Source organism: Prevotella sp. P4-67 (genome assembly GCF_002251325.1).
In the GTDB taxonomy this organism is placed as follows: Bacteria; Bacteroidota; Bacteroidia; order Bacteroidales; family Bacteroidaceae; genus Prevotella.
Map to the genome: position 1 here is coordinate 1 of NZ_NPJL01000019.1, position 49,572 is coordinate 49,572.

Annotated in this window: 46 protein-coding genes and 1 tRNA gene; 36 read left to right on the top strand and 11 right to left on the bottom strand. The window is 45.0% G+C overall.

Annotated elements, in window-relative coordinates:
* The 18 genes from CIK92_RS03035 to CIK92_RS03115 form a co-directional block, all read left to right on the top strand.
* The coding region (locus CIK92_RS03035) for an O-antigen ligase (RefSeq protein WP_094388122.1) at positions 1–990 on the top strand (990 nt) is incomplete at its 5' end.
* The gene (locus CIK92_RS03040) at positions 987–2,066 is read left to right on the top strand and encodes a glycosyltransferase family 4 protein (protein ID WP_094388123.1); all 1,080 of its coding nucleotides are present in this window, start codon (positions 987–989) and stop codon (positions 2,064–2,066) included. The genes CIK92_RS03035 and CIK92_RS03040, both read left to right, overlap by 4 nt.
* Positions 2,067–2,099: 33 nt before the next feature.
* The gene (locus CIK92_RS03045; protein WP_144289317.1) at positions 2,100–2,687 is read left to right on the top strand and encodes a hypothetical protein; all 588 of its coding nucleotides are present in this window, start codon (positions 2,100–2,102) and stop codon (positions 2,685–2,687) included.
* The gene (locus CIK92_RS03050) at positions 2,687–3,496 is read left to right on the top strand and encodes an MBOAT family protein (protein ID WP_158214723.1); all 810 of its coding nucleotides are present in this window, start codon (positions 2,687–2,689) and stop codon (positions 3,494–3,496) included. Before CIK92_RS03045 ends, CIK92_RS03050 begins: the two co-directional genes overlap by 1 nt.
* A 7-nt stretch (positions 3,497–3,503) precedes the next feature.
* Positions 3,504–4,430, top strand: coding sequence for a hypothetical protein (locus tag CIK92_RS03055; protein ID WP_144289318.1), 927 nt, complete (start codon positions 3,504–3,506; stop codon positions 4,428–4,430).
* Between the two features lie 13 nt (positions 4,431–4,443).
* Positions 4,444–4,971, top strand: coding sequence for a serine acetyltransferase (locus tag CIK92_RS03060; RefSeq protein WP_094388127.1), 528 nt, complete (start codon positions 4,444–4,446; stop codon positions 4,969–4,971).
* Between the two features lie 5 nt (positions 4,972–4,976).
* Positions 4,977–5,498 (top strand): DapH/DapD/GlmU-related protein, encoded by a 522-nt coding sequence (locus tag CIK92_RS03065; protein ID WP_094388128.1) that lies wholly within the window; start codon positions 4,977–4,979, stop codon positions 5,496–5,498.
* Positions 5,495–6,535, top strand: a complete 1,041-nt coding sequence (locus tag CIK92_RS03070; RefSeq protein WP_094388129.1) for a glycosyltransferase family 4 protein — start codon at positions 5,495–5,497, stop codon at positions 6,533–6,535. The genes CIK92_RS03065 and CIK92_RS03070 overlap by 4 nt, the downstream gene beginning before the upstream one ends.
* 1 nt (position 6,536) lies before the next feature.
* Positions 6,537–7,556 (top strand): CapA family protein, encoded by a 1,020-nt coding sequence (locus CIK92_RS03075; RefSeq protein ID WP_094388130.1) that lies wholly within the window; start codon positions 6,537–6,539, stop codon positions 7,554–7,556.
* A 14-nt stretch (positions 7,557–7,570) separates the two neighbouring features.
* Complete coding sequence (locus tag CIK92_RS03080; protein WP_094388131.1) at positions 7,571–8,521, top strand: ATP-grasp fold amidoligase family protein; 951 nt, start codon at positions 7,571–7,573, stop codon at positions 8,519–8,521.
* 23 nt (positions 8,522–8,544) lie between these two features.
* Complete coding sequence (locus tag CIK92_RS03085) at positions 8,545–9,318, top strand: glycosyltransferase family 2 protein (RefSeq protein ID WP_094388132.1); 774 nt, start codon at positions 8,545–8,547, stop codon at positions 9,316–9,318.
* Between the two features lie 11 nt (positions 9,319–9,329).
* The gene (locus CIK92_RS03090; protein ID WP_158214724.1) at positions 9,330–10,418 is read left to right on the top strand and encodes a nucleotidyltransferase family protein; all 1,089 of its coding nucleotides are present in this window, start codon (positions 9,330–9,332) and stop codon (positions 10,416–10,418) included.
* Positions 10,419–11,106: 688 nt separating this feature from the next.
* Positions 11,107–12,396 (top strand): DegT/DnrJ/EryC1/StrS aminotransferase family protein, encoded by a 1,290-nt coding sequence (locus CIK92_RS03095; protein ID WP_094388134.1) that lies wholly within the window; start codon positions 11,107–11,109, stop codon positions 12,394–12,396.
* A 66-nt stretch (positions 12,397–12,462) separates the two neighbouring features.
* Positions 12,463–13,056, top strand: coding sequence for a sugar transferase (locus CIK92_RS03100; RefSeq protein ID WP_094388135.1), 594 nt, complete (start codon positions 12,463–12,465; stop codon positions 13,054–13,056).
* A 75-nt stretch (positions 13,057–13,131) separates the two neighbouring features.
* On the top strand, positions 13,132–13,281 hold the full coding sequence (locus tag CIK92_RS13660; protein WP_158214725.1) for a hypothetical protein: 150 nt from the start codon (positions 13,132–13,134) through the stop codon (positions 13,279–13,281).
* A 116-nt stretch (positions 13,282–13,397) separates the two neighbouring features.
* Positions 13,398–13,652, top strand: coding sequence for a helicase associated domain-containing protein (locus CIK92_RS03105; RefSeq protein WP_094388136.1), 255 nt, complete (start codon positions 13,398–13,400; stop codon positions 13,650–13,652).
* Between the two features lie 1,408 nt (positions 13,653–15,060).
* Positions 15,061–15,243, top strand: coding sequence for a hypothetical protein (locus CIK92_RS03110; protein ID WP_094388137.1), 183 nt, complete (start codon positions 15,061–15,063; stop codon positions 15,241–15,243).
* A gap of 328 nt (positions 15,244–15,571) precedes the next feature.
* Positions 15,572–16,486, top strand: coding sequence for an IS982 family transposase (locus CIK92_RS03115; RefSeq protein ID WP_094388155.1), 915 nt, complete (start codon positions 15,572–15,574; stop codon positions 16,484–16,486).
* Between the two features lie 353 nt (positions 16,487–16,839).
* Here the strand turns inward: CIK92_RS03115 and CIK92_RS03120 are convergent, their stop codons facing one another.
* Together CIK92_RS03120 and CIK92_RS03125 are read right to left on the bottom strand one after the other, a co-directional pair.
* Positions 16,840–18,177 carry an ATP-binding protein gene (locus CIK92_RS03120; RefSeq protein WP_094388138.1) on the bottom strand — a complete coding sequence of 446 codons (1,338 nt, stop codon included), beginning with the start codon at positions 18,175–18,177 and terminating at the stop codon, positions 16,840–16,842.
* A 1,065-nt stretch (positions 18,178–19,242) separates the two neighbouring features.
* The gene (locus CIK92_RS03125; RefSeq protein ID WP_022309666.1) at positions 19,243–19,632 is read right to left on the bottom strand and encodes a DUF3127 domain-containing protein; all 390 of its coding nucleotides are present in this window, start codon (positions 19,630–19,632) and stop codon (positions 19,243–19,245) included.
* 158 nt (positions 19,633–19,790) lie between these two features.
* Between CIK92_RS03125 and dnaN the strand changes: the two genes are divergently transcribed.
* The 6 genes from dnaN (at position 19,791) to CIK92_RS03155 (ending at position 26,214) form a co-directional block, all read left to right on the top strand.
* Complete coding sequence (gene dnaN / locus CIK92_RS03130; RefSeq protein ID WP_094386994.1) at positions 19,791–20,921, top strand: DNA polymerase III subunit beta; 1,131 nt, start codon at positions 19,791–19,793, stop codon at positions 20,919–20,921.
* 31 nt (positions 20,922–20,952) lie between these two features.
* Positions 20,953–21,813: a 3'-5' exonuclease gene (locus tag CIK92_RS03135; protein ID WP_094388139.1), complete on the top strand. Its 861-nt coding sequence runs from the start codon at positions 20,953–20,955 to the stop codon at positions 21,811–21,813.
* 68 nt (positions 21,814–21,881) lie between these two features.
* Positions 21,882–22,775, top strand: coding sequence for a DUF4835 family protein (locus tag CIK92_RS03140; protein ID WP_371593999.1), 894 nt, complete (start codon positions 21,882–21,884; stop codon positions 22,773–22,775).
* Positions 22,775–24,433, top strand: coding sequence for a DNA repair protein RecN (gene recN / locus CIK92_RS03145; protein ID WP_094388141.1), 1,659 nt, complete (start codon positions 22,775–22,777; stop codon positions 24,431–24,433). Before CIK92_RS03140 ends, recN begins: the two co-directional genes overlap by 1 nt.
* Entirely contained in the window at positions 24,430–26,088 is a 1,659-nt protein-coding gene (locus CIK92_RS03150; protein WP_094388142.1) for a tetratricopeptide repeat protein, read from the top strand. The genes recN and CIK92_RS03150 overlap by 4 nt, the downstream gene beginning before the upstream one ends.
* Positions 26,089–26,139: 51 nt before the next feature.
* Positions 26,140–26,214: transfer RNA gene (locus CIK92_RS03155), tRNA-Arg, on the top strand.
* 193 nt (positions 26,215–26,407) lie between these two features.
* Here CIK92_RS03155 and CIK92_RS03160 read toward each other — a convergent pair.
* From CIK92_RS03160 to CIK92_RS03175, 4 genes are all read right to left on the bottom strand, one after another.
* Positions 26,408–27,073, bottom strand: coding sequence for a hypothetical protein (locus CIK92_RS03160; RefSeq protein WP_094388143.1), 666 nt, complete (start codon positions 27,071–27,073; stop codon positions 26,408–26,410).
* Positions 27,074–27,161: 88 nt separating this feature from the next.
* The gene (locus CIK92_RS03165) at positions 27,162–28,022 is read right to left on the bottom strand and encodes an N-acetylmuramoyl-L-alanine amidase-like domain-containing protein (protein ID WP_094388144.1); all 861 of its coding nucleotides are present in this window, start codon (positions 28,020–28,022) and stop codon (positions 27,162–27,164) included.
* Positions 28,019–29,089, bottom strand: coding sequence for a DUF4421 domain-containing protein (locus tag CIK92_RS03170; protein ID WP_094388145.1), 1,071 nt, complete (start codon positions 29,087–29,089; stop codon positions 28,019–28,021). Before CIK92_RS03170 ends, CIK92_RS03165 begins: the two co-directional genes overlap by 4 nt.
* 5 nt (positions 29,090–29,094) lie before the next feature.
* The gene (locus CIK92_RS03175; protein ID WP_022309514.1) at positions 29,095–30,078 is read right to left on the bottom strand and encodes a Gfo/Idh/MocA family protein; all 984 of its coding nucleotides are present in this window, start codon (positions 30,076–30,078) and stop codon (positions 29,095–29,097) included.
* A 99-nt stretch (positions 30,079–30,177) separates the two neighbouring features.
* On the opposite strand from CIK92_RS03175, the gene yihA reads away from it, so the two are divergent.
* The 5 genes from yihA to CIK92_RS03200 are packed head-to-tail and all read left to right on the top strand — an operon-like array spanning position 30,178 to position 35,536.
* Entirely contained in the window at positions 30,178–30,786 is a 609-nt protein-coding gene (yihA, locus tag CIK92_RS03180; protein WP_022309515.1) for a ribosome biogenesis GTP-binding protein YihA/YsxC, read from the top strand.
* A 12-nt stretch (positions 30,787–30,798) separates the two neighbouring features.
* Positions 30,799–32,577, top strand: coding sequence for a ribosomal protection-like ABC-F family protein (abc-f, locus tag CIK92_RS03185; protein WP_094388146.1), 1,779 nt, complete (start codon positions 30,799–30,801; stop codon positions 32,575–32,577).
* A 16-nt stretch (positions 32,578–32,593) separates the two neighbouring features.
* On the top strand, positions 32,594–33,655 hold the full coding sequence (locus tag CIK92_RS03190) for a M28 family metallopeptidase (protein ID WP_094388156.1): 1,062 nt from the start codon (positions 32,594–32,596) through the stop codon (positions 33,653–33,655).
* A 56-nt stretch (positions 33,656–33,711) separates the two neighbouring features.
* Positions 33,712–34,398, top strand: coding sequence for a glycoside hydrolase family 25 protein (locus CIK92_RS03195; protein ID WP_094388147.1), 687 nt, complete (start codon positions 33,712–33,714; stop codon positions 34,396–34,398).
* Between the two features lie 25 nt (positions 34,399–34,423).
* Positions 34,424–35,536 (top strand): zinc ribbon domain-containing protein, encoded by a 1,113-nt coding sequence (locus CIK92_RS03200; protein ID WP_094388148.1) that lies wholly within the window; start codon positions 34,424–34,426, stop codon positions 35,534–35,536.
* Positions 35,537–35,823: 287 nt separating this feature from the next.
* Here the strand turns inward: CIK92_RS03200 and CIK92_RS03205 are convergent, their stop codons facing one another.
* Together CIK92_RS03205 and recQ are read right to left on the bottom strand one after the other, a co-directional pair.
* A complete protein-coding gene (locus CIK92_RS03205; protein ID WP_022309520.1) occupies positions 35,824–37,032 on the bottom strand; it encodes an ectonucleotide pyrophosphatase/phosphodiesterase in 1,209 nt (402 codons plus the stop codon).
* Positions 37,033–37,040: 8 nt separating this feature from the next.
* A complete protein-coding gene (gene recQ / locus CIK92_RS03210; RefSeq protein ID WP_094388149.1) occupies positions 37,041–38,885 on the bottom strand; it encodes a DNA helicase RecQ in 1,845 nt (614 codons plus the stop codon).
* A gap of 128 nt (positions 38,886–39,013) precedes the next feature.
* Between recQ and CIK92_RS03215 the strand changes: the two genes are divergently transcribed.
* The 6 genes from CIK92_RS03215 to hisS all read left to right on the top strand — a co-directional run bounded on the left by CIK92_RS03215 (position 39,014) and on the right by hisS (position 45,380).
* Positions 39,014–39,457 (top strand): AraC family transcriptional regulator, encoded by a 444-nt coding sequence (locus CIK92_RS03215; RefSeq protein ID WP_022309522.1) that lies wholly within the window; start codon positions 39,014–39,016, stop codon positions 39,455–39,457.
* A gap of 55 nt (positions 39,458–39,512) precedes the next feature.
* On the top strand, positions 39,513–41,447 hold the full coding sequence (locus tag CIK92_RS03220; RefSeq protein ID WP_094388150.1) for a dihydrofolate reductase: 1,935 nt from the start codon (positions 39,513–39,515) through the stop codon (positions 41,445–41,447).
* Complete coding sequence (locus tag CIK92_RS03225; protein WP_094388151.1) at positions 41,444–42,061, top strand: DNA alkylation repair protein; 618 nt, start codon at positions 41,444–41,446, stop codon at positions 42,059–42,061. The genes CIK92_RS03220 and CIK92_RS03225 overlap by 4 nt, the downstream gene beginning before the upstream one ends.
* Before the next feature lie 178 nt (positions 42,062–42,239).
* Positions 42,240–42,719, top strand: coding sequence for a Fur family transcriptional regulator (locus tag CIK92_RS03230; RefSeq protein WP_022309525.1), 480 nt, complete (start codon positions 42,240–42,242; stop codon positions 42,717–42,719).
* A gap of 18 nt (positions 42,720–42,737) precedes the next feature.
* The gene (locus tag CIK92_RS03235) at positions 42,738–44,015 is read left to right on the top strand and encodes an adenylosuccinate synthase (RefSeq protein WP_094387008.1); all 1,278 of its coding nucleotides are present in this window, start codon (positions 42,738–42,740) and stop codon (positions 44,013–44,015) included.
* Positions 44,016–45,380 carry a histidine--tRNA ligase gene (gene hisS / locus CIK92_RS03240; protein ID WP_094388152.1) on the top strand — a complete coding sequence of 455 codons (1,365 nt, stop codon included), beginning with the start codon at positions 44,016–44,018 and terminating at the stop codon, positions 45,378–45,380.
* Between the two features lie 73 nt (positions 45,381–45,453).
* Here hisS and CIK92_RS03245 read toward each other — a convergent pair whose 3' ends face one another.
* A complete protein-coding gene (locus tag CIK92_RS03245) occupies positions 45,454–46,011 on the bottom strand; it encodes an NADH peroxidase (RefSeq protein ID WP_022309528.1) in 558 nt (185 codons plus the stop codon).
* A gap of 80 nt (positions 46,012–46,091) precedes the next feature.
* Positions 46,092–47,339 carry a DUF5103 domain-containing protein gene (locus CIK92_RS03250; protein WP_094388153.1) on the bottom strand — a complete coding sequence of 416 codons (1,248 nt, stop codon included), beginning with the start codon at positions 47,337–47,339 and terminating at the stop codon, positions 46,092–46,094.
* A 338-nt stretch (positions 47,340–47,677) separates the two neighbouring features.
* Between CIK92_RS03250 and CIK92_RS03255 the strand changes: the two genes are divergently transcribed.
* Positions 47,678–47,878, top strand: a complete 201-nt coding sequence (locus CIK92_RS03255) for a hypothetical protein (protein WP_094388154.1) — start codon at positions 47,678–47,680, stop codon at positions 47,876–47,878.
* A 10-nt stretch (positions 47,879–47,888) separates the two neighbouring features.
* On the opposite strand, the gene pckA is transcribed toward CIK92_RS03255, so the two are convergent.
* Entirely contained in the window at positions 47,889–49,490 is a 1,602-nt protein-coding gene (gene pckA / locus CIK92_RS03260) for a phosphoenolpyruvate carboxykinase (ATP) (protein ID WP_094387522.1), read from the bottom strand.
* Positions 49,491–49,572 lie beyond the last annotated feature (82 nt).

The window sequence follows — 49,572 nt, forward strand, 5'->3', positions numbered from 1 at the left end:
TTTACATTTGTAAATATTTTAAATAAATGTGGCTATAATACTCCCGTATTTCCATTCTCAATGTTTATGTGCTTTATTTTGATGCTTTTTCTACTTGTGCATAGTCTGATTGACAGGAAAGCATTATCTTATTGTATGTATGGAATGGCATTTGGAGGGATTCTCATGTCTGTTTTCTTTGCTTTAGGTATTGGCATTGAGATAGGCGAGGATTTGCGATTGGTGATGTTTGGAGAAAATCCAAATGCCCTAGGAATCTATATGGGGCTATCTTCTATTGTCATTTTGAATGGTTTTATATTAAATGACGAATTGAAATTAAAGAAATTCCGTTTGTTGTTTATTTTAGCATTCATTCCAATAGTTGGATTACTATTTGCAACGGGTTCACGTACTGCATTTTTGATTTTTGCGTTGTCCGTTATTGCTATTATAGGATTTTATCCTACAAAATCTGCATTGGGAAAAATTGCTTTCATCATTTTGGGTATTGTATGTTGTTCATACGCATTTAACAAATTAGTAGATAGTGATTCTATATTAATCGAACGACTTACTACAACAGTAGAAGAAGGTAATAGTTCAGGTCGTGACAAGATTACAGAATCTTTAACACCTTACGTGTTTGAATCTCCTATTTGGGGGTATGGGCAGACTGGATACGTTAATGTGGCCAAGACAGCGTTAAATCATATCTCAATCATTGGAGGAGTAACTTATGGTTTCAGTCCTCACAATGTGGTCATGGAATTATTAATTTACACTGGAATAATAGGCTTAATCTTATGGCTAATATTTTGGTGGAAGATTGGCAAGGAATCTTGGATTTTATTTAAAGAAAAGAGATTGTTGATGGTAGGTCTGATGTGTATTCCTATGCTTGCTTGTATCCTCTCTGGACAGTTACTTACAGCCAAGTGGGCGTATATTCTTTATGCATATATCATGTCTGAGTACTATTATTTAAGAAATCCACTACAAAAGATATGAAACGAATCCTCTTAATAACTGAAAACCTCGGCTCTGGTGGAGCTGAGCGGCAGATATGTGGTTTGGCGGTGATGCTGACGAAAGCGGGATATCCTTGCCGGTTGATTACTTACGTGGAGAACCAGTTTTATGAGCCTTATCTGCGCCAGCATGGGGTGGACTATGAATTGGTTCGAGAGCTATGGGACAAAAAGACACGTGTGCTCAAAACGGCGAGATACGTCAGACGGTATAAGCCGGATGTTGTAATCTCCTATTTGCCTTCCGTGAATCAGACGATGTGCTTGGCAAAATTGTTGTTCAAAACCAAATTGATTGTGTCCGAACGGAATAATAATACTGGCATTACGCGAAGCGACAAGATACAATTCAACTTGTATCGGATGGCGGATGCTATTGTACCCAATTCTCACAGTCAAGGAGAGTTTATTCGCAAAAACTTTCCGTTTCTTGCTTCCAAGGTTCATCCAATTATCAATTTCGTGGATGTCAAGCGTTTCACGCCTTCCGAGGTTCCTGCTCAAAACGATGTGCCGAGGATAATAACTGTGGCTCGTTACACACAACAGAAGAATGTACTGACTTATATGAAGGCCATTCGTATGATCAAGGAGATGGGCTTGAAGGTTCACTTTGACTGGTATGGCGACAAAAAGCATAATGCAGCCTACTATGCCGAGGTGGAGAAAGAATACCATTTGCTTGATATTGCGGGTTACCTTACACTTCATAACCCCAATCAGAAGATTGAAGAGGAATACCGTAAGTCGGATATTTTCTGTCTTCCAAGTTTGTTCGAGGGATATCCGAATGTGGTGGCAGAGGCTATGTCTTGTGGCTTGCCCGTAATTTGCAGCAATGTCTATGAGAATCCCTATATCGTCGAAGAGGGCATCAATGGATTCCTATTCAATCCGGAAAAAGCAGAAGATATAGTGAAAGCCATTAGGCAAATTATCAACCTTTCACCAGAAGAATGCAGGCAGATGGGATTACGAAATCGCCAACTCTGTCTGGAGCGCAACACGGAAGAGGCGTTTTTGAAAGCGTATGTGGAGTTGATCGATAAACTGTAATTCGAATTTATGACTTTCCAATCTCTTGAATATTTGATTTTCCTTCCAGTAGTATTCATCCTCTACTGGACAGTGTGCCGTGGAAGCAAGACGCTCCAGAACGGACTTATAGTGGCGGCAAGCCTCGTGTTTTACGGTTGGTGGGACTGGCGGTTTCTCGGGCTGCTGCTCATCACTGCCTTCTCCACCTACTTTGCAGGAATATGGATGGGCAGTACTGCCGACGAAAAAAAGCGCAAGCGGATCAATGTAGGTGCGATAGTACTTAATATCGGAATCCTGTTTTTCTTCAAGTATTTCAACTTCTTTGTGCAGTCGTTTGCTGATGCGTTCTCGCTGTTTGGTACAGAGATAAACGTGCATACATTGAAGATTCTGCTGCCTGTGGGCATCAGCTTCTATACGTTTACGGCTTTGAGTTACAGTATAGATGTGTATCAACGGAAGGTAGAACCAACTCGGGATGTGTTGGCTTATCTCGCTTACGTGATGTTCTTCCCAAGCATCTTGAGCGGTCCTATCAGTAGGGCGCAGAAGCAGTTGCCTCAGTACTTCAAGAAGCGGAGCTTTGATTACGATAAGGCTGTAAGTGCATGCAAAATTTTGCTACTGGGGGGGTAATGAAATTATGTCTTGCAGACCGTTTAGGAATATATGTGGATGCTGTTTATGCCAACATAGCACAACATAATGGCACTACGCTTCTTTTCACATCGATAATGTACACCATACAGATATATGCCGACTTTGCAGGCTATTCGCTGATGGCTATCGGTAGTGGACGGCTCCTTGGCATTGAACTACAGACAAACTTCATCCGTCCGTATTTCGCAAAGACCGTAACGGATTTCTGGCGCAGGTGGCATATCTCGCTTACTACTTGGTTTCGTGACTATATCTATTTCCCTCTCGGTGGCAACCGTTGCAGCAAAGCCCGATGGATACTCAACACGATGATTGTCTTTACGGTGAGCGGTCTCTGGCATGGTGCTGCCTATACCTTTATTATATGGGGAGCGATGCATGGAGCTTGTATGGTAATTGAACGGATAATATATGGTGACAAGATTAAGAATGTTGCGGACGGTTTTTCTATGGCGAATCTCCTGCGTTGGATGATGACCTTCGCCATCGTTAATTTCGCTTGGATTTTCTTTCGTGTGAGTGACCTGAGAGATGTGAAGATGATCTTTAACAAGCTATTTACGGAACCGGGGAGTCCGTTTGTCGACACCAATATATTCCTGATGGCCTTCATTGCGATGGCGATCGTATTCATCTATGATTTCATCGAGGAGAAGCGATTGAACATTCATCTGCTCAGTTCTCGTTTTATGGCGGTGCGCTATGCTACTGTCGTATTGCTGGTGGTTTATATATTGGCGTTTGGTGTGCTCAATGGCGGTTCTTTCATTTATTTCCAATTCTAAGACCATTATGAAGAAAGGTTTGTCAAAATTTTGTGTTGCAGTTTTAGTAGTACTGACAATGGTTACTGTAGTAGATGTGACAATTGGTAAAGTGATGGATTGGATGCTGCCACAAATAAGCAATCAAGGTGATACTGGAAAGACATATTACTCGCTTAACGATGTACACACACCAGTTGTTATAGTTGGTTCGTCACGTGCTGCACATCATTATGTCACTCAGATAATAGAAGATTCGTTAGGTATGCCTGCATACAATGTTGCCCGTGACGGTTGCTTCTTTAGTTATAATTGTTGTGTGGTGAATTCTATTCTTGATCGCTATACTCCTAAATTGATTATATGGGAGAATGGAACAGAATACTTATTTGATGGCTTTGATGATCCTTTGGAGAATCTTTATCAATATTACGAGAAAAATCCGTGGGTAACATCTGCCATTCAAGAAGAGTTGCCATGGACAGAATATGCAAGGCTAAATAGCCGGTTATACCAATACAATTCTATTATTCATCGCATATTAATGCGCTATCGTGGACGAAGCTCATTTGTGGACGAGACAGAAAAAGGCTATTTACCTCTGCAACCTAAGAAGTTGAAGAAACAATTGGAATTGAAACAGGTGGAGCTGAATTGTACGGAATTGAGCAAGACAAAGGTAGAACGTTTCAAGGCAACGCTTTCACGTGCAAAAGAAAAAGGTGTAAAAGTTGTAGTTGTAGACTCTCCAATGTATAGAGTTTGCGATATGAACAATAAGTCAGCCGTGGAAATGCAGAAGATATGTAATATGTATGGTGCATTGTTCTTAAACAACTCTCAGTTGCCTGATTTTGTTGAACATAAAGAGTTCTTCAATGATCCTACGCACATGAATACAATAGGAGCAGTTTCATACACCAAAATGTTTTTGAATCAGATAAAAACTATTTAATAAATAATATGTTATGAGTAAATTCAATGAATTATATAATGCTGATATTGCTCGTTATAGAGGTAAGCCCGAGACATATATCAGAATTTTCCTTTTTCTCTATCGCAAGGCCTCGTTAGCCTCCTTTGCTCCATTGAAACTTATATATAAGGCTTTATTCCGAATATGGGCAAACCGTAGAGGGTTGGAAATATCTGCAAGTCAGCAGATTGGGGGGGGCTTATATTTGGGCCATGCCTATAACATCACCATCAATTGCAGAGCAAAGATAGGACGCAACTGCAATATCCACAAGGGAGTTGTCATCGGTCAAGTGAACAGAGGAAGCCGCAAAGGTTATCCTACTATCGGTGATAGAGTGTGGATAGGCATCAATTCGGCTATCGTAGGAAATGTTACTATAGGCGATGATGTCATGATAGCTCCCAATAGTTTTGTAAATATAGATATACCTTCACATTCCGAAGTATTTGGCAATCCTTGCATTATCAAGCATAGGGATTGGGCAACAGAGGGGTATGTTAATAATATAGTAGAATAAATAGTATGAAAATAAAGAAACTCTTATGCTTGGTTGCATATTACGGATTTGCAAAGTATTTGCCTGCATCAACAAGTCCGATGACACACTGGGCCAGAAAAATCAGACGTGTAATCTGTCGTCCCATTTTTGATAAATGTGGTGATAATGTAAATATTGAAAGTGGTGCCCATTTTGCAAATGGGGGGAGTATTTGTATAGGTTCTGGTAGTGGACTTGGTGTCAATTGCTCGGTGCATGGTCCGCTTAAAATAGGTAATAATGTAATGATGGGGCCAGATGTAACTATTCTTACTCATACTCATAACATAGAGCGGACAGATATTCCGATGGGCAGACAAGGTATGCGTGAAGCTGAGGTTATCATTGGAAATGATGTTTGGATAGGAATGAGGGTTATTATCATGCCTGGTGTAAAAGTAGGCGATGGAGCCGTAATCGGAGCTGGAGCAGTTGACACAAAAGACGTACAAGCTTTTGCTATTGTAGGTGGTGTGCCTGCTAAAATAATAAAATATAGAAAATGAATAAAGTTTTAGTTATCGGGGCATTTGGTTATGAAAACAACCAACTTGATGGACAAACGATAAAAACGAGGAATGTATATAACCTTCTTCAAAAGAAACATGAAGGCGAGCATTCATATATAGATACTTTAACGCTAAGGAAAAAGCCATGGTTAGGATTTGTAATGTTGTATAGGCTTATAACTTGCAACACGTTGATAATTCTGCCTTGTTTGAATAATCTCACTATCTTGTTTCCTCTCTTTTACTATATGTCTAAGATATTCAGATTTGACATTATTAGTATATGTATAGGAGGATGGCAAGTAGAGTATTTTTTAGGAAGCAAAAAGTTCAGATCTCATCCAAAACAGATGAATATGAGCAAAAAAATAAAGGCCTTTCTACCAGAGATGATAAAGGTGAACGATGATTTGATAAGCATGTGTGGTTTTATAAATTCAGAAGTTTTTCCTAATTTTCGTAAATATGAAAGGACAATTCAAGAAATTACTAATGAGAAGGGTTTGAGATTAGTATTTATGGCCCGTGTAAATAAGATGAAAGGGTATGACGTAATATTTAACTCTCTCAACTTCATTAGAAATAATTGCCCCAATAGCAGCATTACATTCTATGGAGGAATCGCTCTTGAAGATAAAGATGATTTCTTAAGCAAAGTGGAAGCGAACAATGATATTGTTTCTTATAGAGGGCTTTTAGCTCCAGAAAAGATACATGAAACGTTAAAACGATATGATGTGATGCTTCTGCCAACAAAATATTACACTGAGGGATTTCCCGGTAGTATTTTGGATGCGTATATATCTGGAATTCCAGTTATTGTGACAGAATGGAAACATTCGCATGAGTTTGTTTCTGATGGAAATACAGGTGTTATTGTACCATTCGAAAATAACCAAGAAGTTTTTAACAATTCTATTTTAAGTCTGTATAAAGACAGAAACAAACTGAATTATATGAAGAAAGCTGCATATAAAGAAGCTGATAAATACTCTGAAGAAGTAGCTTGGAATGTTCTAAAAAAATATCTATAATATGTTAGTATTCACTGGAGATATAAATCTAACCGATTGGTATTTCAATGCAGGTTTTGGTATTGGTACCAGAATTGCCAATGGTTTTGACCCTTTCCGTAAGCTTGAAAGAAATGCTAATGATCTTTGGGTTGGCAACTTCGAAGGAGTGGCATCAAATGTGACAGAAAATGTAGGCTTTGCAGGAGAGGTGTTTAGGGTACAGCCAAGAGTTTTGCAAAATCTTAATCACTTTGATGTGTATGGTCTTGCCAACAATCATGCAATGCAGCATGGCAAAGAAGCGTACCAACAGACATTTGATGCTATATGCGGATATGGCTCAAAATGTTTTGGAGCAAATAAACAGAAGTCTGTTGTAATGAATCATCAAGGAAAATCGGTATCGTTTACAGGTCTTTGTTTTCGCATTGATGATTTTACGGATGAGCCTTCATATTGGTATAATCCTGAATATAAGGAAATAGAAAAAGAACTGAAGTCATTACCAGTGGACGCATTCAAAGTGCTCTACATTCATTGGGGAAATGAGTACATAAACCGTCCATCGTCTGCACAAAAGAAGTTTGCCCATTGGTTGATTGACATCGGTTTTGACCTTATAATAGGTATGCATCCTCATGTGCTTCAAGGATATGAGGAATATAATGGTAAATACATATTCTACTCACTTGGAAACTTTGTTTTTGAGATGGCTTGGGAACCTACAAAAATAGGTGCTATAGTAAAGTTTGACCTTGACACGAAACAGCCAAGCGTAGAATATATATATATCGAGAATGACAGTACTCCTGTTGTAGTAGAAGAATCAAAGATACCTGCAGAATGGCGATTTGGCTACTTGAATGAAGTTCTTAAGAAAGAAGATAACTCAGAACAGTATCATGCGGAAATAAGTAGGAACTATGCTGCTTATAGAAAAGCCAATCACAGATATATTATCAATAATATGATTAAACATCCTGCATTGGGAAACTGTCTGTTGAAGGACTTTATAAAAAGAAGATTTTTGAAAAAATAAAAAAACAATATAGTATGGCATTTCATCCAACATTAAGCAAATCAGGCAGAATTATGTTCTGGCCGTTGATTAAGTTTACAGAGTTTATGGGTAATCACTTTCCTGAGACTTTGTTGAAAATTCGTTATCGCTACGTGTTCAAGGAACCGCTAAACCTTAAGAACCCTCAGACATTGAATGAGAAAATATTGTGGGCGAAACTTTATTCTGACACTACAAGATGGACAGAATTGGCTGACAAGCGAACGGTGCGTGACTATGTGGAGAAAATAGGTCTGGGTGACACATTGGTGAAGCTCTATGCCACTTGGTATAAGAAAGAGGAAGTGAACTTTGATGTGCTACCTGATACTTTTATCATTAAGGCAAACAATGGTGACGGCAAGGGAACAAACAAGATTATACGTAAATCGGAGCTCACTCCAAAGAAGAAGGCTGAGTATATAGAAATGATAGGGGAATGGTTGAGTCGCAAGAATATCGGTGCGCTTCATGCAGAACCTCATTACAAGAATATGAAGCCTTGTGTTATAGCAGAAGAGGTGTTGCCATTAGAAAAGGGTGCTACATCGTTGACTGACTATAAGATGTGGTGTTTTAATGGTAAGTGCTACTACACATGGATATGCAATGACCGTAGTGCTGGTGGCAACAGTGCTCATGTGATGACATACGACATGGACTGGCAAGCACATCCAGAATTTTCTGTATTTAATTCAGACTATCTGAGAGGAGACATTATTCCTAAGCCTAAAAACTTCGATAAAATGGTGGAGATAGCAGAAAAACTGTCAAAGGGTTTTCCTGAACTTCGTGTTGACCTATACAATATAGATGGAAAAATATACTTTGGCGAATTGACCTTCACCTCGCAGGGTGGATTCATGGACTTCTATACTCCAGAATTCAACAAGATGCTTGGTGAGAAGTTCAGTATAAATGATTTCCCTTTGAAGAAGAAGTAAATAAAGGGATAAGGAATTGTATTATGCAAGATTATGGATTAGTGTCTATCATCACTCCCACTTGGGCGTGTGCAGACTTCATTGCTGAAACAATCAAAAGCATACAGAGCCAGACTTACCAGAATTGGGAGCTGCTGATACAAGATGATTGCTCTAAGGATAATACGCAGGAAGTTGTAAAGCCGTTTATTGAGAGGGACAATCGTATAAAGTATGAATGTAATACCCAGAATTCTGGGGCTGCAATAACCCGCAATAATGCTTTGCGTAGGGCAAGGGGACGCTGGATCGCCTTCCTTGATTCGGATGACTTGTGGTTGCCTGAGAAATTGGAGCATCAACTGAAGTTTATGTCGGAGAATGGCTATGCCTTCTCTTATCATGAATATACGGAGATGAGCGAGGACGGCAAAGACTTGGGTGTGTATGTGTCGGGCATTAAGAAAGTAAGCAAGTTGGCTATGTTTATGTGCTGCTGGCCAGGATGCTTGGCTGTGATGTACGACAGAGAAAGGATAGGACTGGTGCAGATAAAGGATGTACGTAAGAATAATGATACAGCTCTGTGGCTGAAAGTTGTCAGAAGAGCTCCTTGCTATTTGTTGAGGGAGAACTTGGCAAAGTATCGTCGCCGTCAGGTGAGCATTACCCCTAAGCCATTATGGAAACGTATATGGGCACATTATCCTTTGTTTCATGTGGCAGAAGAGATGAATCCTGTGATGGCAACATTTTGGACATTGATGAATGTCGTGGGTAATGGCTGGAAGAAGATGTGGTATGTAAAGAGACAATGAATAGGACCATAATGGATAAGTCTGCTGAAACATTATTGCGCTTGTTGGATATTGCCATAAATGGACGAGCGTGTGATATGATAAATAATGTGGATTGGCAGAGTGTAATGAATCTTTCACAAGTGCAAGGTGTGCGCGGGCTGGCGTATGAGGCATTGGAAATATTGAGGCAAGATGATGCGACTTGCTATTCTTTTCCTGATCGCATGACATTGATGCAATGGTATGCCCAGACGGTATTTGTGGAGAAAAGGAATGCGCAATATACAGATTGGGTAAAGAAACTTGTGGAACTCTGGAAGGAACATGATATTAAAACTATCGTTTTCAAAGGATTGGCTCATGGTAGATATTATCCTAAGCCAGCACATAGGGAGTTTGGAGACTTTGACTGCTATTTGACGGATGCACATGGAAACTGTGCTTATAGGCAGGGAAATGAGATAGCTCGTGATAAAGGTATGATGGTGGAGGATGGATGGTACAAACATTCGCATATTGGTTATAGGAATCTGACAATCGAGAACCACCGGTACTTTACTTCAGCCCGTCGTGGTGGTACGGATTTGGCTCTGCATAAATACATGGTTGAGGCTGTAAAGAATAGCAGTCAACTTGAAAGATTGGAAGGAACTGACATTTATGTGTTGCCCGTTGAGGCCGAGGGGTTGTTTATGCTTTATCATTCATTGACGCATTTTCTGGTAGAAGGTATTAATCTGCGGCATTTTGTGGATTGGGCTTGTTGGATTAAAGCTAATCAAGATAAGGTGGAGTGGATGGGCTTTTATTCGCTATGCAAAAGATTCAGATTGGATGGATTTGTAGATGTGCTTAATTCTATTGCCGTAAATTATCTTGGTGTGGAATTGCATGACAAAACTATTTTTACTGATAGCGAGTTTGCCGAAAGGGCTATAGATAGTGCTTTGTATGATGATTCTTTTATTTACAATCGTGGCAAAGGACAATGGTATCAGCGTCGGCATGTTATCGGCAATGCATTCAGACATTCATGGAAATACAAAGATGTGGCACACTATAATATGATAGGTTATGTGTGGCAGTTTGTGTATGGTTTCTTAAGAAGAAAAGAATAGCGGTAAGCACTCAAATTAGGGCTTATATTAGGAAGAAGTATCTTCGATTCTGAATTTGCACATTGACTTATGTATGGCAGTGAAGATTTGGAAAGGTTCTATTTCCAGTGATAGACGGAGGCAATGCCTTAGTTCTCAAGTAACAAAGTTCTTTATAATATATTCCACAAATGGCACACAGATACCCATTTAGGATGAGGTTAAGAGACGCAGGTCGGCCGAAAGTAAGGTGGATGGCTTGAATGCGAAATTGGACTATGTGGAATAGTTTACATAGTTTCAGATGCTGTAGATTATATTATCTGCGAAACAGCATATAGAGGGAATATGTTGACATGACGAACGGTATCTTTACCTTCTTTATGAGTATAACAAAACTCTCTGAAATTCTCTAATGAGCAACGGATGGCCTCGGTGATATGCTTCTCAGTATAAAAGCCCACAGACTTTTCATTCCACCTTGGTTTCCTGCTTTGACTTCAATGGGAAGAATATTAAGATGCGATGGCAGAAGATAGTCGATTTCTGCTAATTTGTTAATTGCTGTATTTCAGTCGCAAAGATAACAAAATGAAATTATCCAAACAAATAAATCGCCGGAAAATGAAATTATCCAAACAAATAAATCGGCGATAATCGAAATTATCCAAACAAATAATTTGAACAATTAGATATTTATAATCATATTATGACAATGAAATTGCGTAATGTGCCTTTCTCTCCGCCGGATATGACGGAGGCTGAGGCGGCAGAAGTGCGTGATGCCATTTTGTCTGGTTGGATAACAACCGGACCGCGCACAAAGAAGTTGGAAAAGGAAGTAGCCGAATATGTGGGTGTGAACAAGGCAGTATGCCTGAACTCGCAGACGGCTTGTGCTGAAATGGCGCTGAGGCTGTTGGGCGTAGGCGAAGGTGATGAGGTGATTGTGCCTGCTTATACCTATACGGCAAGTGCTTCGGTGGTAGAACATGTTGGGGCTACGCTCGTCTTTGTCGATGTGCAGAAGGATTGCCTCGAGATGGATTATGACGCTGTGGAGAAGGCCGTGACTCCTAATACTAAGGCTATTATCCCTGTTGATTTGGCCGGTATTCCCTGTGACTACGACCGTCTGTTCGAGATAGTGGAGCGCAAGAAGGACATCTTCGCTCCTAAGACTGACTTGCAGAAGATGCTTGGCCGTGTTGCCATCTGTTGCGATGCAGCCCATGCCTTTGGTGCTTCGCGCAAGGGAAAGATGGTGGGCTCGATAGCAGACTTCTCATCGTTCTCGTTCCATGCCGTGAAGAATCTGACTACTGCTGAGGGTGGTGCACTGTCGTGGAATCTGCCGTTCGGCAATGAGCTGGTGGTGAAAGATTTGGACAAGAATGAGGACAATACCTTCAGCGGTGTGCCAGAGATAGTGGGCGAGACCTGGAATGAGAATCTTTATCGTAAGGCGCAGCTGTTGAGTCTGCATGGACAGAACAAAGATGCATTAGCTAAGACTAAACTCGGCGCTTGGGAGTATGACATCATTGGTACATGGTATAAGTGTAATATGACTGATGTGGTGGCTGCTATCGGACTGGTTCAGATGGACCGCTATGAGGGCATGCTGGCGCGTCGCCGCCAGATGATAGGTCGTTATGATGAGGCTTTTGCGGGACTTGATGTGGCTGTGCTGAAGCATTATACCGAGGACTATACATCGTCTGGCCATCTGTATCTGGTGCGTCTGCTCGGCAAGACGCGTGAGGAAGCAAACCAGGTGATAGAAAAGATGGCAGAGCGGGGTATTGCAACCAATGTACACTATAAGCCTCTGCCTATGATGACGGCCTATAAGAAGTTGGGGTTTGACATCAAGGATTTCCCCAATGCTTTCCATGCGTTTGAGAACGAGATTACGCTGCCACTGAATACCAAAATGACTGATGAGGATGTGGAGTATGTGATTGATAATTTCGTAGAGATAGTATCTGAATTGTAATTAATACAAAAGCCCGAAGATAGAGGTATAATATCTTGAACTTCGGGCTTATTTTATCCTATATATATGAAAAGACTATTTGACATCGTTGCTTCTGGGTGTGGCTTGATTGTATTGAGTCCGTTGTTTTTGATATTGGCGGTATGGATTAAACTGGATTCCAAAGGTCCCGTCTTTTATAGGCAAGTGCGCGTGGGAAGAGGTAATAAGGATTTCCGAATATATAAGTTCCGTTCCATGTGTATAGGAGCGGACAAGGGCTCGTTGGTGACCATTGGCGGTCGGGACCCTCGCGTGACACGTTCCGGTTATTTTATACGTAAATATAAGTTTGATGAGCTACCACAGTTAATAAATGTATTTGTTGGCGACATGAGTTTGGTGGGTCCGCGTCCGGAAGTGCGCCACTATGTGAATTACTGGACACCAGAACAGATGCACGTGTTGGATGTCCGTCCTGGCATTACTGATCCTGCAAGCATAAAGTTCCGTAACGAGAATGAATTGATGGAAATGGCAGAAGATCCAGAAGATTACTACATTCATGTAATCATGCAGGAGAAGATAAAACTGTATTTGGAGTACGTGAAGCACAATTCGTTCTGGTATGATATTAAACTCATATTTCAAACATTTAAGGTTATTCTTACCGAACGGTGAGAATATTAATGGAAGCTGTAGCTTGAACCTAAGTTCTCTACGTTTGGTGTTATAATTGTTGTGATTAAGGATGTTATGGAAGAATTGGTAAAACGGGTAAGCGATTTTGTAGAAATGGAGCATCGTTCTGGAGCCATGCAATTGATAAGTGCTGAGTATGTGGCTCGTTGTATGCAGATAGCCAAAGAAGATGCGGCAGCTGCTCTCGAAGCATTAGAGAAATAATTGCGTTGTAGTGATGAGCGGTTGCAGATAATTCGTGCTACATATATAAATAGGTGGCCGGTATATTTGGCGGTGTCGATGGAACTTGTTACTTTTGCTGTGTTTAAGCAGAGATTATGGAGAATATGACAAAGCGTGAGGCCAATTGGCAGGAAAGCTACAAGGAGCTATTGGCTTATGTTGAGGAACATGGGCAGTTTCCCAATAAGAAGAAGGCGGATAAGCGTGGCCTTCTGAACTGGTGGAAGTATAACAAGAAACAGATGAAGGCCGGCAAACTGGATGATGAGCACATGCAGCTTCTGATAGAATTGAGCGATAAGCGGCGGGTGCATCTGCTGTTTGCGGATGAGTCGGGTGACGACGAATAGTTGTTGCCGTATATGTGTCCAATAGAATGGTGCATAGAGCCGGATTTCCATAGTATGGGAGTCCGGCTCTATGCGTTTATGTGGGTCGCAATACGTTGGGAATCATCCGAATTTCCGCGCTTATTCTTGGCTTCGCTGTAGGTGTTGAGATTTATAGATGAAACAGCAGGTCAACTGCGGGTGACATCTTCGGCTAAACGCAACGACATTATCTTTCCGCGTCGTACAGCGTCGGTGACCTTCGGTTCTGAGTGGCTGCTGCTTGTGGGCGTCCGAAAGGCATAGTGGAACGTTCCCGCGGAAACTGGTTGAGGGAAAAGTCCCTTGCCATTTGTTCTCTATTTGCTACATCTATTAAAGGAAGTGATAGACACAAAAAGCCGTTGTGGTTGTTGGCGGCTTCGCCTTGTTGGAGTTGTTGGTGACGCCTGACGGGAAACGAGTTTTCCTCTTTGTCGTCACCAATACCTCCAACGCTATGCTTCGCATGACGACAACAGCCGTCACGGTTCAAAAAGCGGCCGTCGGCCGTCCAAAAAGTCCGCCTTTGGCGGTAAAAAAAGCCTGATACCAAAATTTATTATGGCAAATTACCGCCTGATACCAAAATCTTTTGTAGCGAAATTCGGTCTGATATAGAAATCTTTGGGTTGTTTGCCCACTGCGGGTAACGCCTTCGGCTAAGCGCAACACTTACAGCGTTGCCATGATGGTGGGGGGGGGCGTGTACCCAGGGTAGCGTGCTTTCGCCCGCAACCTTGGGCTGGGGAAACGCAACACCTACAGCGTTGCTGCTGCTTGTGGAAGCCCCTCTTTAAATCTCCCCAAGGGACGAGAATGTTAACCTGGTGAGTTACGCATAGTTATTGGTGAAATGATGGGGCGGGTGGCGTGATAGAGCTTCGTTCTGGCGACAACGCTGTAAATGGTGGTGCTTGTGGGAGAGTTTCCATGTTTTTACCTCTGTTTGCTTTAACTATTAAGGGATGGAGATAAAGACAAAAAGCCGGGGTGGCTGTTGTCGGCTTCGCCTTATTGGGGCTGTTGGTGACGCCAGTCAGAAAACAAGTTTTCCTTCTTGTCATCACCGTCATCACCAATGTCATGCATTGCATGACGACAACAGCCATCACGGTTCAAAAAGCGGCCACCGGCCGTTCAAAAAGTCCGCCTTTAGCGGTGAAAAAACAGCTGCTTGTGGTGCCCCTCTCTAACTCTCCCCAAGGGGCGAGAATGCTAACTTGGTGAGTTACGCATAGTTATTGGTGAAATGATGGGGTGTGAGGCGTGATAGAGCTTCGTTCTGGCGACAACGCTGTAAATGGTGGTGCTTGTGGGGGGATATTTCCAGGTCTTTTATCCTCTGTTTGCTTTAACTATTACGGGATGGAGATAAAGACAAAAAGGCGTGGTGGCTGTTGTCGGCTTCGCCTTCTTGGGGCTGATGGTGACGCCAGTCAGAAAACAAGTTTTCCTTCTTGTCTTCGCCGTCATCACCAATGTCATGCATTGCATGACGACAACAGCCATCACGGTTCAAAAAGCGGCCGTCGGCCGTTCAAAAAGTCCGCCTTTGGCGGTGAAAAAATAGCTGCTTGTGGAAGCCCCTCTCTAACTCTCCCCAAGGGGCGAGAATGCTAACCTGGTGAGTTACGTATAGTTATTGGTGAAAAGGTGGGGTGTGAGGCGTGATAGAGCTTTGTTCTGGCGACAACGCTGTAAAATGAAAAAACCCTGATACCAAAATCTTTTTTGTGGATTTATGCCTTAATACCAAAATCTGTTGTAGCGAAATTCGGTCTGATACTGAAATCTTTACCCCAGTTCGGGATAAGATTTTGTTCATAAAAAAGTTGGTAGTCTCACAAATATTTTGTACCTTTATAGGTGATTTACAACAAGTTACAAAAATATTTAATATGACTACCGATTACAAAGTTACAGAATTATTTTGTATTATAGACGAGTTTTGCAAACATTTTGATGCAGAAAATGCAGGAAATTTGCTGGAAGACAATAGCGGAGTGAAGCGTAGACGGCGTGCAGCATCGTTGTCCGACAGTGAAATCATGACCATTCTGTTGTATTTTCATTTTGGTACATTCCGCAATTTCAAGCACTACTACCTGTTCTTTATTAAGGGTACGATGAAGTCTTATTTTCCGAAAGCCGTGTCGTACAACCGCTTTGTGGAGTTGGAAAGCCGCGTGTTCTTCCAGCTCATGTTCTTCCTTAATCTGGGAGCTTTCGGAAGATGTACCGGCATAACATTCGTTGATTCCACGATGATACCCGTATGCCATAATCTCAGGAGATATGCCAATAAGGTATTCAAGGGAATTGCCACTGACGGAAAAGGAACTATGGGTTGGTGTCATGGCTTTAAGCTCCACCTTGCGTGCAATGACAGAGGCGAGATAATAGCGTTTGTACTTACTGGTGCAAATGTCAGCGACAAGGACCCGAATGTGTTCAAGGTTCTTGCTAAACGTTTGTATGGCAAGCTGTTCGCTGACAAAGGCTATATTTCACAGAAGCTGTTTGACTTCCTCTTTGAGGATGGAATACAGCTGGTGACAGGGTTGCGCGTAAACATGAAAAACAAGCTGATGCCGTTCTATGACAGAATGATGCTGCGCAAGAGATACATTATCGAAACCATTAACGACATGCTGAAGAATACGGCACAGATTGTACATTCACGCCATAGATCTGTAAGCAACTTTATCATGAACCTTATTTCAGCCTTGGGAGCATATTGTTTCTTTGATAACAAGCCAAAGCCATTGCAAGGATACTGCATCGAAGACACGAAGCAACTTACATTGTTCTAAGGACAGAATAATCTCTTTCGATTCTTTATATATAGCCCATGTCTGATGGCATGGGAAGAGAATTCATGTATCTCTCTTAACATGCAACTAATCGCTATCTTATCCCGAATTGGGGTATCTTTGGGTTGCTTGCCCACTGCGGGTAACGCCTTCGGCTAAGCGCAACACCTACAGTGTAGCCATGATGGTGGAGAGGGTGTAGACCCAGGGTAGCGTGCTTTCGCCCGCAACCTTGGGCTGGGGAAACGCAACACCTACAGCGTTGCTGCTGCTTGTGGAAGCCCCTCTCTAACTCTCCCTAAAGTGGCCGCTCTCACCTTCTGTTCGGCGTTGATTATATTGAACTTTTAGCTTTATAGCAATGGGGTCATATAAACTGGCACTAACAGCACGTTCCCATCTTTATGAAAATCTTTCGTATAAAGTAGATATGGCTGGTTTATTCTATCTGAATATTTGAGACAGAAAGCATCTAACGATGCATGAGTTTTATATCCAGACGATTTTACTTCAATGGGGCAAAGTTTGTTGCCTCTCGACAAGAGAAAGTCTACCTCATAAGAATGGGTGTCGTCTTTGGGGAAGGTATAGTAAAACAGTTTGTTGCCAGATGCACGAAGCATTTGTGCAATTAGATTTTCATATACATATCCCAGATTGGCTGACAATTTGTCGTTGAGCAGTTTCTGGTATATGAGATTTTCCGTAAAATCCTTATCCCAAAATGCCATTGTCACAAACAATCCTGTATCACCTATATATAATTTATATTTTCCATAATCGGCTGTCAATGACATTCCAACATTGGGGTCATCTGCATGATAAGCCACGTTGACAGTCTTGCTGTCTTCCAGGCAAAGAATCATCTCGTCGATTTTGTCAGCGCCCGTTTTTCCAATTACAGGTGTAGGTTGGTAGCGCAACAGATTACGGCTTAGCTGTGAGGGTATAGCCATAAATAGTTTCGAAATTTTCCCCGTAGGGTCTATTTTTCTAAAATCATCTGCATACAGTTGTATAATCTGTCGTTTTATCATATCAACTTGCTGCAAATTGTTTGTATCTAAATAGGCGTTGATAGCTTGTGGCATTCCTCCAACCAACAGATACAATCTCAATTCGCGCATTTTCTGACGATTTAAGCCATCGCCTAATGGCATTTTCTTTTCAAAGAACTTGTGCATCAGAGGCATTGTTGTCTCATCATTCATTGCCCATCGAAACTCTTCATAGTCCATTGGGAACATCTCAAGTCGATATTCCTCACTGGGTATGCTAATATCTTTGGTATTCTTTCGAATACTAATAAGGGAACCTGTTTCAATATAATCGTATCTGCCATCCTTTATCAAGTATTTGATTGCTTGTCGAGCTTTAGGGCATTGTTGTACTTCGTCAAAGATTATCACAGACTCTCTTTCGTACAATGTGGTCTTATAAATATTCTGCAAGAACAAAAAAATATAATCTATGTCCATCAAGTTGTCAAAGAGTCCCTTGACTTCTTTTGAGGCTTCATTGAAGTCTATCAAAATGTATGAACGGTATTCCTTTTGAGCGAATTCTTCCACAATGGTAGACTTACCTATACGCCTTGCTCCCTCTAAAAGCAAGGCTGTTTTGCCTTTAGAGGTCTCTTTCCATTCTTTTAGTTTGGAATAGATTTTACGCTTGAATATTACATCTGACATAATTCCCTTTTTGCCCTCAAAGTTACATGAAAAATCCCTGATACCAAAATTTATTATGGCAAAATACGGTCTGATACCAAAATCTTTTTTGTGGATTTATGCCCTAATACCAAAATCTTTTGTAGCGAAATTCGGTCTGATACCGAAATCTTTGGGTTGTTTGCCCACTGCGGGTAACGCCTTCGGCTAAGCGCAACACTTACAGCGTAGCCATGATGGTGGGGTGGGCGTGTACCCAGGGTAGCGTGCTTTCGCCCGCAACCCTGGGCTGGGGAAACGCAACACCTACAGCGTTGCTGCTGCTTGTGGAAGCCCCTCTCTAACTCTCCCCAAGGGGCGAGAATGCTAACTTGGTGAGTTACGCATAGTTATTGGTGAAATGATGGGGTGGGTGGTGTGATAGAGCTCCGTTCTGTCGACAACGCTGTAAATGGTGGTGCTTGTGGGAGAGTTTCCATGTTTTTACCTCTGTTTGCTTTAACTATTAAGGGATGGAGATAAAGACAAAAAGCCGTGGTGGCTGTTGTCGGCTTCGCCTTATTGGGGCTGATGGTGACGCCGGTCTGAAAACAAGTTTTCCTTCTTGTCATCACCGTCATCACCAATGTCATGCATTGCATGACGACAACAGCCATCACGGTTCAAAAAGCGGCCGTCGGCCGTTCAAAAAGTCCGCCTTTAGCGGTGAAAAAATAGCTGCTTGGGGAAGCCCCTCTCTAACTCTCCCCAAGGGGCGAGAATGCCAACCTGGTGTGGTTCACATTCTGGATGTGTGGGGTGGATGGAGCATGAGTCTCGTCGTATTCTGAACCTGTGTAGATGCTCTATATACCTTATTATATATGTGTCTCTCTGCATGGGTGGGGGAATCTATGGTGTGTCCTTGTAAAGTGCAGGTGGTGAAAGCTATCGTAGAAGGTATACTCTTATGGGGTTTATCTTGTCTGGGTATGAGTGGCTCGTGAGGGGCTGGTGGTTAGGGCTCTTGTGGCGTGAAAAGAAAAACTCCCAAAGTCCTAATGGGCCTTGGGAGTTGTCATCATATTCATGATATGGGTTCTGTCATTAGAATGGCAGGTCGTCATCGCTGTTGCTCTGCTCGGGCTGGGGTGGGAATGGGGCGTTGGCGGGCTGCTGAGGCGCTGCGGGAGCGGCCTGGGCTGCAGGGGCTGCGCTAACGGTGTTGGGGTCGACCAAGCGAACGTCGAATGCGCGGATATTGTTGAACCAACGGCCATTATACTCGTGAGCATCAATGTCGAAAGAAACATTGACCTCCTGGCCTAACTGTATGTTGAAACGAGTGAGACGCTCTTCGCCAAATACATCGAATACCATCTTGCGAGGGAAGCTGTCGTGGGTTTCGATTACAAAACTCTGACTCTTCCACTCTCCACGTGCTGAAACGCCGCTGCGTGCGGGCAGCACTGCGATTACCTTACCTTGTAGTTCCATTTCATAATTATATATTTGTTTTCGAGATTATTATCTTCCGCGAAATTACTAAATTTTATGAGAAAGACGAAAATATTTGCCTATTTTTTTGCACCGCAAGCAGCTTTTTTGTATTTTTGTGCCTATATTCAATTAAAAACCATATAAATAATATAGGCATGGAATTTACAATATCAAGCAACGCTCTTAGCAGCCGTTTACAAACCTTGGCAAAGGTTATCAGTAGTAAAAACTCACTCCCTATACTGGAATGTTTCTTGTTTGAGGTGAACAATGGTTCGCTGACGATTACTTCGTCGGACAGCGAAAACATGATGAAGTCTACTGTGGCACTGGACAGTAACTCTGGAGAAGGGGCTTTTGCCATTCAGAGCCAGACCATGCTTGACGCTGTGAGAGAGCTGCCCGAGCAGCCTTTGACTGTAGTCGTTGATACCGAACTGGCTACAATCAAGGTGATATATCAAGGCGGTGAATATAACTTTACCATCATGGGCGCTGCAGAATATCCCAAGATGCTGACGATGCCTGAGAATGTCAATGTAATCACGATTGATTCGGGCGTGCTGGCTGCCAACATAAACCGTTCGATATTTGCCACTGCGCAGGATGAGCTGCGTCCGGTGATGAATGGTATTTACTTTGACCTGACTCCGGATGCGTTGGCTATCGTAGCCAGTGATGGACACAAGCTGGTGCGTAACAAGAACTTCATGGTGAAGAGTGATTCTCCTGCCGCCTTTATTCTTCCGAAAAAGCCAGCCAACCTGTTGAGAAGTGTGCTGGGCAAGGATGGCAGTGATGTCGTCATCAAGTTTGATGGACGAAATGCCGAGGTAACCTTCGACGAGGGCGTGCTGACATGCAGACTGATAGAGGGACGTTACCCCAACTACAACTCGGTGATACCTGTAGCCAACCCCAATCAGCTTACGATAGACAGAAAGGCTCTGTTGAGTGCTCTCAAGCGCGTATTGCCTTTTGGTAGCAAGAGCAGCCAGTTGGTGAAGTTCAAGTTGGACGCAGGCAGTCTGGTAATCTCGTCTGAGGATATAGACTATGCAACCAAGGCTCGTGAGACTATCCTCTGTGACTATGCAGGACAGAAGATGAGCATAGGATTCAAGGGCAGTTCGCTGACAGAGATTTTGAGCAATCTGGACAGTGAGCAGGTTACGGTGGAACTTGCTGATCCCAGCCGTGCCGGTATCATTGTACCTACAGAACAGCCCGAGAATGAGGATGTGCTGATGCTGCTCATGCCGATGTTGCTGAACGATGCAAACTAATAGTCAGAACCCACTATAATATATAGTAATAGTGAAACTTAATATCACAAAACCGCTGGTAGTCTTTGATTTGGAGACTACCGGCTTGGATATTGTAAAAGACCGTGTCATCCAGATATCGTATATCAAGGTGACGCCGGATGGACGGGAAGAACGAAATAATATCTTTGTCAATCCTCAGCGGGTAATCCCTGATGAGGTGGTAGCGCTTACGGGCATTACCAATGAGATGGTGAAGGATGCCAAGACATTCAAGGAGATTGCAGCCAATCTGAAAGATGCGTTTGCGGGATGTGACTTTGCCGGATTCAACTCAAACTTTTTTGATATTCCCATGCTTGCCGAGGAGTTCCTTCGTGCGGGCGTGGACTTTGACTTCTCCAAGGTCCGTCTGATAGATGCGCACAGCATCTTCTGCAGAATGGAGCGTAGGAGTCTGGCTGCTGCCTATCAGTTCTATTGCGGTCGCAAGATGGAGGATGATTTCCCTCCGCATCGTGCCGATAATGACACCGAGGCTACCTATCGGGTGCTGATGGCTCAGTTGGACAAGTATAATCCAGAGACGGCCGATGACCCTGAAAAGGTGTTGCACAACGATATGGATGAGTTGGCAGCCCTGTCAAAATCGAATGACAATGTGGACTTTGCTGGCAGAATCGTGTGGAAGGACATGGTCGATGCCAATGGCAAGCCGCTGCTCGATGGTGAAGGCAATCCGCGCAAGCAGGAGGCTTTCAATTTTGGTAAGTACAAGGGTTGGTTTGTGACAGATGTGCTGCGCAAGGACCCTGGTTATTACAGTTGGATGCTGTCGTCTGATTTTACGAACAACACCAAGCAAGTGCTCACGCGTATCCGTATGCGTGAATTTATGAACAAGAAAGGATAGTGGGCAGTAATCTCGGCATATTGATACGGACATTTACGCGGAGAAACCGCTTCTGGATGAAAGGCGTGATGGTGATGGGCTACATCATGATAATGCTGGCGGCAATGCCGGCAAAGGCTCAGGAACTCAATGCCAAGATAACCATCAACCGTTCGCAGATACAGGGAACGGATGCCAGCGTGTTTGATGAATTGCAGAAGCAGTTGGAGCAATTTGTCAATGAGCGGCAATGGACCAATCTGCATTTTCAGAAGAATGAGCGTATCGTATGCAATTTCAACATCACTGTAACCAAATATGACGCTTCGTCGAATAGCTTCACTTGCAAGGCGCTGATACAAGCCAATCGTCCGGTATATAATTCGGCTTATACAACCACTCTTTATAACAACACTGACAACAACTTCAACTTCGAATATACCCAGTTTGATCAAATTGTCTTCACTCCAGACAATATTGACAATCAGCTTACTGCGCTGTTTGCCTATTATGCTTATCTGATTATCGGCATCAATCTCGACAGTTTTGCTGCCATGGGTGGTGACGAGGTGCTGCAACAGTGTATGAATGTTGCCAACAGTGCGCAAAATCTGAATTATCCCGGATGGAAAGCCTTTGATGACAGTCGAAACAGGTATGCCTTTATCAATGATTATCTGGATGGAGGTATGCGCCCGTTCCGACAGTTTCAGTATGACTATTACCGTACCGGGCTTGACGAGATGGCTGGCAATGCGGAGCGAGGGCGTGCCAATATAACTAAGGCGATGGAGCTGTTGAAGAACAGTCATGATAACAAGCCGCTGAGTCTTGTTCCGCAGATATGGACGGACTACAAGCGGGATGAAATTGCCAATATATATAAAGGTAAGGGAACGCCCAAGGAGAAGGAAACAGTATATGACATTCTGTTTGGTATCAACGCCAGTCAGAATGCGGCATGGGATAAAATTAAGGAATAATGTTAAGACATTTATATATAAAGGATTTTACGCTGATAGACCAGCTTGACATTGATTTCTATCCAGGTTTCTCGGTAATCACTGGAGAAACGGGAGCGGGAAAGAGCATTATCTTAGGCGCATTGGGTCTGCTTTTGGGAAATCGTGCTGATGTTAAGCAGATAAAGAACGGCGAGAAGAAGTGTGTCATTGAGGCACATTTTGATTTGGCCGACAGTCATCTGGAGCGGCTGTTCTCTGACAATGATATAGACTATGATGCACAGGACTGCATCCTGAGAAGGGAAATCAATGCCAATGGCAAGAGCAGGGCTTTTGTCAATGATTCACCAGTATCTATTGCTGTTCTCAAGGAATTGGGCGAGCACCTGATAGACATACACAGTCAGCACCAGAACCTGCTCTTGCAGAAGGATGATTTTATGCTCGGCATTGTGGACGTGGTGGCCAAGAACGGCGAGGTGCGTCGTGCGTTTGCCGAGGCATACGAAGAGCAGAAAACGTGCAAGCGTGAATTGGATGACTTGACACAGCAGATAGAAAGAGATAGGCAGAATGAAGATTTTCTGCGTTTCCAATATCAGGAGTTGGCCAAGGATGAATTCAAAGAAGGCGAGCAGGAGCAGTTGGAGCAAGACAGTGAGATGCTGGCTCATGCAGAAGAGATAAAGCAGGTGCTCTTTGATGCGAATAACGTGCTGGCTGACGAAGACAACAATGTGGCGTCTATCCTGAAGAACATCGCTTCCAATCTGAATTCGATAGAATCGGTATATGCGCCAGCTCGGGAACTGGCTGCGCGTGTGGAAAGTGCTTATATCGAAATCAAAGATATAGCCGACGAAATCAATGGGGGAGGAGAGAAGATTGAGTTCAATCCTGCCTTGTTGGAGGAAATCAACGGCAGGCTGGATAGATTGTATGCTCTGCAACAGAAGTATCACCTCGGTTCGATAGAAGAACTGAATGAACTCAAGCAGAAAATCGCTGACCAACTGGGTCTTATTGACAATGGTTCAGATGAGTTGGATGCGCTTAAGGAGCGATATGAGCGGGCATACAAGGAATGTCTGGTAAAGGCGAAACAGTTGACGCAGACACGCGAGAAAGCGGCGAGAACTGTGGAAAAGGAACTTAAGCAACGTCTGGTACCATTAGGAATCCCCAACGTAAGATTTGAGGTGTCAATGGAGGAAAAGCCCTTGAGTGCTGATGGCGCCGACAAGTTGCAGTTTATGTTCAGCGCGAACAAAAACAGTCTGTTGCAGCCCATATCGCAGATAGCCTCAGGCGGCGAAATTGCGCGCGTGATGCTCTCGTTGAAGGCGATGATTTCGGGAGTAGTCAAGTTGCCCACCATCATCTTTGACGAGATTGATACGGGCGTGAGTGGTCGCGTGGCCGAGCAGATGGCTTCGATTATGAAGGAGATGGGCGACAAGGATCGTCAGGTTATCAGCATTACCCATCTGCCACAGATTGCTGCCATGGGAACGACTCATTATAAGGTTTCCAAAGAGGATTATCGTGATGTGACGTTGAGTAGGATGACAAAACTTACAGATGATGAACGAATCAAGGAAATCGCTCAGATGTTGAGCGGCAGTGACATAACTCCGGCCGCAATAGAAAATGCAAAATCCCTATTAAGAATATGAAGAAAATCATTTATATAGCTTTCGCACTCTTGGTTGCAACCAATTGTAGTGCGCAGATAGAGAGTGCCGCTAAGTCGGTTTTCTCTCTGACAACCTTTAAGAAAGATGGTACCTTGCTTGCATCAACCCATGGCGTGTTTGTGGGAGATAAGGGCGAAGCGATAAGTTCTTGGAAGCCGTTTGTGGGTGCCGACAGTGCGGTGGTAATCGATGCCAATGGCAAGCAATCGGTAGTAAGTGCGCTGATCGGTGCCAACGAGTTGTACAATGTCTGCAAGTTTAAGGTGGATGGCAATACACAGCCTGCTTCTGTAGCAACCGCAGCCAGCAAGAAGGGTGAAAAGGTATGGATATTGCAGTATTCGGTCAACAAGCCCCTCATAGACCAGCGCAATGTGCAGAGCGTGGAGCCATTTATGGAGAAGTATGCCTATTATCTCTTCTCGTCTAATATCGATGAGAGTGCTGATGGATGTCCTGTCGTCAATTCCAAAGGTCAGGTGATTGGTGTCATCCAGATTTCCAAGGATGGACAGCAGATTGTGGCTACTGATGCCAATTTCATGAACGATATGACTGTGGAGAACGGTCTGGCGATAGCCAATCCTGTGCTCAGACAATCGTTTATCCCTATCGACTTTCCCAAGAACCATGAGCAGGCTGCGGTGATGTTGACTCTCACAGCAGAACAGAGAGATACGCTGATGTATAACAAGTACGTAAAGGCTTTCATCCAGCGTTTCCCTGATTATGTGGAAGGCTATAATGCGCTGGCCAACAGACAGCTGGCCAAGGCTGATTTCTCTGGAGTAGATGCTACCATCAAGACTGCCCTCGAGAAAGTTGTCAAGAAGGAGGATGTACATTCGGCCTATTCCCGTCTGATATATAGCAAGATTTCCAATCTTCCAGACAGCATCTATCCTTCCTGGAATGCGGATAAGGCGCTGGAGGAAGCCAATAAGGCGTATGATATTGACCACCAGCCTCTCTATGTGCATCAGCAGGCTTTGGCTTATTTTGTGAAGAAAGACTACGCTACTGCCTACGACAAGTTTATGGAACTCACCAAGACCCCTATTCGCAATGGCGACCTCTTCTATAGTGCCGCTCAGTGCAAAACGCAGATGAAGGCTCCCGATGCAGAGATTGTAGCCCTCTTGGACAGTGCTATAGCTGTCTCTCCCCAGCCACTGAATTTTGTGGGTGCGCCTTATGTGCTTGCTCGTGCTACACATTATTATAATATAGGAGAGTATCGTAAAGCGGTGATAGATTTCAATCAGTATGACTCGTTGATGCAGGGTAGGCCCATTACCAGCAATTTCTACTATATCCGACATAAGGCAGAAATGGAAATCCATCAGTATCAGCAGGCGCTCAACGATATGGACCGTGCCATATTGCTGCAGCGTGATTCTCCAACCCTGTGGGCAGAGAAGGCTTCGTTGCATTTGCGCTTCAGCCAGACCGACAAGGCAATCCGTAGTGCAGAAATCTGTACACAACTTGCACCTGAGTATGCCGATGGATATATCTTGTTGGGCGTGGCCAATATGGTGGCAAAGAATAAGGAAGAAGGAACCAAAGCTCTTATGAAAGCCAAGGAATTGGGAGATGAAAGAGCTGATGAGTATTTGAAGAAATATAAGTAAATATTTGGAAATACCAAGCAAATTTATTAACTTTGCAGCCGCAAAAAGGATGGTTCCGTAGCTCAGTTGGATTAGAGCAACAGCCTTCTAAGCTGTGGGTCTTGGGTTCGAACCCCAACGGAATCACGAAAAAACTGAAGAAAGAGGACTTTTACATAATGTAAAGACCTCTTTTTTTGTGTATATGATTGGTCTGTGTATTGGTTGTCATCTGCAACATCACTGTGTCATATTTGTTTCATGCATCATTTCTTGCCTTAGCATCTATTTGACTGGAGCGGAGGTTCGTATTATCTTGGAAGAGTTTTGAATAGCCCATTTAAATTGAGGTGATTTCCATATTTATACGCAACATAGCACCGATAACTCTGAGGAGTTTAACCTTATCTTTGGTTGTGTTAGGCACGATAATCCATCGCTCATTGTCTATCTGTACTTGTCCGTTAAACATCTTTGATGTTGTTATGAGTGGTTTGCCACACCAAGTTAGTTCTTTTTGCTTGATTTTATCTATACCAATTTCCCTGATTAATTCAAGGAACGTATTTGTTATTGAATTATTGGCAAAACATTGCCCATCTGGTAATTTTACGAGTATTTCGCCTTTTGTTCTAGTGCGCTTTTCTTTGTTAGGGTTGTCTTGTTGTGCTACAAAGTCTTCTCCCAACTCTATTTTTAATCCTAAAGACAATTGCTCATTTATAGCATTTAATTGCAGGAACTTTGTGTCCGAGTTTGATTGTGTGTTGAGATACCAACCATTGCAAACAGGCTTCATCCATTCCTTGTATTTGGGATATATTTCTTTTGATAACAATGGCAGGTGGCATGACTGTAGTTTTATATTGGCTATAACACCATCGCCCAACTCTTGCATTGTTGCTATCATTGTATCGGTTGTACTTTTATAACAAAGGACTTTTCCATTGGGGAAGGTTACTCTTAAGAGTTTTCTTCTCGCTCTATCTCGTTTTACTTCTTCCATGTAGCTTTATATTAATGATACTTCAGTTTTTTTGTGCAGCATTGCAACGATTACTCGCAGAGGTTTTAGCTTTTCTTTAGGCAGCAAATCAATCAACTTTTATCCTTATCACTCTTATTCCTGTCTGTTTGGGATGCTTGCTCATATATACTGCGAGCGTCATAGGTTCTTCCACTACTTTGTGTCTTATCTGTGAGGCGTTGAGGAGATGTAGGCCGTCGGCGTGCCAAACTGCGATACCTATGTGGGATGTGTCGAGTCCTTGTTTGGATGTGGTAATGGCCAGTATGTCGCCATCCTTTATGGTCTGGCGCATGAGCGTTGAGTTGTCTATTGATTTCTTCGGAATATAGGGCACAATGCGTCCGGTCAGTTTTTGCTCCGTATCTCTGATTTCTTTTATGGCCTTTGGTTTGCCATGCAGCATAGGGTAGAGGTGGTTGTGGGTTGACATGAAATCGATGTTGAGACGCTGGCGGCCGGTGAATGGTCGTCCTTTATGCGAAATCTCCTTAATCAGCCCCATCTCGGTGTTGTCGTCAATCCATGAAGTGAAATAATGCAGTCGTCGCGTGTAGCCTATTTTCCCTTGTTCGTAACGTATGGTTCTCAGCCAGCGGCAGTAATCTTCAAACCTGATGCTTTGTTCACGGGCACACAGCGTGAGCGCCATTACCGTCTCGACATATGTGGTGCAATCGAGTTGGCGCAGGTTGACAACGAGCTGTTCGGATGGGTTTACCTCCAAGGTCTTGGCAACATAGGGAATGCCACGTAGTTGACGAGCAAAGTATATCATGAGATTTTTATCCTTGCTCAGGTGTATTGCCTTCTTCAGCAGCGAAGTCACGCGTAGGCTGTCAGATGGCTTATAATCCACCTTCTTCTGTCCAATGGCATTGAGGCAAAAGCCCAATATGATGACAGCGAGGAATATTGTATGTTTCATCGTCGGTCGAAGTTAAATCCTATATAAATGTTGACATTGCCAAAAGTATTATTGGTCGTTATCTGGCTTTTGTGATAATTATACGAGTGGAATACTGCATTGGCTCCCACAAACCATTTGGTGTTGTTCCATACTATACCCATACGGCCAATTGCATCAATGTTGGTATTGTGCAGTGAAAGCTGTTTGAACCAAGGTTTGTCTTCATGGTTGTCGCCACGCGTGGTCTTGTATGAAAGCCCAATAGACAGGGAGGCGTCAATTAGCAGGTTGCGCACGGGCACCCAATTGTATGCGTATCCTCCAGAGATGGAGTAGTCGGTATAATCGATGTGGGGAGGCAGGTTGCGATTGGCATCAAGTTCGTTGGGCGCAGTATAGCCCGTATGTTGCTTGATAATGGCAGACAGTTTCATCCAGTCCATATTCAAGCCATGTCGCGTATAACCGATACCCGCCAGAAATGAACCGGCCGAACGTCGCTGTACCGTGCTTTGACTGTAAGCAGCGGGATAAGAGAATTTGCGGTGGTTGAAGATATAATATAGGTTGAAGCCCTTGATGCTTGCTTCTATTCCATCAAATGGCAAATCCTTCAATCCCTCGGTATCATATTGTCGTCCTACATCAATTTCCTTGATTTTGTAGTTGTCTCCCGTGCGACGATAGAACAGGTCAACGCCTATCTGATTGGAGTATAAACTCAGATTGAAGTCTTGGTTGCGTCCGCTCTCTTTGATGTGGGCCACGTCGAGGGTATAGCCCAGGAATATCCATCTCCACCCGAAGTAAGGGCCGACCTTTATGCGAGGCTTGGGGGCAAAGACTACATTCATTCCGTCACTGCTGCTCAGACGATATACCTCATAGGTGTTGGTGTTCTGAATCATTGCAGCAAAATTATATCGCTGCGGTTCTACATAGTTGGTATCGACACGGCTGAATTCTTTGACAAAGTCATACAGGACTCCTATCACACCCTTCTTTTGAGGTGGGATGGAGTCTTCTGCCATAAGTGGTGAAGATGTGATGAGCAATATGATAATCAGATAGAGATGTCGGAGCATACAGCCTACATTTTTCCCAATATGCGATCCATCACCCAGTTGGTGGGAGTTGCACTTACGCTGGTCGATGTGCAGATATTCAGACCCTGCAGGTCTTCTATCACTTGGCGTATAATCGGTAGTTGCACGTAAGGAGGGTTCTTGACCTCTATCTCTGTCAAACCTTCTGAGGTTACCAGACGGATAGGTTTGTAGTTGAAGACAGAGAAAGACAGCATACCTTGTTCGCCGACTATCTCTATGCAGTCTTCTCTGGCACTTTGGTGGCCCACGAAGCACCACGACCCGCTGCCGACCAGTCCACTCTCAAAGCGGAAGCAAGCGCTGATGGTATCTTCTGCGGTATAGAGGTGGGCGCGGTTGGTGCAATAACCGTGGGCTTTGACGATAACGCCAAAGATGTCTTGCAATAAATCAAGTTGGTGAGGGGCAAGGTCGTAGAAATAACCACCACCAGAGATGTCTGGCTGCAGGCGCCATGGCAGTTCGCGGGTGGAGTTATAGTCCAATTCTCGGGGAGGAGCGGAAAACCTTACCTGCACGTTGGTAATATTGCCAATGCGCCCTTCGCGTATGATTTCTTTGACGCGCTGGAAGTAAGGCAGGTAGCGACGATAATAGGCCACATAACAGGGCACTCCTGTCTGCTCGCTTATGCGGTTGATGCGTACGCAGTCGTCATAGCTTGCAGCCAATGGCTTTTCCACATATACCGGCTTGCCTGCACGCATCGCCATAATGGCAAAAGTGGCATGGCTTGATGGTGGGGTGGCTATATATATGGCATTGATGTCCGGGTCGTCTATCAATTCCTGGGCATCCGTGTACCATTTGCGTATATTGTGTCGCTCCGCATAGTTGCGCGCTTTCTGTTCGCTGCGGCTCATTACCGCTTCCACATGCGAACCTTCCACTTCGGCAAAGGCGGGACCAGACTTCTTCTCGGTAACCTCGCCGCAACCAATAAATCCCCAACTGATTTGTTTCATCTTGTTTGCTTTTTCAGAACATTTGATACAAAGTTACGGCAAAGCGGAGATATTACAAAAAAAAAGTCGTAATTTTGCATATATAATTAAAGCAACGATATGGAAATTAAGAATTCTCAGTTTGTTATTTCAGCGCCTACAGTCGAAAAATGTCCAAAAGACAACAAGCCCGAGTATGCTTTTATCGGTCGAAGCAATGTAGGTAAATCAAGCCTCATCAATATGCTTTGTAATCATAAGGGCCTGGCCAAGACCAGTGCCACCCCCGGCAAGACTCTTCTTATCAATCTGTTTCTTGTCAATCGTGAATGGTATCTTGTCGATCTCCCAGGATATGGTTATGCCAAGCGTTCTAAATCCGTGCAAGACCAACTGCAGCGTATGATTTCGAGTTACATACTCCAGCGTCAGCAGTTGGTCAATGTATTTGTACTCATAGATATTCGCCATGACCCGCAGAAGATAGACCGTGAGTTTATCGATTGGCTGGGCGTGAGCAGCGTTCCTTTCAGTATCGTTTTTACCAAGGCCGACAAACTCGGACCCGTCAAGGCTCGTCAGAATGCAGAGCGCTGGATGGAAAGCCTCAGAGATACATGGGAAACGTTGCCTCCATATTTTATCACGAGCAGTGAGAAGAAGACCGGCCGTCAGGAGGTGATAGACTATATTGGACAAATCAACGACTCGTTGGCTGCTACTGATTAATACGTCGAGACAATGGCAAGTCAGAATACTATTCTTGATGTACAGAACGTAAGCAAGCGTTTCGGCGCTCGTGAGCTTTTCGCCAATCTTTCGTTCAGCATAGCCGAGGGACAGAAGGTGGGCTTCATTGCCCGCAACGGTACTGGCAAGTCTACGCTGCTGTCAATCCTTACTGGCAGAGAGAGCCAGGATGAAGGAGCTATTGTTTATCGCAATGGAATACGCACGGGGTATCTGGAGCAGGAACCTGTCTTTAATCCCGATGACACCGTGCTGGATGCCTGCTTCAACCATCAGGGCGATGAAGAGAAGATAGTGAAGGCCAAGCAGATATTGACCCGACTTAAAATCGCAGACCTCTCTCAGCCGATGGGGCAACTCAGTGGCGGACAGCGTAAGAGGGTGGCGCTTGCCAATGCGCTCATTACCGAGCCCGATTTCCTGATATTGGACGAGCCTACCAACCATTTGGACCTCGAAATGATAGAATGGCTGGAGGGTTTTCTCCAGCGAGGCAACAAGTCGATACTAATGGTCACCCATGACCGTTATTTTCTTGACCGCGTGTGTGATGTAATCCTCGAACTGGATGACCATACCATTTATACCTATCGTGGCAATTATGCCTATTATCTTGAGAAGCGTCAGGAGCGCATTGACAATCGTCGTGCCGAGCAGGCTCGTGCCGCCAATCTCTATCGTACCGAATTGGAGTGGATGCGCCGTATGCCTCAGGCCCGTGGTCACAAAGCCAAGTATCGTGAGGACGCTTTCTATGAACTCGAAGCCCGCGCCCATCAGCGTATTGAAGAGCGCCAGGTAAGACTCAAAGCATCCAATGTATATATAGGTTCTAAAATCTTCGAATGTCAATACGTTTCCAAACGGTTTGGCAAGGATAAAGTTATACTCGACAATTTCTATTACAATTTCGCCCGTTTCGAGAAAATGGGCATTGTGGGCAACAATGGCACCGGAAAGTCTACCTTTATCAAGCTGCTGTTGGGATTGCAGCGGCCGGACGATGGAAGGTTTGATATCGGCGAGACCGTCAAGTTCGGCTATTATTCACAGGACGGCCTGCAGTTTGACGAGCAAGAGCGGGTCATCGACATTATCACCAAGCGTGCCGAGTATATCGACCTTGGTGGCGGGCGTCACCTCTCTGCTTCCCAGTTTCTGCAGCGCTTCCTCTTTACGCCCGAAGAGCAGTACGACTATGTGTATAAACTCAGTGGAGGACAGCGACGCAAACTGTATCTCTGTACTGTGCTGATGGAGAATCCCAATTTCCTTATTCTTGATGAGCCCACCAATGACTTGGACATACAGACCCTCCAAGTCCTGGAAGAGTATCTGCAGGATTTCCCCGGTTGCGTCATCGTCGTAAGCCATGACCGTTATTTTATGGATAAGGTCGTTGACCATATCCTTGTCTTTAAGGGCGAGGGTGTGATAGATGATTTCCCTGGCAACTATACACAGTATCGGCAGTATTCGGCCTTGCAGAGCAAAGAGGAAGCCAAGGCAGATGCCTCTGTCAAGGAGAAGAAGAGTTATCGCAACGACAGCCGTCGCCGTATGTCGTATAAGGAGAAACGGGAGTTTGAGCAGCTCGAAAAGGATATCGCATCACTCGAGCAACAACAGCACGAGATAGAAGAAGCACTCTGTAGCGGTACACTCAGCGTCGAAGAACTCACGGAGAAAAGCCGTTTGCTGCCCAAGCTCAAAGAAGAAATTGACGAGAAGAGCATGCGGTGGCTGGAGCTCAGTGAAATCGAAGGTTAAATGAATTATGATGATTATGCGTTACGTTAATTACACATTATATATCCTTTGGGCTACAGTGGCATTGCTCTATGCGCAACCTGCTGACGCCATCCGTCGCAACCCAAATACGGCTGCTGCCATCCATCTTGCCCAGCAGAAGAATATCGGTCTTCAGAGCATCACCGAAAATGCAGCTCGCGCCCATGTTGGTTTCTTGGCTCACGATTTAATGGAAGGTCGTCAGGCGGGGATGCGTGGGTCACAGTTGGCCCAGCAGTACATAGTCTCACACATGCGCCAATTGGGATTGCAGCCTTACGAGTCAGCCTCATTTCTGCAACCGTTCAACGCCGCCGCACGCCCTTCGCTACGTCGCAGTCCACGTTATTTTGTAGAGTCAGACTCCTTGGTTAATATAGCCAAAGGCCCTCATCATCTTCTCAGTTTGGCCAATGTGATAGCGTGTATCCCCGGCACTTCTACCGACGAAGTCGTAGTGGTAGGGGCGCATTTTGACCACGAGGGCCTTTCTCCCACATTGGTTGGAGACCAGATTTACAACGGAGCCGACGACAATGCCTCGGGTGTAAGTGCTGTGCTGCAGATTATGCAGGCTTTTGTCAAGAGCGGTGTCCGTCCACGCCGCACCATAGTCTTCGCCTTCTGGGACGGAGAGGAACTTGGGCTACTTGGCTCGCGTTATTTTGTGAACAGCCACAAAGATATCAGCCAGATTAAGGGTTATCTCAATTTTGATATGGTCGGCGGCAACAATCGCCCTGACGATTCTCAATATTTTGTGTACTTCTATACCGAAAGCCATCCTCGTATCGGTGAATGGCTTAAGGACGACATAGCCCACTACCAGCTGGACCTGCATCCCAACTATAAACCGTGGGACAATCCTGTAGGAGGAAGCGACCAGAGTTCGTTTGCGCGTCACGCTATTCCTATCGTGTGGTATCATACTGATGCACAGCCGCATTACAATCAGCCTTCCGACGAAGCGTCAACCATCAATTACCCCAAACTCGCAGACATTACGCGCGCCTCGTTTCTGACGGCTTGGCATATGGTCAATGATGCGACGTGGTAACGAAAAAAGAGTAAGTTTGTTTTGTATTTTCTACATATTAAAGTAACTTTGCACCTATGAAGTGCATATATATATTCATATTATCAATATTTTGTACACTTGCCACACATGCCCAGACCGAATGTGAAGACACCTGCCAGCACATACATGGCATAGATATGAGCCACTATCAGGGAGATGTGTTTTGGGAGCAGATAGGAGACAATGCTAAGATGGCCTATGTCTATCTCAAGGCTACCGAAGGTGGTGACAATATTGACAGCAAGTATAAGCGTAACATAGAACTGGCTCATCAGAACGGCCTCAAGGTTGGTTCTTATCATTTCTATCGAGCCCGCATTCCCCAAGAGGTACAGTTGCGTAATTTTATGGCACAATGCAGGCCTGAAGACCAGGACCTGTTGCCCATGATAGACATCGAGACACGTAGTGGGTTGTCCGTGAAAGAGTTTACCGACTCGGTATTCAAGTTTCTCCAACTCGTAGAGGTGGCTTATCGTCAGAAGCCGTTAATCTATACCGGAGCCAACTTCTATGACCATCATTTCGCCGGCAAACTCAATGATTATAAGATTATGATTGCCCAATATACTCAGCGTGAGCCCATTTTGACCGATGGTCGCGACATCACCCTTTGGCAATACACGGCCAAAGGACGAATAAGAGGTGTCAATGGTCATGTGGACAAAAGTCGATTTATGGGTAATCACCGATTGCGAGAGATAAGATACCGACACCGATAACATAGATTAATAAACATATACGATTATGGCAATTATCAAATGTCCCGAGTGCGGTCGTGAGGTAAGCGACAAAGCGCCCGTGTGCCCGTCTTGCGGCGTTGAAATAGCAGGACATATCATCACTTGCCCCAAATGTGGCACAGTTTATTTCAATGACCAGTCCTGCTGTCCGACCTGTCACACTCCGACTCATCCAGAGAAAGCGCAGGCACAACCCTCATATCAGGCAGAGCCCGTCACTTCGTCTTCTGCAGACGAGAAGCCAGCCAAGAAGAACACCAAGGTGATTATCTATTCATTCCTCTTTGCTATCGTCTTGGTTCTCGGAGGCATCTTTGTCTGGTATCAGGCACAGGGAGGTAAAGAAGAGGAAGCCTATACCTATGCCATGACAAGCGAAGACCCTGCCGTGCTGCAGAGTTATCTTACCACCTATACCAATGCGCCCGCAGAGCATCGTGACTCGGTGTCTGTGAGACTGGAGCGTCTGCAGCTGTCTGATGCAGAGTGGCGCGATGCCGTGGTAAGTGGCTCCAAAGAAGCAATGGAGGCTTATCTCAAAGCCCATCCAGGAAGTCTGCATCAGCAGGAGGCATTGCATCGGATAGACTCTATAGACTGGGCTATAGCCCAGCGCCTCAATACAGCGGAGGCTTATCAGGCTTATGCCGATGCGCATGCCAATGGCGAGCATATCGACGAGGCGACAGAGGCTATGAAGGATGCGCAGTCAAAGACCGTTATGCCCCAAGAGAAGGACGCCATAGTTACTCTTTTCCGCCATTTCTTCCAGAGCATCAACTCGAAGAATGAAGACGGCCTGAAGAGCACCGTTGCAGTCTTTATGGATTCCTTCTTAGGCAAGACCGATGCGTCGCCATCAGATGTGGTTACCTTTATGAAGAAGATTTATAAGGACGACATTACCAATATGAACTGGCGCTTGGGAAATGACTTCCAGATAGACAAGAAACCTTTGGACAATGACGAGTATGAGTACAGTGTGCAGTTCTCGGTATCTCAGGATATCACCCGCACTGATGCGAGCAAGGAGAAGCATGCCAAATATCTTATCAAGGCAAAGGTAGACGCTAACCATCTCATAAGTTCGTTCAACATGACCAAGGTACTGGAGTAAACCCAGTATGCAATCATGATAACCCAAATGTGCCATAGCCTGTTGCGGGCTATGGCACATTTGGGTTATCATATATCCATCATTCTTTGATTGCCGGCGCGACCGCCATTGGGTCCGCTGGTTCGTGCCTTTAGGCACGCGCCTTCGTGTCGTATGATGCGGGCTCACGTGTCAAATGGCGCGTGACCACGTATCAAATGATACGAACTGCCCATGGCGGTCAGGAGAAATCAGAATGACGCTCAGAGAGGGAGCCGCATTGATTTGCAGGTTGTTTGGATGGCGATTTAGTTGTCTTTTATGATACTCTTGACATCGTCGATGCAGCCGTCATTTTCTGCCGGAGTGATGCCCAGTAGGTTGCATAGGAGTGTATAGACACTCACATTGCGGAAGGGCTTGACCTGGGCATGACGGATGTTAGGACCGATGGCTCTGAACATAGCCCACATATCAGTATAGGCTGGGTCGTAGCCATGCATACCGCCAGAGTTAATCGGCTTGTCATATACCACCCACCCCAAATCGGGCACTGCCACCACATCGCCGATACATCCGTGTTCGGTATAGTGCAGATAGGCCGGGACCTGTTCTTTGCGCCATGCGCGCAGATGTGGCACTCCCTGCAGACGTTGGCAGATGGAGTCGACGGTTGCTTCGTGTTGCTGTACGTTGTCCCATGAGGCATAGATATTTACGGGAACGCTACCATAGGCTTTGTAGGGCAGATTGCCCAATAACGGGCGTAGTTCTATCTTGTGTGATTGGTCGACCCACGCCATGCCATGGTCGGAGAGCACTATGAAGTTGACCTGTTTTCCTATCGGCAGTTGGGTTATACGGCTATATAGGTTGCCCATCAGCGAGTCCATGCGCTCTACCGCCCGTCTGGTCTCGCGGCTATGAGGGCCATAGTTGTGTCCGCTCTTGTCGGGCTCGTTCATATATACCATGATGAGCTGTGGGCGCTTGTGCTTGCTCCGCTGCAGACACTCTATCACCTTGTTGCAGCGCTGTTCGAGGGTGAGGCGTGGCTTCTGGTCGTAGTCGAGATAGGTGTCGGGGTAACTATTGTGTATCTTTACATCAGAGCCTGCCCAATAGAATATGGCAGTACGCAGACCTTGGCGTTGGGCGGTCAGCCAGATGGGTTCGCCACCAAAGTATTTGGGGTCTTTCTTCATGATGCGGTTTGACAGGTTGAAGTCATATCCTGTCTCGCAGTCCATAAACTCGTTGGCAATGAGGCCATGATGCTCAGGCGTGAGACCTGTAGCCAATGAATAGTGGTTGGGAAAGGTCTTGGAGGGAAAGCAGGGGATGAGCGAACTTGCCGTACCCTCATTGGCCATGCGGTCGAAGAAAGGAGTGTTGTACCATTGAGGGTAGTCCCATCGACATCCGTCAAGAGATATTACTACGGTGTAAGTTTCGCTTGTTGCAACAACTGCTATGGACCAACATAGCAGCATTATATTCAGAATGATTCTTCTCATATTTCTTATTATACTTGTTTTATGCCATCCAGATAGTTGCGGATAGCGTCTGTAAATACCTTTCCATAATGTACCTTTTTGAATTCACCGATGCCACTGATATGGCCAAATTCCTCGATAGTGGTGGGCTTCTCTGCCGCCAGCGAGTGGAGCACTTTGTCGGACAGGATGAGGTAGGCGGCGAAGTTCTGCTTGTCAGCAATCTTTCTTCTCAACACGCGTAACTGCTCGAAGAGCTGCTTGTCTTCGACTGCGGACAGCTTCAGTTCGGGTATCTCGGTTTGGCGTGCGGTCGATTCCTGGCGACCACGAGTCTCCTTCTTCTTGTATGGAGTCAAACTGATTTCAGAGACTTCTGCCAGCATGGCATTGCTCTTGCCATACAGGACCTCTTTGCCCATATCAGTCACTTTTGCATGATTGTCTTCGTCGTAGGCAATGCTGATGTATCCCATTTGCAGCATTTGCAACAGATAGTCACGCCAGCGGGATGTCGTAACATCCTTGCCGACGCCAAAGGTCTTTAGCTTTTGATACTCATGACGCATAACGGTGGGGGAGAGCATGCCGCGCAGAATCTCGATGACAGTTCCAATGCCTATCTTTTCTTCGGTCCGCATGATGGCGCTCAAGGCTTTCTGGACGAGTAGCGTGCCGTCAAACCTACGTGGCGGATGCTGGCACACATCACAGTTGCCGCAATCGCAGTCACGCTCTTCTCCGAAATAGTTGAGCAATATTCTGCGACGGCACACACTGCTTTCGGCATATTGCTGCATACGCTCCAACTTCAGGTTATTCACGTCGTTCTGGCCACTGCTGTTGGCAAACTGTCTGAGCTGGATGATGTCGGCAAGTGAGTAGAACAGGAATGTGTCGGCAGGCGCGCCATCGCGTCCGGCACGTCCTATCTCCTGGTAGAAACTCTCGATGCTCTTGGGCAGATTGTAGTGGAATATCCAACGGATATTGGGCTTGTCGATACCCATGCCGAAAGCGATTGTGGCGCATACTACCATAGTCCGGTCGTTCTTGAAATCTTCCTGTATCTTGCGGCGCGTCTGCCCGTCGAGTCCTGCGTGATAGGCTTGGGCTTTGATGTTGGCCTTTCTCAGCGACTCGGCAACGCTCTCTGTAGTCTTTCTGCTCAGACAGTAGATGATGCCGGCGTCGTTGGGGTGGTTGCGTATATAGGCATTGATGATTTTCATCTTCTCTGCCTTGGTCGATTCGCGCCTGACAGCAAGCGACAGGTTGGGACGGTCAAATGAGGATATATAGGTCTCTCCCTTGATGGCAAGCTGTTTCAAAATGTCTTTGCGGGTTATCTTGTCGGCCGTTGCGGTCAACGCCATTACCGGGACATTGGCAAACCGTTCTCTAATTATACCCAACTGAGAGTATTCTGGCCTGAAGTCGTGGCCCCACTGGCTGATACAGTGGGCCTCGTCTATGGCAAAAAGGCTGATGTTGAGCTGGCTCAAGAAGAAGGGAATCTCTGCTATCAGTTTCTCTGGTGACATGTAAAGCAGTTTGATTTCCCCGTTGGCACATTTGCGCCGAATCAGTAAGTCCTCTGCGGTGTTGTTGTTGCTGTTGAGGGCAGCCGCCGGTATGCCGTTTTCTACCAGTGCCTCCACCTGGTCGTGCATCAGACTGATAAGGGGTGAAACCACAATGGTAACGCCGTCAAGCATCAGCGCGGGTACCTGATAGCATAGACTCTTTCCACCTCCTGTTGGCATAAGCACAAGAGAATCTTTTCCAGCCAGCGTGGCGTCTATTATCTCACGCTGTAATGGGCGGAAGGAGTGGTAGCCGAAATACCTATTTAATATATTAATTGGGTCCATGATAAGTAAATTTGTAGCAAAGGTACAAACAAATGGAAAAAAAGTTGACAAAAATGACATTAATTTCAAAATTGTGGCTAATTTTGCAGTAGTAAATATCAGGAAACAAGAGTTATAGCATATAGAAGATGACAAAATACAATATTACAGAGGCTCGGGAGAGAGAGGCAGCCTATCGCTCATTGATAAATCCTAAATTGATGGATGAATTGAAGCAGAAAATACTTGAGGTAATCCTTATTCAGAAGAAATACAAGGACAAGAATTATTCTGCCAAGAATCTGGCTGAGGATTTGGGCACCAATACTCGTTATATATCTGCCGTGGTCAATGTGCGCTTTCATATGAATTATACATCCTTTGTCAATAAATATCGTATAGAGGAGGCTATGGGCATTCTCACAGACCGTCGCTATACCCACATGAAGATGGAGGATATTTCTCAGATGGTAGGCTTTGCCAACCGCCAGTCGTTTTATGCTGCTTTCTTTAAAATCAATGGTTGTACTCCCCGCGAATACAAACTGCGTTATGCCCAGCGTTCTGCTGGGGCTGACAGTTCCAGAAAATGAGAATGTCAGAGGAGATGTCCATTGAATCAAGTATAAGCTAAAAAGTCATGTTCCGATGAAGGAAGATTTCAATTATTCCGACGAGCGCTTTGCCGATATCCAGATGCTTCGTTATCGCTTGAACGGATTTGAGCAGTTGTCGCTCCGCAAGAAACTATATATCTACTATCTTTCTCAGGCCACTCTTTGTGGCCGTGATATCACGTTCGACCAGTTTGGCCGATACAATATTCGCATTCGCAAGATGCTGGAACAAATCTATCTCCATTATGAGGGAGATAGGCAGTGTGAAGAGTTTAAGGCATTGGAGATTTATCTTAAGCGAGTTTGGTTCTCTAATGGCATTTACCATCATTATGGATGCGAGAAGTTTGTACCGGGATTTACGCGTCGGTATCTTGATGAGGTGATAGGGTCTCTTGGAATAAAAATATTTGACAGCGATGAGCAGAAATGCGAAGTCTATGATGTCATTTTTGACCCTGAGGTATTGCCCAAGCGTGTAAATCAGGCAGATGGGGTGGACTTGGTGCAAACCTCGGCATGCAATTTCTATCAGGATGTTACCCAACTTGAGGCAGAACAATACTATGCAGCCTTAAAGTCTAAGGTTGGTAACGATTGCCTGCCCTCGTTTGGTCTCAATTCCAAACTCGTCAAAGAGGATGGGATAGTAAAAGAACAGGTATATGCTGCTGATGGCTTATATGGTAAGGTCATTCGTGAAATCATCGTTTGGCTGGACAGCGCGGTACAGGTGGCTGAGAATGAGCGTCAGCGCGAGCTCATCTCACTGCTTATAGCCTACTACAGGAATGGTGATTTGGCGACCTTTGACCGTTACTCGATAGAATGGATAGCGGAGCAGGATGGTCTTGTCGATTTCATCAATGGATTTATTGAAGTCTATGGTGACCCGCTGGGGCTCAAGGGCTCTTGGGAGGGCATCGTAGAATATAAAGATATAGATGCTACCAAGCGTACACGTACTATCAGTGACAATGCGCAATGGTTTGAAGACCATTCTCCTGTCGATGCACGTTTTCGCAAGCAACAGGTGAGAGGCGTCACTGCCAATGTGGTGTGTGCGGCTATGCTTGGTGGTGATGAGTATCCGGCTTCGGCTATCGGAATCAACTTGCCTAACGCTGAATGGATAAGGGCTCTGCATGGTTCTAAGAGCGTTACTATCGGAAATCTTACCGAAGCGTATAATAAGGCGGCTCATGGCAACGGCTTTTTGGAGGAATTCGTCATAGATGGGGATACACTCGACCTTATTAATAAATATGGAGACCTCTGTGACGATTTGCATACAGACCTCCACGAATGTCTTGGGCATGGAAGCGGCCAGTTGCTCCCCGGTGTGTCATCTGATGCACTCAAAGCCTATGGCTCTACCATCGAGGAAGCGCGTGCCGACCTCTTCGGGCTTTATTATCTGGCTGATGCCAAGCTGATAGAATTGGGGCTGGTGCCAGATGCAGAAGCATATAAGGCCCAATATTATACCTATATGATGAATGGTCTTATGACCCAGTTGGTAAGAATAGCTCCTGGAAATCTTATCGAGGAAGCCCACATGCGTAACCGTGCCCTGATATCCCGTTGGGTGCTTGAGCATGGCGATGGTTGTGTCGGTCTGGTATGCAGAGACGGCAAGACCTACCTTGTGGTCAATGATTATCACGCTTTGCGCTGCTGTTTCGGTCAATTGCTCTACGAGATTCAGCGCATCAAGAGTGAAGGCGACTATGAATCGGCCCGCAAACTGGTTGAGCAGTATGCGGTCAGAATAGACAGCGAACTGCATAATGAAATATTGAGTCGTTATCGCCGTCTCAATATCGCTCCCTATAAAGGTTTTATTAACCCGGTGCTTGTTCCCGTCTGTGATGATGACCGGAATATCGTTGATATAAAGGTCGATTATACCGAAGGGTATACTCAACAGATGTTACGTTACTCTAAAGAATTTGGATATTTATGACAGAAGAAACACACGAGAAACTGAAGGCTATCAAGCAGTCTTTTCGCTCGATGATGAATGGCCCCGTGTCGCAGTCTATGCGCGAAAAAGGTTCAGACTATAAGATAAATTGGGGGGTGGCACTTCCTCTGTTGCAGAAAATGGCGGCAGAGTATGGATATGACTACGACCTTGCCATCAATCTGTGGAAGGAGAATATACGAGAGTGCAAGATTTTGGCCACAATGATTATGCCGCCCGAGCAGATGTTGCCAGAAGTGGTGGATGTGTGGATGGAACAGACCCATACGCAGGAAATGGCTGAGATTGCAGCTTCCAAACTGTATCAGTATCTTCCATTTGCTTCGGTTATGGCTTATGAATGGATAGCTACAGACAAGGTATATTATCAGATAGCTGCCTATAATATATTGGGACGTTTGTTTGCCCGTGGAATGGCTCCCAACGAACTTGGTATCAATGAATTCTTGGACCAGGTCGCTGTGGCGCTCCAAGACGATAATATCGGTGTAAGGCATGCTGCATACAATTGTCTTACTCGTTTTGAAGACCTTGGTGACGATTATGCACTTCTTGCTCAAAAGGCCATGCGTTTACAAGGGCTTCATCTCTGAAACGAAAATACTCAAAGGACTGACAGGATGGGCTGACGCCTGTTCTGCAGTTCATTTGCATCTTGCTTCTGTCATCAAGCAACAAAATCAACATCGTAGGTTATCTTTTTCTCTTATTTATACCTTATTTATATAAAAATGATGTAACTTTGTAGCAACATTAATATGTAACGGATAGATGGTGGATAACGTCAATATTAAAGCAAGAGAAATATTGGACAATTATCTTGAGATGCACAATCATCGCAAGACACGTGAACGTTACTTTGTACTTGATGCCATCTGCCGGATGCCTGGTTGTTTTACCCTAAAGGAACTTGATGCTAATTTGAGATTGTCAAATTTCAGGGTATGTCGGGCTACTCTCTACAATGCTATACGTCTTTTTACGGAACTGCGTTTGGTCATCTGCCACCGTTTGGCCGATGGCACGTACTACGAGAAGGGGTTCAATGGTGAAAGCCGTGTGCATCAGGTTTGCAATGTCTGTGGTAGGATAACCGAAATAGACGAACCGGAGATAAGCGATGCTGTAAATGATATAAAATTGAAGCGGTTTCGTAAAGAAACATTCAGTCTGTATATTTATGGCGTCTGCAGTAGCTGCCAGTCCAAGGAGAAGCGTACGCGCAGCAAGGTTAGTAAGGAAAGAATATAAATACTCATTATAATTGATATGAATACAGGTAAAGTCGATGTCCTGTTGGGTCTCCAGTGGGGCGATGAAGGTAAAGGAAAAGTAGTGGATGTGCTTACTCCCCACTATGATGTGATAGCTCGTTTCCAGGGAGGACCAAATGCCGGCCATACCTTGGAGTTTGAGGGGCAGAAGTATGTTTTGCGTTCTATTCCATCTGGCATTTTCCAGGGCGGTAAGGTCAACATAATCGGTAACGGTGTGGTATTGGCGCCCGATTTGTTTATGGAAGAAGCCAAAGGTTTGGAGGATTCGGGTCACAATCTGCATGAGCGTCTGCATATCTCAAAGAAGGCCCATCTCATTATGCCTACCCATCGCATTCTGGACCGTGCTTATGAGGCTGCTAAAGGAAAGGCCAAAGTGGGAACGACAGGAAAAGGCATTGGCCCAACCTATACAGACAAAATTTCACGTAATGGACTGCGCGTAGGCGATATTCTGGATAACTTCAACGCTAAATATGCTGCCCATAAGGAGCGTCATCTCAAGATGCTGGCATCTATGGGATGGACAGACTTCGAGGGCTTCGAAGCCGTAGAAGCCAAATGGATGGAAGGCGTTGAGTATTTGCGTCAGTTTACGATTGTGGATAGTGAGAATGAAATCAACCATATCCTGCGTGAAGGCAAAAGCATACTCTGTGAAGGCGCTCAGGGCACTATGCTCGATGTCGATTTTGGCAGTTACCCATTTGTGACATCTTCTAATACCATTTGCGCAGGTGCTTGTACTGGCTTGGGTATTGGTCCTAACCGCATAGGCAATGTTTATGGTATCATGAAGGCTTATTGCACCCGTGTGGGTAGTGGTCCGTTCCCCACCGAACTGTTTGATGAAACTGGTGATACTATCCGTAATATCGGTCACGAATATGGTGCCGTTACCGGTCGTGAGCGCCGTTGTGGCTGGATAGACCTTGTACAGCTGCGCTATTCGGTCATGGTCAATGGCGTTACAGAACTCATCATGATGAAGAGCGATGTGCTGGATGGTTTTGATACTATCAAGGCTTGTATCGCATACAGATTGAAAGATGGAAGTGAAACATCTGAATTCCCTTATGAGATTGATGATGTGACTCCCATTTATAAGGAGATGCCAGGATGGAAGACTGATATGACCAAATTTACTTCAGAAGAGCAGTTCCCTGAGGCTTTCAGCAATTATGTGCATTTCCTCGAGGAGTATCTTGAGACACCTATTAAGGTTATCTCAATAGGTCCTGATCGTGAACAAACAATAGTAAGAAAATAAATGGCACAGAAACCTTCTATACCCAAGGGGACGAGAGATTTCGGCCCTATAGAAATGGCGAAGCGCAACTATATCTTTGATACCATTCGCCAAGTATATGCGCTTTATGGATTCCAGCAGATTGAAACTCCGGCAATGGAGACTCTCCAGACCCTGATGGGTAAGTATGGAGAGGAAGGCGACAAACTCTTGTTCAAGGTGCTCAACTCGGGCGATTATCTTGGCAAGATTACCGACGAAGAACTGGCTGGGCGCAATAGTCTTCATTTGGCTGCCAAGTTGTGTGAGAAAGGTTTGCGTTATGACCTTACCGTTCCATTTGCGCGTTATGTGGTCATGCATAGAGATGAACTTCAGTTGCCTTTCAAGCGCTATCAGATTCAGCCAGTGTGGCGCGCAGACCGTCCTCAGAAGGGACGTTATCGCGAGTTCTTCCAGTGCGATGCTGATGTTGTTGGCTCTGATTCGCTGCTCAATGAGGTAGAACTGATGCAGATTGTCGATACCGTCTTCTGCAGATTCGGCATTCGCGTTCAAATCAAGATTAACAACCGCAAGATTCTTACCGGTATCGCTGAGGTAATAGGCGAAGCTGACAAGATTGTTGATATTACGGTTGCAATAGACAAGCTGGACAAGATAGGGCTGGATAATGTCAACAACGAGCTTAGAGCTTGCGGTATTGGCGAAGAGGCCATTGAGAAGTTGCAGCCTATCATTAGCCTCGAGGGTTCCAACAATGATAAACTGCAGACCATCGCAGAGGTGCTTGCCACTTCTGAGACTGGACTTAAAGGCGTAGAGGAAACCCGCTTTATTCTGGATACGCTCGAGAAGGTGGGACTTACCAATGAGATTCAGCTTGATCTTACGCTTGCCCGTGGCTTGAACTATTATACAGGAGCAATCTTCGAGGTGAAGGCGCTTGATACCCCCATGGGAAGTATTACGGGTGGTGGCCGCTATGACAATCTTACCGGCATCTTCGGTATGCCAGGACTGAGCGGTGTAGGCATCTCTTTTGGAGCAGACCGTATTTATGATGTATTGAATACCCTTGAACTCTATCCCGAAGAGACTTTGAATGCTACCCAGGTGCTGTTCATCAACTTCGGTGAGAAAGAGGCCGCTTATAGTCTGCCCATTATCAGCGAAGTGCGCAAGAAGGGCATAAGGGCAGAGATTTATCCTGATGCGGCAAAGATGAAGAAGCAGATGGGGTATGCCAACGCCAAGGCCATACCTTATGTGGTCCTTGTCGGAGAAAATGAAATGAAAGAGGGCAAGGTAATGCTGAAGAATATGGTTACAGGAGAGCAGCAACTCGTTGCGCCCGAGGAAATGGTAGACATGATTAAGGCATAACCATTCTGAATAATTCCAACAAAAGAGGCTTCCACCAAGGGAAGCCTCTTTTGTTTTGGATATCTTTTTCTGATTATTTCTTGAAATAACGGTTGTAGAGACCCATGAAGCCGGCAGCGTGACGAGCTTCATCTTTCGCCATCTCATGGATGGTGTCATGCAGAGCATCAGAGCCTTCAGCTTTTGCCATCTTGGCAGCCTCAAACTTCTCTGCACATGCGCCCTTCTCGGCTGCAATGCGAGCTTCGAGATTGCTCTTGGTGTCTTTCAGCACTTCGCCCAACAACTCTGCGTAGCGAGAGGCGTGGTTAGCTTCTTCGTAGGCATAGTGCTCAAATGCACGTGCAATTTCAGGATAGCCCTCACGATCAGCCTGGCGAGCCATAGCCAAGTACATGCCTACCTCGCTACATTCGCCGGCGAAGGTGTTCTTGCAGTGTTGTACTAACTCGTCGCTAACCTTGTCGGTATAGGCACGGCCTAATTCGTGAACTGTGGCAAACTCTGGCTCGTCATCGAGAGATACTTCCTTAAACTTGCTCCGTGGAGCCTTGCAAAGAGGGCAGAACTCTGGAGCCTCTGTTCCTTCATAGATGTAACCGCAAACGGTACAGATAAATTTCTTCTTCATGATGTTATTGTTTTATGTATGTTATCGTATTGCAAATATACGCCAAATTTGATAAAACACCAACTATTTCACATTATTTATCATCGTGTGTGAATGTGGGCAACGCCTACTAAACGGTCGTAGCGGCTACCTTGGGCATGATAGTACACCAGGGCTGTATATTTGTTTTCTGTCTGGTAGGAGTTGCCTTCAGTGGGCACAAAGCCGATGCGCCCAGTAGGTGAAACCCAAAGGTACTGATAGTTGTAGTAACCTTGTTTTAACCTTATGGCAGTTTCATAACAACCGTTGTCTTCATTCCATTGCATCTGGTAATAGGGTGTGAACTGGTCGTGAGTCCAGTTGCCGTTAAGGTATATCTCTCCTGGCAGCCGTTTGGTCTTGAGAGTGAAGTGTACGGTTTGGTATTCCGAGGTGTAGTTGATTTCACGATTGTCACTATTGCGTATGAAGTATGCGCCGTTGGAGTCTTCGTCATACACATAGTTCGGGCGAGGCTCGTCGGGCCATAGATATGCGTGGTATTCTGTATTGTCCCATTCCAAGTTTTCTACGCCCATATTGGCATGATTGACATCGAGAATTTCAAATTTTCGGTATTCGTTTCCGCCATCAAAAACAAGTTGCGGACAGTGTGTCCATGTCAGCCCATCGGTTTTGATATATTGCGGGGAAGGGTTAGTCACGGCATTATCCCATCTGTTGTTCTGCAGAAAGACTGTCGTGATTTCCCGCTTCCAATCATTAATCCGAAGGTCATTGAAATGTACGCCCATTTCTATCTGCTGATGTCTACCGTTGACGTCGGCATCAGTATTAGAGGTTGTGCGCATTTCTATGCCTGCAGCAGCTTCTGCCACCATAAAGTAGGTTTTGAAGATGGGCTCGTTGTTGTCGTTCTCATCATAAACCGTAACACAATAGTTGCCGCTTAACTTTAATCGGCACCTCTCATTGGGAAGGGAGAAATGGTAGTGGGTGTATAGGGTGTTGGTATTGAGGGATTGTTCAAGATTGTCGATAAGATTGCCGTCTGCAAATCCGTCAATATAATCACTGTCAAACAGCGAAGAAGTGGGTTTCCAATTGGCATCGCAGTGCTCTATGCGATAAGCATATCGCTGCGATTCGTGGGTCAGGTCGTCGAAGTCGATGTTTACGGTCTCTCCGCTATTCAGCATGATGACAGGCAGGTCTGTCCATCGCTGCTCGGCTACGGTTTGCAGCGTCTGGATGTTGCTTTTGTATAGAGTAGGGCGTTGGGCCGAAACGGTAATGCAAGTCAACGATGATAGCCCAACAGCAATGATATATCGAAATTTGTTCATCTTCTTGTGTTGTCTATGCAAAAGTAGTCAAACGAAATGAATGTGGCAAGAAAAAGACAATAAAAAAGGGCAAGATAATCACTTACCTTGCCCTTCTTCGCGCCAGTCATTTGTATTAGTTCGTTTTAGATAATAATGCTAAAAAGTATCATTATTATGACTTAAACCAATACATAGGCTGACTCGCATTCTAAAAACATCATCTTAACCTTAAATCTATCAAACTAACTAACCTATTGTATTACATTCTCCCGAATGCGATGCAAAGGTATAAAGATTTACGATAACAACCATCATTTTTATCGCAATTTTATGTGAAAACGGCCTTTTGTTGACTTATGTCAAATGTATTAAGAACTAATGAAAATCTTGATACCGTGAAGGGGAGAAATGGGGCGGAAATGCCAGAGATTCCATTAACATTTATTATAAAGAAGCTATCCCTGCTTATGGGCATCAATGGGGCGTTGAAGCGGTCGTTAATAAAAAAAAGAGACCACTCCGATACGGAATGGCCTCTTGATATACTGGGTTTGTAAGTTCTAAAGATTAGAGCTTTGGACCGGCAGCAACGAGAGCCTTGCCAGCTTCGTTGTTTGTGTACTTAGCGAAGTTCTTGATGAAGCGGGCAGCGAGGTCCTTAGCCTTCTCCTCCCACTGAGTTGCGTCAGCGTAGGTGTCGCGAGGATCAAGAATCTCTGTAGCAACTCCGGGGAGCTCTGTGGGCACCTTGAAGTCGAACATAGGAATCTGCTTTGTAGGAGCCTTGTCGATGTCACCGTTCAGGATAGCGTCGATGATACCACGGGTGTCGCGGATAGAAATACGCTTGCCTGTGCCGTTCCAGCCAGTGTTTACGAGGTAAGCCTTGGCGTTGTTCTTCTTCATCTTCTTAACCAGCTCCTGAGCATACTTTGTAGGATGCAGCTCGAGGAATGCCTGGCCGAAGCAAGCTGAGAAAGTAGGAGTGGGCTCTGTGATGCCGCGCTCTGTACCAGCGAGCTTAGCTGTGAATCCTGAAAGGAAGTAGTACTGAGTCTGCTCGGGAGTCAGGATAGAAACGGGAGGCAGCACGCCGAATGCGTCAGCAGACAGGAAGATAACCTGCTTAGCAGCGGGTGCTGAAGAACCTGGCTGGATGTTGTTGATGTGGAAGATTGGGTATGAAACACGAGTGTTCTCGGTAACGCTCTTGTCAGCGAAATCGATCTTGCCGTTAGCATCAACAGTTACGTTCTCGAGGAGAGCGTCGCGACGGATAGCGTTGTAGATATCGGGCTCTGACTCCTTGTCGAGGTTGATAACCTTAGCGTAGCAGCCACCCTCGAAGTTGAACACGCCGTTGTCGTCCCATCCGTGCTCGTCGTCACCGATGAGCAGACGCTTAGGATCGGTAGACAGAGTGGTCTTACCAGTGCCTGACAGACCGAAGAAGATAGCTGTGTTCTCGCCGTTCTTGTCGCAGTTTGCTGAGCAGTGCATAGAAGCGATGCCCTTCAAGGGGAGGAAGTAGTTCATCATAGAGAACATACCCTTCTTCATCTCACCGCCGTACCATGTGTTGATGATAACCTGCTCCTTAGATGTTACGTTGAAAGCAACGCAGGTCTCTGAGTGCAGACCCAGCTCCTGATAGTTTTCTACCTTAGCCTTAGATGCGTTGTAAACAACGAAATCGGGCTCGAATGCCTCAAGCTCTTCAGCTGTAGGACGGATGAACATGTTGGTTACGAAGTGAGCCTGCCATGCAACCTCAACGATGAAACGAACAGCCATACGGGTGTCCTTGTTGGCGCCGCAGAAACCATCTACTACATAGAGGTTCTTGTTGCAAAGCTCTTTCTTGGCGATGCCCTTAACCGTAGCCCATACTTCCTCAGACATGGGGTGGTTGTCGTTCTTATACTCTTCAGAGGTCCACCATACTGTGTTCTTAGAGTTCTCGTCCATTACGATGTACTTGTCCTTAGGCGAACGACCGGTGTAGATACCAGTCTTAACGTTGACAGCGCCGAGCTCGGTCTGCTGGCCAACTTCAAAACCCTCGAGTCCTGCCTTGGTCTCTTCCTCGAACAACTGCTCGTAAGAAGGATTGTGGGCGATTACTGTAGCACCTGTAATGCCATACTTAGTTAAATCTAAATTTGCCATTTTTGTTGTTGTTTTAAAAATTTATATGGTCTGTTTAATTTCTGTTGTCAATTGCACTAACGTGGACTTATCTATAGATAAT

What these genes read in the sequence shown, in the direction of transcription:
- CIK92_RS03040 (WP_094388123.1), top strand. Translation starts at nt 987, where the DNA reads ATGAAACGAATCCTCTTAATAACTGAAAACCTCGGCTCTGGTGGAGCT.
- CIK92_RS03050 (WP_158214723.1), top strand. Translation starts at nt 2,687, where the DNA reads ATGAAATTATGTCTTGCAGACCGTTTAGGAATATATGTGGATGCTGTT.
- CIK92_RS03055 (WP_144289318.1), top strand. Translation starts at nt 3,504, where the DNA reads ATGAAGAAAGGTTTGTCAAAATTTTGTGTTGCAGTTTTAGTAGTACTG.
- CIK92_RS03060 (WP_094388127.1), top strand. Translation starts at nt 4,444, where the DNA reads ATGAGTAAATTCAATGAATTATATAATGCTGATATTGCTCGTTATAGA.
- CIK92_RS03065 (WP_094388128.1), top strand. Translation starts at nt 4,977, where the DNA reads ATGAAAATAAAGAAACTCTTATGCTTGGTTGCATATTACGGATTTGCA.
- CIK92_RS03070 (WP_094388129.1), top strand. Translation starts at nt 5,495, where the DNA reads ATGAATAAAGTTTTAGTTATCGGGGCATTTGGTTATGAAAACAACCAA.
- CIK92_RS03075 (WP_094388130.1), top strand. Translation starts at nt 6,537, where the DNA reads ATGTTAGTATTCACTGGAGATATAAATCTAACCGATTGGTATTTCAAT.
- CIK92_RS03080 (WP_094388131.1), top strand. Translation starts at nt 7,571, where the DNA reads ATGGCATTTCATCCAACATTAAGCAAATCAGGCAGAATTATGTTCTGG.
- CIK92_RS03085 (WP_094388132.1), top strand. Translation starts at nt 8,545, where the DNA reads ATGCAAGATTATGGATTAGTGTCTATCATCACTCCCACTTGGGCGTGT.
- CIK92_RS03090 (WP_158214724.1), top strand. Translation starts at nt 9,330, where the DNA reads ATGGATAAGTCTGCTGAAACATTATTGCGCTTGTTGGATATTGCCATA.
- CIK92_RS03095 (WP_094388134.1), top strand. Translation starts at nt 11,107, where the DNA reads ATGACAATGAAATTGCGTAATGTGCCTTTCTCTCCGCCGGATATGACG.
- CIK92_RS03100 (WP_094388135.1), top strand. Translation starts at nt 12,463, where the DNA reads ATGAAAAGACTATTTGACATCGTTGCTTCTGGGTGTGGCTTGATTGTA.
- CIK92_RS13660 (WP_158214725.1), top strand. Translation starts at nt 13,132, where the DNA reads ATGGAAGAATTGGTAAAACGGGTAAGCGATTTTGTAGAAATGGAGCAT.
- CIK92_RS03105 (WP_094388136.1), top strand. Translation starts at nt 13,398, where the DNA reads ATGGAGAATATGACAAAGCGTGAGGCCAATTGGCAGGAAAGCTACAAG.
- CIK92_RS03115 (WP_094388155.1), top strand. Translation starts at nt 15,572, where the DNA reads ATGACTACCGATTACAAAGTTACAGAATTATTTTGTATTATAGACGAG.
- CIK92_RS03120 (WP_094388138.1), bottom strand. Translation starts at nt 18,177, where the DNA reads ATGTCAGATGTAATATTCAAGCGTAAAATCTATTCCAAACTAAAAGAA.
- CIK92_RS03125 (WP_022309666.1), bottom strand. Translation starts at nt 19,632, where the DNA reads ATGGAACTACAAGGTAAGGTAATCGCAGTGCTGCCCGCACGCAGCGGC.
- dnaN (WP_094386994.1), top strand. Translation starts at nt 19,791, where the DNA reads ATGGAATTTACAATATCAAGCAACGCTCTTAGCAGCCGTTTACAAACC.
- CIK92_RS03140 (WP_371593999.1), top strand. Translation starts at nt 21,882, where the DNA reads ATGGTGATGGGCTACATCATGATAATGCTGGCGGCAATGCCGGCAAAG.
- recN (WP_094388141.1), top strand. Translation starts at nt 22,775, where the DNA reads ATGTTAAGACATTTATATATAAAGGATTTTACGCTGATAGACCAGCTT.
- CIK92_RS03150 (WP_094388142.1), top strand. Translation starts at nt 24,430, where the DNA reads ATGAAGAAAATCATTTATATAGCTTTCGCACTCTTGGTTGCAACCAAT.
- CIK92_RS03160 (WP_094388143.1), bottom strand. Translation starts at nt 27,073, where the DNA reads ATGGAAGAAGTAAAACGAGATAGAGCGAGAAGAAAACTCTTAAGAGTA.
- CIK92_RS03165 (WP_094388144.1), bottom strand. Translation starts at nt 28,022, where the DNA reads ATGAAACATACAATATTCCTCGCTGTCATCATATTGGGCTTTTGCCTC.
- CIK92_RS03170 (WP_094388145.1), bottom strand. Translation starts at nt 29,089, where the DNA reads ATGCTCCGACATCTCTATCTGATTATCATATTGCTCATCACATCTTCA.
- CIK92_RS03175 (WP_022309514.1), bottom strand. Translation starts at nt 30,078, where the DNA reads ATGAAACAAATCAGTTGGGGATTTATTGGTTGCGGCGAGGTTACCGAG.
- yihA (WP_022309515.1), top strand. Translation starts at nt 30,178, where the DNA reads ATGGAAATTAAGAATTCTCAGTTTGTTATTTCAGCGCCTACAGTCGAA.
- abc-f (WP_094388146.1), top strand. Translation starts at nt 30,799, where the DNA reads ATGGCAAGTCAGAATACTATTCTTGATGTACAGAACGTAAGCAAGCGT.
- CIK92_RS03190 (WP_094388156.1), top strand. Translation starts at nt 32,594, where the DNA reads ATGCGTTACGTTAATTACACATTATATATCCTTTGGGCTACAGTGGCA.
- CIK92_RS03195 (WP_094388147.1), top strand. Translation starts at nt 33,712, where the DNA reads ATGAAGTGCATATATATATTCATATTATCAATATTTTGTACACTTGCC.
- CIK92_RS03200 (WP_094388148.1), top strand. Translation starts at nt 34,424, where the DNA reads ATGGCAATTATCAAATGTCCCGAGTGCGGTCGTGAGGTAAGCGACAAA.
- CIK92_RS03205 (WP_022309520.1), bottom strand. Translation starts at nt 37,032, where the DNA reads ATGAGAAGAATCATTCTGAATATAATGCTGCTATGTTGGTCCATAGCA.
- recQ (WP_094388149.1), bottom strand. Translation starts at nt 38,885, where the DNA reads ATGGACCCAATTAATATATTAAATAGGTATTTCGGCTACCACTCCTTC.
- CIK92_RS03215 (WP_022309522.1), top strand. Translation starts at nt 39,014, where the DNA reads ATGACAAAATACAATATTACAGAGGCTCGGGAGAGAGAGGCAGCCTAT.
- CIK92_RS03220 (WP_094388150.1), top strand. Translation starts at nt 39,513, where the DNA reads ATGAAGGAAGATTTCAATTATTCCGACGAGCGCTTTGCCGATATCCAG.
- CIK92_RS03225 (WP_094388151.1), top strand. Translation starts at nt 41,444, where the DNA reads ATGACAGAAGAAACACACGAGAAACTGAAGGCTATCAAGCAGTCTTTT.
- CIK92_RS03230 (WP_022309525.1), top strand. Translation starts at nt 42,240, where the DNA reads ATGGTGGATAACGTCAATATTAAAGCAAGAGAAATATTGGACAATTAT.
- CIK92_RS03235 (WP_094387008.1), top strand. Translation starts at nt 42,738, where the DNA reads ATGAATACAGGTAAAGTCGATGTCCTGTTGGGTCTCCAGTGGGGCGAT.
- hisS (WP_094388152.1), top strand. Translation starts at nt 44,016, where the DNA reads ATGGCACAGAAACCTTCTATACCCAAGGGGACGAGAGATTTCGGCCCT.
- CIK92_RS03245 (WP_022309528.1), bottom strand. Translation starts at nt 46,011, where the DNA reads ATGAAGAAGAAATTTATCTGTACCGTTTGCGGTTACATCTATGAAGGA.
- CIK92_RS03250 (WP_094388153.1), bottom strand. Translation starts at nt 47,339, where the DNA reads ATGAACAAATTTCGATATATCATTGCTGTTGGGCTATCATCGTTGACT.
- CIK92_RS03255 (WP_094388154.1), top strand. Translation starts at nt 47,678, where the DNA reads ATGTCAAATGTATTAAGAACTAATGAAAATCTTGATACCGTGAAGGGG.
- pckA (WP_094387522.1), bottom strand. Translation starts at nt 49,490, where the DNA reads ATGGCAAATTTAGATTTAACTAAGTATGGCATTACAGGTGCTACAGTA.